At 62.1% G+C, this 56,951-nt stretch carries 51 protein-coding genes and 1 other RNA gene (2 of these 52 running past the window's edge); 24 read left to right on the top strand and 28 right to left on the bottom strand.

The genetic code is table 11. The features are described 5' to 3' along the window. On the top strand, positions 1-21 hold the 3' end of the coding sequence (locus ACZYTC_RS12450; protein WP_441773976.1) for a DUF817 domain-containing protein. The gene continues 789 nt to the left of window position 1, outside the view; the window shows 21 of its 810 coding nt (coding positions 790-810); its start codon lies beyond the left edge, outside the window; its stop codon occupies positions 19-21. On the opposite strand, the gene ACZYTC_RS12445 is transcribed toward ACZYTC_RS12450, so the two are convergent. Beyond that, positions 4-522, bottom strand: coding sequence for a thioesterase family protein (locus tag ACZYTC_RS12445; protein WP_441773975.1), 519 nt, complete (start codon positions 520-522; stop codon positions 4-6). The genes ACZYTC_RS12450 and ACZYTC_RS12445 overlap by 18 nt on opposite strands. A 302-nt stretch (positions 523-824) precedes the next feature. Between ACZYTC_RS12445 and ACZYTC_RS12440 the strand changes: the two genes are divergently transcribed. Further along, entirely contained in the window at positions 825-2,237 is a 1,413-nt protein-coding gene (locus ACZYTC_RS12440) for an FAD-binding oxidoreductase (protein WP_441773974.1), read from the top strand. A gap of 312 nt (positions 2,238-2,549) precedes the next feature. Here the strand turns inward: ACZYTC_RS12440 and ACZYTC_RS12435 are convergent, their stop codons facing one another. Next, entirely contained in the window at positions 2,550-2,711 is a 162-nt protein-coding gene (locus ACZYTC_RS12435) for a hypothetical protein (protein ID WP_156771335.1), read from the bottom strand. Between the two features lie 723 nt (positions 2,712-3,434). Between ACZYTC_RS12435 and ACZYTC_RS12430 the strand changes: the two genes are divergently transcribed. Beyond that, the gene (locus ACZYTC_RS12430; protein WP_441773973.1) at positions 3,435-7,130 is read left to right on the top strand and encodes an AsmA family protein; all 3,696 of its coding nucleotides are present in this window, start codon (positions 3,435-3,437) and stop codon (positions 7,128-7,130) included. A gap of 311 nt (positions 7,131-7,441) precedes the next feature. On the opposite strand, the gene ACZYTC_RS12425 is transcribed toward ACZYTC_RS12430, so the two are convergent. The 3 genes from ACZYTC_RS12425 to fumC form a co-directional block, all read right to left on the bottom strand. Continuing rightward, entirely contained in the window at positions 7,442-7,657 is a 216-nt protein-coding gene (locus ACZYTC_RS12425) for a ribbon-helix-helix domain-containing protein (RefSeq protein WP_068282176.1), read from the bottom strand. Between the two features lie 9 nt (positions 7,658-7,666). Next, entirely contained in the window at positions 7,667-7,855 is a 189-nt protein-coding gene (locus ACZYTC_RS12420) for a DUF4169 family protein (RefSeq protein WP_434955778.1), read from the bottom strand. Between the two features lie 112 nt (positions 7,856-7,967). Next, complete coding sequence (gene fumC / locus ACZYTC_RS12415; protein WP_434955779.1) at positions 7,968-9,377, bottom strand: class II fumarate hydratase; 1,410 nt, start codon at positions 9,375-9,377, stop codon at positions 7,968-7,970. Between the two features lie 194 nt (positions 9,378-9,571). Here fumC and ssrA point away from each other — a divergent pair. Both ssrA and ACZYTC_RS12405 read left to right on the top strand, forming a co-directional pair. Further along, positions 9,572-9,922, top strand: a transfer-messenger RNA (tmRNA) gene (gene ssrA / locus ACZYTC_RS12410). Between the two features lie 105 nt (positions 9,923-10,027). Then, on the top strand, positions 10,028-10,648 hold the full coding sequence (locus tag ACZYTC_RS12405) for an SspB family protein (RefSeq protein ID WP_434955780.1): 621 nt from the start codon (positions 10,028-10,030) through the stop codon (positions 10,646-10,648). A gap of 270 nt (positions 10,649-10,918) precedes the next feature. On the opposite strand, the gene ACZYTC_RS12400 is transcribed toward ACZYTC_RS12405, so the two are convergent. The 5 genes from ACZYTC_RS12400 to miaA form a co-directional block, all read right to left on the bottom strand. After that, a complete protein-coding gene (locus tag ACZYTC_RS12400; protein ID WP_488989702.1) occupies positions 10,919-12,421 on the bottom strand; it encodes a Do family serine endopeptidase in 1,503 nt (500 codons plus the stop codon). Between the two features lie 173 nt (positions 12,422-12,594). Then, entirely contained in the window at positions 12,595-12,798 is a 204-nt protein-coding gene (locus tag ACZYTC_RS12395) for a DUF2065 domain-containing protein (RefSeq protein WP_434955782.1), read from the bottom strand. Between the two features lie 394 nt (positions 12,799-13,192). Beyond that, positions 13,193-14,113 carry a protease modulator HflC gene (hflC, locus tag ACZYTC_RS12390; protein ID WP_441773809.1) on the bottom strand — a complete coding sequence of 307 codons (921 nt, stop codon included), beginning with the start codon at positions 14,111-14,113 and terminating at the stop codon, positions 13,193-13,195. After that, positions 14,110-15,240, bottom strand: coding sequence for an FtsH protease activity modulator HflK (gene hflK / locus ACZYTC_RS12385; protein WP_434955785.1), 1,131 nt, complete (start codon positions 15,238-15,240; stop codon positions 14,110-14,112). Before hflK ends, hflC begins: the two co-directional genes overlap by 4 nt. Before the next feature lie 271 nt (positions 15,241-15,511). Further along, the gene (gene miaA / locus ACZYTC_RS12380) at positions 15,512-16,444 is read right to left on the bottom strand and encodes a tRNA (adenosine(37)-N6)-dimethylallyltransferase MiaA (RefSeq protein WP_488989701.1); all 933 of its coding nucleotides are present in this window, start codon (positions 16,442-16,444) and stop codon (positions 15,512-15,514) included. Between the two features lie 17 nt (positions 16,445-16,461). Here miaA and serB point away from each other — a divergent pair, with 17 nt between their 5' ends. The 4 genes from serB to ACZYTC_RS12360 all read left to right on the top strand — a co-directional run bounded on the left by serB (position 16,462) and on the right by ACZYTC_RS12360 (position 19,606). Beyond that, entirely contained in the window at positions 16,462-17,352 is an 891-nt protein-coding gene (gene serB, locus ACZYTC_RS12375; RefSeq protein WP_441773811.1) for a phosphoserine phosphatase SerB, read from the top strand. 51 nt (positions 17,353-17,403) lie between these two features. Continuing rightward, a complete protein-coding gene (locus tag ACZYTC_RS12370; RefSeq protein WP_434955788.1) occupies positions 17,404-17,952 on the top strand; it encodes a DUF4256 domain-containing protein in 549 nt (182 codons plus the stop codon). A 180-nt stretch (positions 17,953-18,132) separates the two neighbouring features. Continuing rightward, complete coding sequence (locus tag ACZYTC_RS12365; RefSeq protein WP_441773813.1) at positions 18,133-19,086, top strand: thymidylate synthase; 954 nt, start codon at positions 18,133-18,135, stop codon at positions 19,084-19,086. 7 nt (positions 19,087-19,093) lie between these two features. Next, positions 19,094-19,606, top strand: a complete 513-nt coding sequence (locus tag ACZYTC_RS12360) for a dihydrofolate reductase (protein ID WP_441773814.1) — start codon at positions 19,094-19,096, stop codon at positions 19,604-19,606. Between the two features lie 186 nt (positions 19,607-19,792). Here the strand turns inward: ACZYTC_RS12360 and ACZYTC_RS12355 are convergent, their stop codons facing one another. Further along, the gene (locus tag ACZYTC_RS12355; protein ID WP_488989700.1) at positions 19,793-20,860 is read right to left on the bottom strand and encodes a DUF1963 domain-containing protein; all 1,068 of its coding nucleotides are present in this window, start codon (positions 20,858-20,860) and stop codon (positions 19,793-19,795) included. Positions 20,861-21,253: 393 nt separating this feature from the next. Between ACZYTC_RS12355 and ACZYTC_RS12350 the strand changes: the two genes are divergently transcribed. The 6 genes from ACZYTC_RS12350 to ACZYTC_RS12325 all read left to right on the top strand — a co-directional run bounded on the left by ACZYTC_RS12350 (position 21,254) and on the right by ACZYTC_RS12325 (position 28,302). Further along, entirely contained in the window at positions 21,254-23,017 is a 1,764-nt protein-coding gene (locus tag ACZYTC_RS12350) for an acetolactate synthase 3 large subunit (protein ID WP_488989699.1), read from the top strand. Positions 23,018-23,146: 129 nt separating this feature from the next. Further along, positions 23,147-23,683: an acetolactate synthase small subunit gene (ilvN, locus tag ACZYTC_RS12345; RefSeq protein ID WP_434955793.1), complete on the top strand. Its 537-nt coding sequence runs from the start codon at positions 23,147-23,149 to the stop codon at positions 23,681-23,683. A 149-nt stretch (positions 23,684-23,832) separates the two neighbouring features. Beyond that, on the top strand, positions 23,833-24,852 hold the full coding sequence (ilvC, locus tag ACZYTC_RS12340) for a ketol-acid reductoisomerase (protein ID WP_434955794.1): 1,020 nt from the start codon (positions 23,833-23,835) through the stop codon (positions 24,850-24,852). A gap of 248 nt (positions 24,853-25,100) precedes the next feature. After that, positions 25,101-26,396 (top strand): MFS transporter, encoded by a 1,296-nt coding sequence (locus tag ACZYTC_RS12335; RefSeq protein ID WP_488989698.1) that lies wholly within the window; start codon positions 25,101-25,103, stop codon positions 26,394-26,396. A 172-nt stretch (positions 26,397-26,568) separates the two neighbouring features. Then, on the top strand, positions 26,569-26,838 hold the full coding sequence (locus tag ACZYTC_RS12330) for an usg protein (protein WP_434955796.1): 270 nt from the start codon (positions 26,569-26,571) through the stop codon (positions 26,836-26,838). Between the two features lie 156 nt (positions 26,839-26,994). Continuing rightward, complete coding sequence (locus ACZYTC_RS12325) at positions 26,995-28,302, top strand: class I SAM-dependent methyltransferase (RefSeq protein ID WP_488989697.1); 1,308 nt, start codon at positions 26,995-26,997, stop codon at positions 28,300-28,302. Positions 28,303-28,324: 22 nt separating this feature from the next. On the opposite strand, the gene ACZYTC_RS12320 is transcribed toward ACZYTC_RS12325, so the two are convergent. Beyond that, positions 28,325-29,584 (bottom strand): FAD-dependent oxidoreductase, encoded by a 1,260-nt coding sequence (locus ACZYTC_RS12320; RefSeq protein ID WP_488989696.1) that lies wholly within the window; start codon positions 29,582-29,584, stop codon positions 28,325-28,327. A gap of 319 nt (positions 29,585-29,903) precedes the next feature. Here ACZYTC_RS12320 and ACZYTC_RS12315 point away from each other — a divergent pair, with 319 nt between their 5' ends. The 4 genes from ACZYTC_RS12315 (at position 29,904) to ACZYTC_RS12300 (ending at position 34,075) form a co-directional block, all read left to right on the top strand. Further along, entirely contained in the window at positions 29,904-30,941 is a 1,038-nt protein-coding gene (locus ACZYTC_RS12315; RefSeq protein WP_434955799.1) for a sugar ABC transporter substrate-binding protein, read from the top strand. A gap of 224 nt (positions 30,942-31,165) precedes the next feature. Beyond that, positions 31,166-32,692, top strand: a complete 1,527-nt coding sequence (locus ACZYTC_RS12310) for a sugar ABC transporter ATP-binding protein (protein WP_434955800.1) — start codon at positions 31,166-31,168, stop codon at positions 32,690-32,692. Positions 32,693-32,733: 41 nt separating this feature from the next. Beyond that, a complete protein-coding gene (locus tag ACZYTC_RS12305; protein ID WP_434955801.1) occupies positions 32,734-33,777 on the top strand; it encodes an ABC transporter permease in 1,044 nt (347 codons plus the stop codon). Between the two features lie 49 nt (positions 33,778-33,826). Continuing rightward, positions 33,827-34,075: a putative hemolysin gene (locus ACZYTC_RS12300; protein WP_488989695.1), complete on the top strand. Its 249-nt coding sequence runs from the start codon at positions 33,827-33,829 to the stop codon at positions 34,073-34,075. A gap of 96 nt (positions 34,076-34,171) precedes the next feature. Here ACZYTC_RS12300 and leuA read toward each other — a convergent pair whose 3' ends face one another. Beyond that, a complete protein-coding gene (gene leuA, locus ACZYTC_RS12295; protein WP_434955803.1) occupies positions 34,172-35,878 on the bottom strand; it encodes a 2-isopropylmalate synthase in 1,707 nt (568 codons plus the stop codon). Between the two features lie 400 nt (positions 35,879-36,278). Here leuA and ACZYTC_RS12290 point away from each other — a divergent pair, with 400 nt between their 5' ends. Next, positions 36,279-36,551: a hypothetical protein gene (locus ACZYTC_RS12290; RefSeq protein ID WP_434955804.1), complete on the top strand. Its 273-nt coding sequence runs from the start codon at positions 36,279-36,281 to the stop codon at positions 36,549-36,551. Between the two features lie 15 nt (positions 36,552-36,566). Here ACZYTC_RS12290 and ACZYTC_RS12285 read toward each other — a convergent pair whose 3' ends face one another. The 3 genes from ACZYTC_RS12285 to pdxY all read right to left on the bottom strand — a co-directional run bounded on the left by ACZYTC_RS12285 (position 36,567) and on the right by pdxY (position 39,159). Next, complete coding sequence (locus tag ACZYTC_RS12285) at positions 36,567-37,271, bottom strand: NUDIX hydrolase (RefSeq protein WP_488989694.1); 705 nt, start codon at positions 37,269-37,271, stop codon at positions 36,567-36,569. Then, positions 37,264-38,166, bottom strand: a complete 903-nt coding sequence (locus tag ACZYTC_RS12280) for a PhzF family phenazine biosynthesis protein (protein WP_441773821.1) — start codon at positions 38,164-38,166, stop codon at positions 37,264-37,266. Before ACZYTC_RS12280 ends, ACZYTC_RS12285 begins: the two co-directional genes overlap by 8 nt. Before the next feature lie 144 nt (positions 38,167-38,310). Further along, a complete protein-coding gene (gene pdxY, locus ACZYTC_RS12275; protein ID WP_488989693.1) occupies positions 38,311-39,159 on the bottom strand; it encodes a pyridoxal kinase PdxY in 849 nt (282 codons plus the stop codon). 245 nt (positions 39,160-39,404) lie between these two features. On the opposite strand from pdxY, the gene ACZYTC_RS12270 reads away from it, so the two are divergent. Continuing rightward, on the top strand, positions 39,405-40,415 hold the full coding sequence (locus ACZYTC_RS12270; RefSeq protein ID WP_488990002.1) for a S1C family serine protease: 1,011 nt from the start codon (positions 39,405-39,407) through the stop codon (positions 40,413-40,415). Between the two features lie 30 nt (positions 40,416-40,445). On the opposite strand, the gene ACZYTC_RS12265 is transcribed toward ACZYTC_RS12270, so the two are convergent. The 7 genes from ACZYTC_RS12265 to ACZYTC_RS12235 form a co-directional block, all read right to left on the bottom strand. Further along, positions 40,446-41,342: a hypothetical protein gene (locus tag ACZYTC_RS12265; protein WP_434955808.1), complete on the bottom strand. Its 897-nt coding sequence runs from the start codon at positions 41,340-41,342 to the stop codon at positions 40,446-40,448. Between the two features lie 433 nt (positions 41,343-41,775). Then, positions 41,776-42,612: a methyltransferase, TIGR04325 family gene (locus tag ACZYTC_RS12260; RefSeq protein ID WP_488989692.1), complete on the bottom strand. Its 837-nt coding sequence runs from the start codon at positions 42,610-42,612 to the stop codon at positions 41,776-41,778. A 320-nt stretch (positions 42,613-42,932) separates the two neighbouring features. After that, positions 42,933-43,676 (bottom strand): outer membrane protein, encoded by a 744-nt coding sequence (locus tag ACZYTC_RS12255; protein WP_434955810.1) that lies wholly within the window; start codon positions 43,674-43,676, stop codon positions 42,933-42,935. Positions 43,677-44,110: 434 nt separating this feature from the next. Further along, positions 44,111-44,905, bottom strand: a complete 795-nt coding sequence (gene iolB / locus ACZYTC_RS12250) for a 5-deoxy-glucuronate isomerase (RefSeq protein WP_481274204.1) — start codon at positions 44,903-44,905, stop codon at positions 44,111-44,113. Between the two features lie 145 nt (positions 44,906-45,050). Beyond that, positions 45,051-45,941, bottom strand: coding sequence for a myo-inosose-2 dehydratase (gene iolE / locus ACZYTC_RS12245; protein ID WP_488989691.1), 891 nt, complete (start codon positions 45,939-45,941; stop codon positions 45,051-45,053). Between the two features lie 303 nt (positions 45,942-46,244). After that, entirely contained in the window at positions 46,245-48,071 is a 1,827-nt protein-coding gene (gene iolD / locus ACZYTC_RS12240; RefSeq protein WP_434959617.1) for a 3D-(3,5/4)-trihydroxycyclohexane-1,2-dione acylhydrolase (decyclizing), read from the bottom strand. A gap of 166 nt (positions 48,072-48,237) precedes the next feature. Continuing rightward, positions 48,238-50,157, bottom strand: a complete 1,920-nt coding sequence (locus tag ACZYTC_RS12235) for a bifunctional 5-dehydro-2-deoxygluconokinase/5-dehydro-2-deoxyphosphogluconate aldolase (RefSeq protein ID WP_488989690.1) — start codon at positions 50,155-50,157, stop codon at positions 48,238-48,240. Between the two features lie 465 nt (positions 50,158-50,622). Here ACZYTC_RS12235 and iolG point away from each other — a divergent pair, with 465 nt between their 5' ends. Next, the gene (gene iolG / locus ACZYTC_RS12230; protein WP_441773827.1) at positions 50,623-51,609 is read left to right on the top strand and encodes an inositol 2-dehydrogenase; all 987 of its coding nucleotides are present in this window, start codon (positions 50,623-50,625) and stop codon (positions 51,607-51,609) included. 106 nt (positions 51,610-51,715) lie between these two features. Here iolG and ACZYTC_RS12225 read toward each other — a convergent pair whose 3' ends face one another. Beyond that, entirely contained in the window at positions 51,716-52,543 is an 828-nt protein-coding gene (locus tag ACZYTC_RS12225) for a MurR/RpiR family transcriptional regulator (protein WP_441773828.1), read from the bottom strand. Positions 52,544-52,723: 180 nt separating this feature from the next. After that, complete coding sequence (locus ACZYTC_RS12220; RefSeq protein ID WP_434955816.1) at positions 52,724-52,876, bottom strand: hypothetical protein; 153 nt, start codon at positions 52,874-52,876, stop codon at positions 52,724-52,726. A 219-nt stretch (positions 52,877-53,095) separates the two neighbouring features. On the opposite strand from ACZYTC_RS12220, the gene ACZYTC_RS12215 reads away from it, so the two are divergent. Next, entirely contained in the window at positions 53,096-54,238 is a 1,143-nt protein-coding gene (locus ACZYTC_RS12215; RefSeq protein WP_441773829.1) for a Gfo/Idh/MocA family protein, read from the top strand. 70 nt (positions 54,239-54,308) lie between these two features. On the opposite strand, the gene ACZYTC_RS12210 is transcribed toward ACZYTC_RS12215, so the two are convergent. The 3 genes from ACZYTC_RS12210 to ACZYTC_RS12200 form a co-directional block, all read right to left on the bottom strand. Then, the gene (locus ACZYTC_RS12210) at positions 54,309-54,782 is read right to left on the bottom strand and encodes a hypothetical protein (protein WP_441773830.1); all 474 of its coding nucleotides are present in this window, start codon (positions 54,780-54,782) and stop codon (positions 54,309-54,311) included. A gap of 286 nt (positions 54,783-55,068) precedes the next feature. Continuing rightward, entirely contained in the window at positions 55,069-55,629 is a 561-nt protein-coding gene (locus tag ACZYTC_RS12205; RefSeq protein WP_434955819.1) for a GNAT family N-acetyltransferase, read from the bottom strand. 198 nt (positions 55,630-55,827) lie between these two features. Next, positions 55,828-56,190, bottom strand: coding sequence for a hypothetical protein (locus ACZYTC_RS12200; protein WP_441773831.1), 363 nt, complete (start codon positions 56,188-56,190; stop codon positions 55,828-55,830). Between the two features lie 269 nt (positions 56,191-56,459). Between ACZYTC_RS12200 and ACZYTC_RS12195 the strand changes: the two genes are divergently transcribed. Beyond that, a protein-coding gene (locus ACZYTC_RS12195) for a PfkB family carbohydrate kinase (RefSeq protein WP_441773832.1) crosses the window boundary here: on the top strand, positions 56,460-56,951 show its 5' portion. The gene runs 435 nt beyond the window's last position; 492 of the gene's 927 nt are visible here — the first part of the coding sequence; the start codon lies at positions 56,460-56,462; its stop codon lies off the right edge, out of view.

The raw sequence follows: 56,951 nt of genomic DNA, 5'->3' as shown, positions 1-56,951 counted from the left end.
CGGCTATTGCCGGCTGACTAGCGCCGGGGTGCGGATGGCCCGGCCGACGATCTCGGGCGTGGGCAGATAGCCATGCGAGGAGCGCATCTCGGCGAGATTGTCGATGATGTCGTAAGGGAAGGGAGCCACCCGCCGGGTCGCCATGTCGATATTGAGCGAGATCAGTTCACAGGTGGCCGACACCCAGCCTTCGGTGGCATGACAGAGTTCTTCATAGATATGCAGACGCTTTTCGTCATAGCCGACCAGTTGCAAGCGCACACGCACGGGATCGTCGAGGTGAAGTTCACGCTTGTAGATAACGTGTACTTCCCCGGTGAAGAAGGACATGCCGCGCTCACGGATATAATCCTCCCCCAGACCGACGAGCGCCAGGGCTTCGCCAAGGGCGTTGTCGAACAGGACGTGATAATAGGCCATGTTCAGATGGCCGTTATAGTCGATCCAATGGGGCTCGATGCGCATCTGTGACGATACGAACGGCGCGAAGAACAATGCTGGCAATTTGCTGGTGTCAAACATTTCCGCCTCCACGCCACTAGAGCAAAGCACGTTTTGAAAAAAACGCACTTTTGCTTCTAACTCCTTGTTTCGCGGTGCCTCTACGACTCTTGGTAGTCGCAAAAAGCCCTCGATCTTCTGCCCTCTCACCCACTTCAAACTGAATATCCGAACCTGTTGGGCAGGCTCGGATATTCAGTCTCGTTCCAGGTCTGCCCACACTGGATGGGCGACGATCGATCACGATCGCGATACCCTCTGGCGCAGGGCTTCCAAGTCAGTGTATGCCAAATGGCTGATACCTCAAGACAAAGTAACATATTATGGTCAATTCCGGCGCAAATTCCCGGCGCTACCAGCCCGAAGATCTCTCTGCCGTCTGCGATGCCCTGGCCGGACAATTCGGTCCGCGCTTTTCGGCAAGCCAGGCTTTGCGCGACCAGCATGCAAGCACGCTGACCTGGCTGCCCGCCCAGGCGCCGGATGCCGTGGTTTTCCCTGAGAATGAAAATGAAGTGGCTAATATCGTCAGGTTGTGTGCCGGCCATGGCGTGCCCATCATTCCCTACGGCACCGGAACCGGTCTGGAAGGGCATGTCAATGCACCGGAAGGCGGCGTCTCCGTCGATACCAGCCGCATGAACGCCATCGTTGCCGTGCATGCCGAGGATCTCGACGCCGTGGTGCAGCCGGGGGTCACGCGCAAGCAGCTCAATGACTATCTGCGCGACCAGGGGCTGTTCTTTCCCATCGATCCCGGTGCCGACGCTTCCCTGGGCGGCATGGCGGCAACGCGTGCCTCCGGCACCAATGCGGTGCGCTATGGCACCATGAAGGATAATGTTCTTTCGCTGCGGGCGGTGCTGGCCAATGGCGAGATCGTCTCGACGGCGAGCCGGGCCAAGAAGAGCTCGGCCGGCTATGACCTTACGCGCTTGCTCGTCGGTTCGGAGGGAACGCTTGGCCTCATCACGGAAGTGACCCTGCGCCTGCATGGCATTCCCGAGGCCATCAGCGCCGGTATCTGTCCCTTCGGCAGTGAGAAGGCCGCCTGCGATGCCGTGATCGCCACCATCCAGTCCGGCCTTGCCGTGGCGCGCATCGAACTGCTCGACACGTTGATGGTGAAGGCGGCCAATGCCTATTCCGGCCTGGGCTTGCCAGAGACCCCGATGCTGTTCCTGGAATTCCATGGCAGCGATGCCGGCGTGGCCGAGCAGGCCGAACGCTTCGGCGAAATCGCGACCGAGTTCGGCGGCGGTCCCTTCACCTGGGCCACCAAGCCCGAGGAGCGCACCAAGCTATGGGCGGCGCGCCACAACGCCTATTGGGCGGTCAAGTCCATGTGGCAGGGCGCGGAGATCGTTGCCACCGATGTCTGCGTGCCGCTGTCGCGCCTAGCCGAATGCGTGGCCGAAACCCGCCGGGACATCGATGCCACCGGTCTGATCGCGCCGATCGTCGGGCATGTCGGCGACGGTAATTTCCACGTGCAGCCGATGATCGACATGAGCGATCCTCGCGAGGTCGCTGCCTGCGAGGGCTTTCTCGAACGGCTGGTGGAGCGGGCGCTGGCCATGGAAGGGACCTGCACCGGCGAGCATGGCGTGGGGCAGGGCAAGCGCAAATATCTCAAGGCCGAACACGGTGCCCCGGCCCTGGCGGCGATGCGGGCGATCAAGCAGGCCTTGGATCCGGCCGGCATCATGAATCCTGGCAAGATCTTTCCCGATTGAGCGGCCTGCCGGAGCCGGACACCCGTTCGAGCGTACCGGCTTCAGGAACCGCCGCAAAAAGCAACAGGCGGATGCTTCTCCTCGAAACATCCGCCCATCGTCTTCATTCATCTTGGGCACGTATCCGGGTGCCTGTTGAACCTTGCCTGCGATCGGGCCCGGCTCTGTTTGCTCAAGGATAGTTCCGGCCCGGTCCTTCCTAGAACAAAGTGCGTTCATGGCTGAACGCTCTCCTGCTCTAACTCCCGTTTCGACGCGTCTTTGCGATCCCGTCCAATCGCAAAATGCTTTGGCCGTTGAATCTATCCTCTCCTATGGTGTCACCACCACCGGCTGACCAGCGGCCTTTCCTTCGGTAGCGTCCTTGGGTTTGACACGAACGATGATCGGCATCGTCAAACCGGAAGGAACGGGCCGGCCGTCGAGATAACCAGCCTGCTGCGTTTGCTTGTCCACCGAAAGAAAAACCAGCATGTTCGCTGCTGCTACACGGCTTGTCGGCTCACTACGGGCCAACGGAGACTGCCCCGTGCTAGTCCCAACCGTATAGAAGCCTGCGCCGAAGACACCTAACGCCAATACGACTCCGACGGAGCTGATCAAGCGTAACATTGTGTACCCACCTCACTGAAAGCGAGAGATACCGTTCCTCTATTGACGCGACGCTGTTGTGACGAACGGCCACGAATTCGACCGCCCCTTTTTTGCCCGCTGCTCATCCTTTTGTGGGGGAGCATTCAGGCACAGCCCAGCCGGCTCATGCTTTAGCATTTATTCCGGCGGAGGATGTCATAGCACAAATTTTGTACGGGTCTTAATGAAATCTAAAGACTTGGTGAAAATGTGAACATGGCGGGTCGTTCGTAAGACAATTGCTGCCGAATCTGTTCATAATGAAAGTTTCGATCGGGATTTCGACTGTTTGGGACCATCTCCCGCCGCCCTGTGCAGTGACCCGGGACCACAGTTTCTCCACGTTCCCGGTTTCGTCTCGCCGCGGTTTTCGCGTATGGTCGTCGCTGGCAGGGAAGGGACCTCGAAACCGGATTCACCGTGGCGCCATCGGCGGGGTGAAACATTTGGCGGTCGAGGGCAAAGCGTGTTCTGACGGAACGCATTTTGCTCTAACCCTTCGTTTGGAGGCACCTTTGCGATTCCCGGTACTGGATTGCAAAGGCATTGGAAAGGACGTGCGGCGTGCGCGAGGCGCTCACCGTTATCGGATTTTTGTTGATCGTGGCGTTCGCGGCTGTGTTCACCGCGCCCCTCTACGTCGACTGGAACGCTTGGCGCGAGGATATCGGCAACCGCCTCACGCAGCATTTCGGCACAACCGTCATCATTCGTGGCCCGATCGAAGCGCGCCTCTTGCCCCAGCCCTGGCTTTCGCTCTCGGATGTCAGCATCGGAGACCCCTATGGCACCACCAGGCTGAACGTTGCGCGCATCGATGGAGACGTCAGCCTCGGCGGCCTGCTGCGCGGCGATGTCGATCTTTCCAATGTGGTGGTGCGTGATCCCGCCCTGTCGGTAGCGGCCGATGACGAGGGGACGATCGCTCCCCTTTCGAAATATCCGGTGTCGCTCGGGGCCGCGGTCGAAAGCTTCGAGGTCAGCGGCGGATCGCTTCATTATGTGAACAAGGTCGACGGCCAGGACATCAGCCTGACCGGCATCAATCTGGTCGGTGAATCCGGTTCGGTACTCGGTCCCTACAAGGCCGAGGGCGGCATCAAGATCGCCGGCGTGCCTCATACGATAAAGATCGCGACAGGCGTTGCCGAGAAGGGCAGCCTCAATCTGCGCATCACCGCGGTGCCGGCGGACAAGCCGGTGACGCTCGATCTCGACGGTCAGGTCAAGCTTCAGGGTGGCAAGCCGACCTTTGTCGGGATGGCGACGCTGCTGCGTCCGACCTTCTCCGCGAAGGCGGCGGGAGAAGGGGGGCCGGATGATCAGGCCGCTGGCGAGCAATTGGCCTGGAGTATGTCGGGGCCGGTGACCGCCACGCCCGCAGGCGTGGCCTCCGACAAGGTGTCGATCCAGCTTGGGCCGGACGAGCGGGCCCTCAAGCTTGCCGGCAGCGTGAACCTGGCTTTCGGCGCCACGCCGGTGCTGGAGGCGAACCTTGCCGGCAAGCAGCTCGAACTCGATCGTTTCGCCGGTATCGGCCCCGACAAGCGCCAGCCACCGGCCGCGGTGCTGGCCAGGCTTGCCAGGACCGTACCGACGCTTGCCGGAGCCGCCACCAACGCCCAGATCGATCTTGCCGCCGATGGCCTCATGCTGGGCGGCGAGTTGATCCAGAATGCCCGGGCGAGCCTCAGGGTTGCCGAGGGGAAATTGCAGGTCGATCGTCTCGAGGCGACATTGCCGGGCAAGAGCCATCTCTTGCTGGCCGGCGACGTCAATGACGAAGGAGGCGGGTTCAAGGGCAATCTCGACCTCAAATCGGGCCAGGCCACCGGCCTGATCGGCTGGCTGCAGGGCCAGCCCGTTCTGGGGCGGCCGGATGCCGCCCGCAAACTGTCCCTGAAGGCAGCCCTCGACGCCGACGCCGACAAGGTGGACTTTTCGCAGCTGACCCTCGCCATCGACGATGCCGCGGTCAAGGGCAGGCTGGCCTGGAACCGCCTGGCACACGGCCGGTCCGCCGGGCGGGTCGAAGCCAATCTGGCCGCGCAGCGTATCGATCTCGACGTGCTGCCATCGGTGGCCGCTCTCCTGCCCGGCAGCAGCGATCTGTTCAGCGAAGCCGATATCCGCTTGCAGGCGGAAGCGTTGGCCCTGTCGGGAATCGAGGCCAAATCGGTCAGTGGGCATATCAAGGCGGGCGGCAAGCTGATCGCGCTCGAGGATGTGGTCGTCAACGACCTCGGCGGCGCCAATCTCACCGCCAATGGCCGCATCGACAATATCGGTGCCGAGCCACAGGGCGAGATCCGCATCGTATTGAACGGCAAGGATCTTTCGGGGCTGGCTACCACGCTCAAGCGCAGCACGCTGCCGGTTTTCTGGGTCAATGCCTTTGCGGCCCGCGCGGCCTCGCTCTCGCCGGCCAATGCCAGCCTTTCCGTTGCCTTCGGGGCTGCGCGGCGTTATTCGGTCGACGGCAAGTTCGGCGGCAGCGTTCTGCAACTCGACACCCAATTCGCGGGCACGGGCGCAGGCGAGAACGCCGATATCAGGGTGAAGGCCGACAGCCTCGACGTCGCCACGCTGATGCGCCAGGCTGGGCTCGACTATGCGGTGGGTTCCGTGCCCGGGCGTGCCTCGCTGGAGATGGCCCTGTCGGGTCCGCTCAACGGCGCGATGCGTTGGAACGCCAGTTTCGAAGGAGCGGGGCTGCAACTCTCCGGTACCGGCAAGATGACCGGTTCACTCGAAGCGCCGGCTTTCGACGGGCGCCTGACGGCCAGCACCGACGATGCGCTGGTGCCGGCCCAGCTACTGAGCCTGCCGCTTCCGGGCGTGGTTCCTTCCCAGAGTGCCACGCTGGACTCCGGTTTTCGTGCCAGGGCAGGTCGTTATGTCTTCGATGATCTGACGGGGACAGTGCTCGGCATGCCGGTCAGCGGAGCGCTCACCATCAATGCCGGCAAGCCGACGCGCCTCGACGGTCGCCTGAATTTTCTCAAGGCTGATGGGCAACTGCTCGGCTCGCTGTTCTCGGGAGCGGATCTGGGCGCGGGGAACACCAATGGCAATGCCTTTTCCGATGAGAGCTTTGGTGCGGGAACCTTCGATGCCTTCGCAGGTCGGCTCTCCGTCTCGGCCAAGACGTTGCGCCTGTCTCGACGCCTGCCCGAACTCGACAATGCGCGCGCGGTGCTGAATTTCGGCAATGGCAAGGTGGCCGTCGATGATTTTGCTGCAAAACTCGCCGGCGGTGATGTCAGCGGTGCCCTCCAGCTTTCGCATGCCGCCCTCGATACTGCCGCAAGCGGACATTTCTCGTTGCACAAGGTCGCGCTGCAGGGACGTCAGCTTTCTGGCGAACTGGCCATGGGCGTCGAATTCCAGGGCAATGGCCGCTCGCCCGACGCGTTGATGTCCTCCCTCACGGGGGGAGGAACCGCCGAACTTGCCCAGGCATCGCTGGCGGGGCTCTCCGAAAAGGCCTTCGGCCAGACGGTGGTGGCGGTAGATGGTGGACTTTCCGGCGACGCCGGTCACGTCAGGGAAGCCTTCGAACGCAGCTTGGATGAAGCTCCGCTGAAGACCGGGACGATCAACGGCAATCTCTCGCTCGCGGGCGGCGTGCTCCGTCTCTCCTCGACCCGAGCCACCTCGGCGCAGGGCAGCATTGCCCTCTCCGGTCTGCTGGATCTCTCGGACCTGACGGTGAAGGCCGACATCGCGCTCTCCCCCACCAATCCGGCCGATGGCTTCGGGGGCCCGGCCCCAATCATCCCGGTGCAATTGCGCGGCACCATCGACGCCTTGCAAAAGCAGGTCGATGTATCGAGCCTTGTCGCCTGGCTCAGTATTCGCGGTGTCGAACAGCAGGCCCGCAAACTCGAGGTATTGGAGGCACAACGGCGGATCGAGGAGAAGGCTCAGGAGGACGCGCGTCGCGCGGAAGCCTTGAAGATGCAGAAGGCGATCGAAGATGCGCGTCGGAAAGCCCAGCTTCAGGTCCCGGCACCCACCAGTCCACCTCTGCAACTGAGGCCGGGAGCACCGGTGCCGGCAACGGGCGGGGCGGGGGTCCCGCTGGCGCCCACGGCCGGGCTTCCCGGCGTGCCGCCGGTGAAATTGCCTTCTCTCGAAAACCTGCCCGCCTCGTCGGTAACCCCCGGCCACACCACGGTGGTGCCAGCCCCGCTTCTGCCGAATTCCGGGCCGGCCTTGCCGCAGGCTCCCATCGGATCACCGCCGATCGGCCCCTGAGGCGGGGGAGGGCCGTTGCTTACCGCTATTCCAGGTTGAAAGCAGATGTCGGCGGTTGCGGGTGGTATTATAAGGCCGTCTATTTTGCGTTACACACAAGACAGCAGATCTAGCCTTTATGGACGCGCTAAGTCTGAAGCAAGCTAGGTCTTCAATTGTTCGAATGGGCTAGGGCCGCTGCCGTGGAGACAAACTCCTGCAACATGATGAAGGCAAGCATCAAGCGGGAGCAAAACCAGGCCTGCCGGATGGAACCTGCTTTCCATCAATCAGGCGAACGCGACTGCAGGCCGGGCCGAATCAAGCCACCCTCATCCTCGGCGCACATTCTCCAGGACGAAGAGCCGGATTGCCGAAGACAGATTTCCTTGGGCGCGTGTGGCATCGATCTCGGCAACGACGTCCGAGAGCGTGAGATCGCGCTTGGCGGCCAGTTCTTTCAAGGTTTCCCAGAAGGCATCCTCCAGGGAAACGCTCGTCTTGTGGCCGGCAATGACGATGGAACGTTTAACGACTTTGCTTTTCATGGCAGCCCATCACTCTACATTATTGGGCTTCAGGCGGTGTCTGTCGAGGTGCCTTTCGGCCTCCTGCTTATCCGCCTGCAGCCTTTCTCTATCGATGCGCGAGAGTCCATGGATCGAGCGTTTCCGGGCAGCTTCCTGCTCGGCTTCGGCCCTTGCCCGAGCCTTGCGTACTCTCCTCAAATTCACGATCTCAGTCATCAGCTTACCGGAAAGGAACTTTCTCTCAAGTGAACAACTTCACTATCGACTTGAGGCCCGATCTGGGCACATCTTGTAAGACATATGCCTTGATTGGAAAACAACGTTCCTGTCATTCTTTATCTGGCGTTATCATCCGTGCAAGGCTCATCGCATTTTCAAAAGCTCTTTCATCCATTATTTTTGCCGCCAATATTTCCTGAAGTAGAGTGGTACCGTTATGGTGCGCTGTCTTCGCAATATAAGCTGCCTTATCATAGCCGATGACAGGTGTTAGTGCGGTCACCAGCATGAGGGAGCGCGCCACGAGATCGCTGATTCGGGAAGTGTCGGCCTCGATTCCGCTGACGCAGTGATCGGTAAAGCTGTTGGCTGCGTCGGCAAGCAGTCGGATAGACTGCAATGTCGCGTCGGCGATCACCGGCTTGAACACGTTCAGTTCCAAATGCCCCTGGCTGCCGGCAAAGGTGATGGTGCTCTGATTGCCGAACACCCGTGTGCAGACCATGGTCATCGCCTCGCATTGGGTCGGGTTGACCTTGCCCGGCATGATGGAAGAGCCCGGCTCGTTTTCAGGCAGAATCAACTCGCCGAGGCCGGCTCGAGGGCCCGAACCGAGCAGCCGGATGTCGCTGGCGATCTTGAACAGGCTGACGGCCACGGTGTTGAGCGCACCATGGGCCGCCACCAAGGCATCATGCGTGGCGAGGGCCTCGAATTTGTTGGGGGCGGTGACGAAGGGCAGGCCGGTCAGGGCAGCAAGTTCAGCCGCGATCCGTTCGGCGAACCCCTCGCGAGTGTTGAGGCCAGTGCCGACCGCCGTGCCGCCCTGCGCCAGGGGCATCAATTCGGCAAGGCCAGCCTCGATCCGCCGGATGCCCTGCTGCAACTGCGTGGCATAGCCTGAGAATTCCTGACCGAGCGAGAGTGGGGTCGCGTCCTGCAAATGGGTGCGGCCGATCTTGATGATGTCCTTGAAGGCTTCGGCCTTCTGTTCCAGGGCGGAAGCCAGATGGCGCAGTGCCGGCAGCAGCCGGTCATGGATCTCCCGGGCGGCAGCCACATGCATGGCGGTGGGGAAGGTATCGTTGGACGATTGGCCGCGATTGACATGGTCGTTGGGATGCACCGGCTTCTTAGAGCCCATGGTGCCGCCGAGCATCTCGATGGCGCGATTGGAAATCACCTCATTGGCATTCATGTTGGTCTGCGTGCCGGAGCCGGTCTGCCAGACCACCAGGGGAAACTCGTCATCAAGCCTGCCGTCGGCGACCTCGCGAGCCGCGCGCTCGATGGTCTCAGCCAAAGCGGGGTCGAGCACGCCGAGCTCGCGATTGGCGCGAGCGGCCGCCAGTTTGATCAGCCCGAGAGCGTGAATCAGCGGGCGGGGCATCTTCTCGGCGCCGATGCGGAAATTCTCGAGCGAGCGCTGGGTCTGTGCCCCCCAATAATGCCCGGCGGGCACCTCGATCGTCCCGAAGGAGTCGCTTTCCTGGCGGCTGGCGGGGGTGGCTTCAGTCATGATGGTCTCCTGCAACTGGCCCCATGCGGTCAGCCCTGGATTCGGGGAGGGCATGGCGGCTCGTATTCGAGTCTCCGGTGGGCATCCAAGGCCGCTGCCGCATGCCGATTGAGGATGGCACGGGCAGGGCGAGACGCCCTCTCTCTCAAATAAGGCATGTCAAGCCTGAGGAAAGCTCCGTCAAACCGCAATCGCCTCTTTTTTCTGCCGAACAGGCAGCCTATATTCCCTTTGCCGGCTCGCGCCGGCTATGGCGATAAATGGTCATCGAAATAAACCTTTCGGACCCGGGGGCAGTACCCGGCGCCTCCACCAGAGCCCGTCAGGGCGGGCTGCGGCGGGGGCGAAACAGGATCGACGAGGGTGTAAAGGGTGTGCTTTCGCTCGGCATGGTTCCGCCGATATCGGGCCTTTTCAATAGTTGCCAACGACAACTATGCTCCGGTTGCGGTTGCCGCGTAAGCGGTAACTAGACCGAAATCAAGTCCTGACGGGTAGCACCGGCAGGCGGGGTTCGGAGGCACCTGGCAACAGAAGCCTCCACTTCATTCCGGTCTGCCTGCAGGCCATCCGAAGATGCGGTCTGCAAGGCGTATGAATGTGCCAGCGGGCCTGATGTAATCAAAAGCTGGCCTGGTAAGAATTGCGCGATGAGTATTGACCATATCCGATATGATCTTCTCACTCAGGATGCGCTGCGCGGCATGGTTCGCCGCGTGCTGGCCGATGCTGCCCGCATCGGACTGCCGGGCGACCATCATTTCTTCATTTCCTTCAAGACGCAGTTTCCCGGCGTCAGTATTCCGGCGCGCCTGGCGGAAAAGTTTCCGGAAGAGATCACGATCGTCCTCCAGCATCAGTTCTGGGATCTCACAGTCAGCGATTACGGCTTCGAGGTTGGGTTGTCTTTTGGCAATGCCCCCGAGCGGCTGGTCGTGCCTTTCGCTGCCATGACGGCCTTCTTCGATCCGTCAGTGGATTTCGGCGTGAAGTTCGAGGTCGACGAAGTCGAGACGGAAGAGGAAGCCGCACCGGTACCGGCGCCGGCTGCGATTCGCGCAGTTCCGCGTAGTGACGAGGGCGAAGCCGGCAAGCGTGCACCGGCCAAGGAAGCCGGGACCAAAGAGGTTGCGGCCAAGCCTGCTCGCAAGAAGGCCAGCGCTCCTGTTGAAGAGCCGGTTACTGCGACGGCAGGCGAAGGCGGTGAGGACGAGCAGCCCGCCGAGAGCGAGAAAATCGTCAGCCTCGATCATTTCCGTAAGAAGAAGTAAGCGGCCTCACACGAGTGACATCCTCGCCAGCATGAGCGGGGTCACGTCCTGCTCTGCATCAAGCTGACGGCTTGGTTGTCGGCTGAGGCCGCAGATGCCTCATCCGCCTCTCCCTTCCCCGCACACGCTGCGTTTCCAGGAGCAGGCGAGACGCCCGCAGTTCCAGGCACAGTGCTTCCCTGCGCACCTTTAATTGGATCGCCCGAAGCAATTACGAATGGGCCTCCGCAAGGCGGAGACCCATCGTCTTGTAAGATCTGAAGCCCAGGCTCAGTTCAGGCTAAGTGCCACGAAGCGCAGCTCACCCTGCGTGTTCGACAACAGCAGCAGAGCCTGCTTGGTGCCGGACTTCTTCAACTCCTCGATGCGCTTGCTCACATCCTCGGGATTGGAAACCGCTTGCTGGCCGACCTGGAGGATAACGTCGCCGACCTTGACCTGCTTGTCCTCGGCCGAGGAGCCGTTGTCCACCTTGGTCACCACCACGCCCTTGGCATCGGTGGCAAGCTTGTATCTGTCGCGCAGCTCCTTGGTGATGCCGGACATTTCCAGGCCGAGGGCCTTGGTAATCTTCGGTTTTTCAGGCGTTTCGGTGCCGCGGGTGGATGCCTTGATGGCGGCATCGCTCTCGTCGAGGCGTGCGACGGTCACCGTCTTGGTCAGGGTCTGGCCCTTGCGCAGAATCACCACCTCGACCTTCTTGTCTACCGCCGTGTCGGCGACGAGGCGGGGCAGGTCCCGCATTTCCTTGATGTCGTGGCCGTCGAATTTCAGGATCACGTCGCCCGGCTCGAGGCCTGCCGGCTTGGCCGGGCCCTTGTCGTCGACGCCGGCGATCAGCGCGCCCTGCGCCTTTTGCATGCCCAGGCTTTCGGCGATGTCGTCACTAACGCCCTGAATACGTACGCCCAGCCAGCCGCGCCGCGTCTCGCCATAGAGCCGAAGCTGCTCGATCACGGGCTGCACCGTCGCCGACGGCATGGAGAAGCCGAGACCGATCGAGCCGCCTGTGGGCGAGATGATCGCCGTGTTGATGCCGATGACGCCGCCATCCATGTCGAACAGCGGCCCGCCGGAATTGCCCTTGTTGATGGCGGCGTCCGTCTGCAGATAATTGTCGTAAGGCCCCGAATTGATGTCGCGGTTGCGGGCCGAGATGATGCCCAGCGTCACCGTGCTCGACAGGCCGAAGGGATTGCCGATAGCCATGGCCCAGTCACCGACGCGGACCTTGTCGCTGTCGGCGAACTTCACCGCTTTCAGCGGCTTGGGCGGGTCGACCTTGAGCACGGCCACATCCACCTTCTTGTCGCGGCCGAGCAGTTTGGCCTTGAGCTTGGAACCGTCGTTGAAATTGACCTCGATGTCGTCGGCGTCGTCGATGACATGGTTGTTGGTGACGATGATGCCGCTGGGGTCGATGACGAAGCCCGAGCCGAGAGCTTCGGTCTTGCGGGGACGCTGCATCCCCTTGCCTTCCTTGTTGAAGAACTGGTTGAAGAATTCCTCAAAAGGCGATCCGGGCGGCAGCTTGGGCATCGGGGCCCGCGGCTGGTCCTCGCCGTCTTCGTCATTGCTGCCGGAGGCTACCGTCTGCGAGGTCGAGATATTGACGACGGCATCGATCAGTTCGGCCGAGAGATCAGCGACGGAGGGCGGGCCCGCCGCGGCCATGGCAGGCGGCGCCACCAGGGTTGCCGGGCTGGCGGCGATCAAGGCGGCGATGGCAACGGCGCCGCTGCGGCGCATCAAGCTGTTGAGTTGAATCGGCATCAAGTCCTCGGATGGTCACCCGCATCGGTGTTGATGTGGGGCGCGGTCGGATTGAATTTCAAGTGCGGAATGCGGCGCGAGCGTGACGCACTCGTAAGTTCACGCAAAGTTGGGGCTTGTCAGTTTCGTCTGCAACAGGAAGCGGCGGTGCGGCCCAACACCGGGCCGACACGTCACATGCCCCTTACAACCCAGATTATGATGATACCGATGATGGCGGAAATGAAGCCGGCGAGGCGAAGCTGTGCGTTGGGGGAGTTGGCGACCGAGACCATCATGCGCCGTACCGGCTCGGGAAAGGCCAGAAAGAACAACCCTTCGATCGCAAAGGCCAGTCCGAGCGCCGTGATGAAATCACCGAAAGAGAAACTATTCATCCGCCCCACACATTATATGAACCTCACCCGAACCTTCCGACGGCTCGCGATCCTAAGCAGGTTCCTCCTGATCGAGCCACGGGCGCGATCAGGAGGAACCTGCAAGATATCAACATTTGCGTAGTTCCCTGGCGAGGCCCATCCGCGGACCTCGCTAGGAAACTACGCTTGAGCAAAACGCGTTCATACCTGAACGCTTGTTTGCTCCAGTTCCTTGTTTCCAAGCCAATCCAACGGATTGGCCAGAGCGTTTTTGCGATTCTTGCTGAACTCGTCAAATCGCAAAACGCTTTTGGCAAGGGCGCCGACGGAATGTTCGCGGCGGTCCTATGAAAACGCCGGCCGCAACGAGGCGGCCGGCGCAATGGAGCTTTATCTAGGGCCGACGTCAAGCCTATTGCGCCGGAGCAGCCTGAGGAGTCGGGGCCGCAGGCGCCGGTGTTCCTGCTGGGGCAGCCGGTGAGCGAAGATAACGGAAGTAATCCCAGTCCGGGCTGATGAAGACCTGCGTGTTGTCAGGCTTCATCGCATCGACGTAGTTACGCATCGACAGGTAAAACTGGAAGAATTCCGGGTCCTTGTTGTAGGCGTCTGCCAGGACCTTGATGCGGCTCGAGTCGGCCTGGCCGGTTGTCTCCGAGGCCTTGCCGCGTGCTTCACCGAGGATCTTGGCGACCTGCCTGTCGGCGTCGGAACGGATAATCTGCGCCTGTTGCGTACCCTGCGAGCGAATCTGCTGGGCCTCCGTCTGGCGCTGCGACTGCATGCGCTTGTAGACGGCCTCCGAGTTGGCCTGCGGCAGATCGGCGCCGCGGATGCGTACGTCGACCACCTCGATGCCGAGGCCGGCGGCTTCGCGATTGACCTCGGCGCGGATCTTTTCCATCAGTCCGGCGCGCTGGTCACGCACGACGGCAGCGAAGGTCGACTGGCCGAGAATTCGGCGAACCGCCGAGGACAGGATCGAGGAAAGCTGCAGTTCCACGCCCTTTTCCGTACGCGAGGTCTGGAAGAAGCGCAGCGGATCCGAGATACGGTAGCGGGCGAAGGCGTCGACCTTCAGGCGCTTCTGGTCGCTGGCGATGACTTCCTGCGGCTGGCTGTCGAGGTCGAGCACTTGCTTGTTGATGTACTCGACATTCTCGATGAAGGGCCATTTCCAGTAGAGACCGGGCTGGGTCTTCGCCGGCTGCGCCTCGCCGAAGCGCAGTGGCAGGGCGTAGTCGCGCGGCGTCACCGTGTAGGCCGACAGATAGGCCAGGACCAGGACGGCACCGGTCGTGATCAAGGCAATGGTTCCAAGCGGGGATTTCATTGCGCCGCTCCCTGCTGGGGTTGCGCCGAGCCGGCCGGCCGCTTCAGCACACGGTCGAGTGGCAGATAGGGTACGATACCCTGGCCCTGCGTCTTGCTGTCCAAGATCACCTTGTTCGTATCGGTGAGGATGGCTGTCATGGCTTCCAGATACATGCGCTCGCGGGTGACCACGGGGGCCTTCTGATAGGCGCTGAAGACTTCGTTGAAACGGGACGCCTCACCGGCAGCTTCGGCGACGGTGCGCGCACGATAGGCCTCGGCCGCCTGGGTGATACGGGCGGCTTCACCGCCAGCTTCCGGGATCACCTTGTTGGCATAGACCTGCGACTGGTTGATGGTGTTTTCCTGGTCGGCACGAGCGGCCTGCACGTCGCGGAAGGCGTCGATCACCTGGGGCGGCGGATCGACATTCTGCAACTGCACGAGGCGGACCATGACGCCGGCCCCGTAGCTGTCGAGAGCCCGCTGCATTTCACCCTGCACCTGCTGTTCGATCGCCTGGCGATCGCCCGTCAGGATCGGCGTGATGTTGCGCTGGCCGACGGCCTCGCGCATGGCGCTCTCCGCCACGGCTCGGATCGTTCCCCTCGGATTGGCCAGATTGAAGGCAAACTTGTCCGCCGCCGACGGGTTGATCTGCCACTGCACCGTGAAGCCGATATTGACGAGATTCTCGTCACCGGTCAGCATTTCATTGGCGCTGTCGCTGTCGCCGCGCGTGCCGATATTGATGGTCTCGACATTGGTGACAGTGAGCTTTTCGACCGCACCGATCGGGTAGGGCACGTTGTAGCGCAGGCCCGGCGGGCTCAGCGTCTTGTAGCTGCCGAAGACGAGATTGAGGCCGACCTCGTTGGGCTGCACGCGATAGAAGCCGGTGAGCAGCCACAGGCCGATCAGCGCCACGGCGCCGATTGCGATGTTGCGCGGCGTGAAACCGCCGCCACCCTGGAGATTCTTGAGGCCGTCCTTGCTGCGGCGAAGCCAATCTTCGAGATCCGGGGGCTGGGAACCGCCGGATGGACCGCCACCCCAGGGGCCACCGCCCCCCGGTCGCCCGCCGCCGTTGTTGCCGCCGCCGCTACCCCAGGGGCCACCACCGCCGCTCTGGTTACTCCAAGGCATGTCTTGGTCCTTTGATTGTTCGCCTGCCTGAAGCAGGACGAAAGCCCATTCCAAAGAACGGAATAAGCTGGAGAGAAGCTGCATATAGGAATGCAACCCCCCCGATCAATCCGAAACCATGTTTGAAAACAAGCCTCTAAATCCACCAAACCCTATTGGGATGAAGCTGTCTTCGCATGGCAAAGCTGCAGAAATTCATATGCAGCCCCTTGAAATTCCTATGTAAACCCGACGCTGGACTGCGATTGCCGGCCATCGTGATGATCACGTGTTAAATTTCGTTCATCAGCGCGGCTGAGGCAATTGCAAGTGCCTGATCAGGCTCGACGAAGCGCCACCCCGGCATCTGGTGGCGGAACCAGGTGAACTGGCGCTTGGCGTAATGGCGCGTATCGGCCTTGGCGCCCGCAATGGCCTCTTCGAGCCCGATTTCGCCGGCGAGGTAGCGGCAGAGCCCAGGCACGCCATGGGCCCGCATGACGGGCAGGGCAGGATCGAGCCCCCGCTGCGAGAGTGCGCGAACCTCCTCGATGGCGCCTTGCCCGACCATCAGGTCGAAGCGCCGATCGATCCTGGCATAGAGTTCGGCGCGCTCGGGGCTGAGAAAGAGGCGCAGGCATTTGTCGGCATCGAGCAGAGGCGGCGAATGCGGTTCGCTCTGCCATTGCGACAGGGAGCGGCCGGTCGCCTCGAAAATTTCGAGGGCACGGATTAGGCGCTGGCGATCGCTGGGCCGCAGACGATTCGCCATGGCCGGATCCTTCTGGTTCAGCCAGGCGTGCAGGGCCCCGGTCTCCATGCCTTCGGCCTTGCCGCGTATCGCGTCGCGGACGCTGTCGGGAACGGCCGGCATCTCGGCGAGCCCTCTTTCCAGGGCCTTGAAGTAGAGGCCGGTGCCGCCGATCACGATGGGCAGGCGTTCCTGCCGCCGGACACTGTCCAAGGCGGTGGCCGCGTCATCGCGCCAGCGTCCCACCGAATAATTGATGGCTCCGTCGACATGGCCATAGAGCAAATGAGGCGCGCGCGCCGTCTCGCTCGCGTCCGGTCGGGCACTGAGCACGGCGAGATCGCGGTAGACCTGCATGGAATCGGCGTTGATGATGCTGCCGCCGAAGCGTTCGGCGAGCGCCAGGGCCAAAGCTGACTTGCCGCTCGCCGTCGGACCTGCGAGAAGCACCGCGTCATATTGAATGGCTGTCACTCCGGATACCTGCCCTCATGTCCCTTGTCGCCACGCTGATCTCCCATCCGGACCGTCCCGCCCTTGACGCAGCTACCCTGTCGCACGCGGCGCAGTCGCTGGCCTCCCCCGGAGCTCCCGTCGTCCTGGCACCCGGCGTGGCAGTAGACATAACCTGCACGGCCGATGCGCCGATCGTCGAGATCGAGGCTCGTTTGCGCGAGGCCCTGGCAGGCAGCGCGGTGGATCTGGTGGTGCAGGAAGCCGAGGAGCGGCGCAAGCATCTTTTCCTCGCCGACATGGACTCCACCATGATCGGCCAGGAGTGCATCGACGAATTGGCCGATTTCGTCGGCGCCAAAGCGGTGGTGGCCGAGATAACCGAGCGTGCCATGCGTGGCGAGATCGCCTTCGAACCGGCTCTGCGCGAGCGTGTGGCCCTGCTGAAGGGACTGCCGGAGAGCATCGCCGACGAGGTCATCCGGGAACGCCTGACCCTGACCTCGGGCGGACCGGAACTGGTGCGCACCATGCGGGCGAACGGGGCCTATACGGCGCTCGTCTCGGGTGGCTTCACCTTGTTCACCGCCAAGATCGGGGCAATGGTCGGCTTCGACGAGCATCAGTCCAACCTTCTCGTGGTGAGGGATGGCCGCCTTACCGGTGAGGTGGCCGAGCCGATTCTCGGCAAGGAAGCCAAGCGCGCCAATCTCGATCGCTTACGGCAGGCGAGGGGGCTGGCGGCCTCCGATACGATGGCGGTCGGCGATGGCGCCAATGATCTTGCCATGCTGGGCGAAGCCGGTCTCGGCGTGGCTTATCGTGCCAAGCCCGCGGTCGCCGCGGCGGCTCGGATGCGGGTGGAGCATGGCGACCTGACGGCGCTGCTCTATGCGCAGGGATATCGCAACCAGGATTTCGTGCGCTAGACATTGGGCGCCAGTACGGGGCCACGTCCACCAACGGGAAGCGGGAGCTGCATGATGATCAACGACGGCAATCAGGACTTGCTGGACGTGCTGAAAGCCCGCTTCGAAGCCAATATGAAACGCCACAAGGGCCTCGACTGGGCCAAGGTGCGGGCACGTCTGGAGGCCGATCCCAAGAAATTGCACGCCCTTGGCGAGATGGAGCGCACAGGAGGCGAACCGGACGTAATCGGCCACGATTCGGGGACCGGCGAATACGTCTTCTACGACTGCTCACCCGAAACGCCCAAAGGCCGCAGAAGTCTTTGCTTTGACCGGCAGGCGCTCGATGAAAGGAAGGAGCACAAGCCGGAGGGCAGCGCCGTCGACATGGCCGCCGCTATCGGCATCGAGCTCCTGACGGAAGAACAATATCGTGCGCTACAGGAACTGGGTGCGTTCGACCTGAAAACCTCGAGCTGGGTGAAGACGCCGCCCGAGATCAGGAAAAAGGGCGGAGCCCTGTTTTGCGATCGCCGCTATGACCATGTTTTCTTGTACCACAACGGGGCATCTTCCTATTATGCCGTGCGGGGGTTTCGAGGCGTGCTCAAGGTGTAATCCGAAGATCGGCCAGATGTCGGGCTAAAGCGACCGTCGGCGTTCGTACATAGTTTAGCAGGAAATCCGCGCTAGCCTTTCAAGAGCCGCCATCTCGACATGGCCGCGCAGACTGAAAGATTGCGTGCACAATTCTCTCAGGGGGGTCGCGGAATCGGACGCCGCGGCTAAGATCAGGCCATGCTCGACCGCTCCCACAAGCCGCACCCTGAACAGGGCTATCTTGATCTCCTCGACCGCGTCTGGCGCGAGGGCACGCCGCGGGTCGACCGCACCGGCGTCGGCACACGCGCGCTGTTCGGCCAGAGCCTGCGCATCGATCTGTCCGATGGCACGCTGCCCTTGCTCACCACCAAGCGGGTGTCCTGGAAGACGATCGTGCGCGAGTTGCTGTGGTTCCTCGATGGCGGCACCAATATCCGGCCGCTGCTGCAGAACAAGGTGACGATCTGGACTGATTGGCCGCTCGCCAAATATCGCCAGGCAACCGGCGAGGCGATCAGCCAAGAAGATTTCGAGGCGCGGATCGTCGCGGACGAGGCTTTCGCGGAGCGCTGGGGCGATCTGGGGCCCGTCTACGGTGCGCAATGGCGCCATTGGCCGCTTTTCGTGCCGACCGACGTGCCGGGCGAGGAGGGGCTCTATCGCAGGGATCCCAAGGGGATCGACCAGATCGCGCGGCTCGTGCACGACATCCGCAACAATCCGACGTCGCGCCGCCTGATCTTCACCGGCTGGAACGTGGCGGAACTCGACGGCATGGCCCTGCCGCCCTGCCACACAACCTATCAATATTTCGTCGCCGATGGCCGGCTGTCCGGCCTGCTGCACCAGCGCTCCTGCGACGTCGGCCTCGGCGTGCCCTACAACCTCGTCACGGCCTCGCTGCTGATCCACATGCTGGCCCAGCAATGCGACCTGGAGCCCGGCGAGTTCGTCTGGTTCGGCGGCGACGTGCATGTCTATCAGAACCATGGCGATCTCGTCGCCCAGCAATTGAGCCGCACGCCGATGCCCTGGCCGAAGCTGCGCTTTGCCCGCAAGCCTGCCTCGATCCTCGATTACAAGTTCGAGGATTTCATCGTGGAAGGCTATGAAGCCCATCCGGCGATCTCCGCGCCGATCGCGGTATGATCGGGGCATGATGGCTATTCCCGTCATCATGGTTGCCGCCATGGCCCGCAATCGCGTCATCGGCGTCGATAATGGGCTGCCGTGGCACATGCGCTCGGATCTCAAGCAGTTCAGGGCCGCCACCATGGGCAAGCCCTTGATCATGGGCCGCAAGACCTACCAGTCGATCGGGCGACCGCTGCCGGGGCGTCGCACCATCGTGGTGACACGCGATCCCGCTTTTCAGGCAGAGGGGGTAGAAGTGGCCGCCAGCCTGGAAGCGGCACTCGAGCGCGGGCAGCAGGTCGCAGCCGAGATGAAGGCCGACGAGGTCGTCATTGCGGGCGGGGCCGCAATCTATGCCCAGGCCCTGCCGAAGGCGAGCCGCCTGCTGCTGACGGAACTGGACCTGGAAGCGCAGGGCGACGCTGTCTTTCCCGCCCTGCCGGTCGGGGAGTGGCGGGAGGTATCGCGCACGCCCCATCCCCGTGGGGAGGGGGACGATGCCCGTTTCGAGGTCGTGGCCTTGGAGCGCATTTGAGCCTGCGATGTCGTCGCCGATTTGAATTAAGGCCATTGTCCGGAAATAACTGAAGCACCGCCTTTGTCATGCCCGGGCATCCAGGGGCACCCTCTTCGACGTCTGGAGGGAGGGACTGGATTGCCTGGTCAAGCCCGGCAACGACAAAGGTCGAGCCAATTCGTTTCGTTTATTGACGGATGAATCCTAAGTCTGCTGATAGACGGCAATCACCTCATCGAAGTTGCGCTGTTCGAGATCCTTCCTGCGCATGAGGAAGTAGACGGTGCCTTCGCCCCAGGTGCCACCGCTCCAATCGGCGAGGTCGAGTTGGAGTAGCAGCGTCCAATCATGGGCTGCGGTCATGACGGCGGCGCGTTCTTTCTTCCATTCGTCCGACGACAAGTGCTGTTTGCCGAATTGCGAAACCACGACGGCATCGTAGCGAGGATCGTCCTGCTCGGGCTGGGGGCTGCCGAGAAGCTGCTGGCGGTGCCAGCGTCCCGTCGGCTTGAGCTTGCCACCGGCGGTGAGCGCTTCACCATAGGCGTCCTCGAAGCTCTGCCCGTTCTTGCCGCTTTGTGTTCCATTAGACGCCGAATAGGCGGCATAAAGTTTGGCCGATGCCTCCATCTCGATGGCGCTGGGGTCGGGCAGGCTCAGCCCCGCACGCAGCGTCATGGCGCGTTGGGGCGCGTCGTAGTTGCTACCTTCCGGCTGCGATGGTTCGGGCAGCTTGTATTTGACCCGATTTTCGGCGGCGTCGCGGCGCGCCTTCTCCGCTGCTTGCACCAGGTCTTCGGGCATGGCCAGCGTGGCGAGCTTGTCACGCGGTGCACGATCCCAGATCACCTTGGCCGGTCGCCTGCCGGTTTCCCAAGGCCCGACGGCAAGATCGTAGAAGAACAACAGGCGCCCGTCCGCTGGAAGCGGCGAGGCAACGCTGCCGAGCTTGGCGGCGTCCGCGAGATCGATCTGGGCGATGAAAGTGTAAGGAAGGCCCTGAGCGAGGTGTCGGCGCATCTCCGCACCCGCTTCCGCATTGCCGCGTTTGGCGATTTCCTCTGGATCGGCCGGCGCCGGCGGGCGGGGCCAGGCTGTGCCGGCCGGCAGGTCCGGCCTGCCGCCGAATTTGGTATCGCCAAGCACGACGCGTTTGCCGGGCGCTATCTCGAATATGAGGCTCGGCACCAGGGCCTCGACCAGCATTTCCACGCGCGGCGTGTCGAAATAGGCCTGCAGCGCCAGTCTGGCGTCGGAGGGGCTGTCGAACATCGTGACTTTCTTTTCATCGAGCCTCTCCCGAGTGCGCCAATGTCGAGGCGGGAGAAGGCAGGTTGCGGTCCTGGAAGATGACGGTTGCCAGATGTTGCGCAACAATTGGCAGTTTCTGCAAATCAGCGCTTGACCGCCTGTTTTTCAACCCTTACAACCCCGTAACTTTCGCAAAAAGGAGCGCTCCGTTGCGCAACATTCTTATCGTAGGTTTGGCGTTGTCGGTGGAGCGGGTATAGCCCGAATCTCCTTCGATGACGCACATGGGCCCCTTGAGGGCCTTTTTTATTGTCCGAAATCTCAGAGAACGATACTCGAAGTCCGAAAAGCCCGAGAAACCCGGAAGATAACCCAGGAAACTTGGAAGCAATTCGGAAGCCAAGGAAAAAGGCAATGTCGACGAAGCAAATGACCGGCGCGGAAATGGTGGTGCAAGCCATGATCGACCAGGGTGTGGACACCTTGTTCGGCTATCCGGGCGGTGCTGTCCTGCCGATCTATGATGCAATCTTCCAGCAGGAGCAGCTTCGTCACATTCTCGTCCGGCACGAGCAGGCGGCCGTCCATGCTGCCGAGGGCTATGCGCGTTCCACCGGCAAGGTGGGTTGCGTGCTGGTGACCTCGGGTCCGGGCGCCACCAATGCCGTGACTGGGCTGACCGACGCCTTGATGGATTCGATCCCGCTGGTGTGTATCACCGGCCAGGTGCCGACCCATCTGATCGGTTCGGATGCCTTCCAGGAGGCCGATACCGTCGGCATCACCCGCCACTGCACCAAACACAATTACCTGGTGAAGCGCATCGAGGACCTGCCGCGCATCCTGCACGAGGCCTTCCTGATCGCCGCGTCGGGTCGCCCGGGGCCGGTGCTGATCGACATTCCCAAGGACATCCAGTTCAAGGCCGGCGAATATTTCAAGCCGACCGACAACATCCACAAGACCTATCGCCCCCGGCTGGAAGGCGATCAGGACAAGATCAAGGCGGCGGTGGCGATGATCGCCGGCGCCAAGAAGCCGGTGTTCTACACAGGCGGCGGCGTGATCAATGCCGGTCCGCGCGCGACGGCGCTACTGCGTGAATTCGCCAAGCTCACCGGCTATCCGGTGACCTCGACCCTGATGGGCCTGGGGGCTTTCCCGGCGGCGGATCCGCAATGGCTCGGCATGCTGGGGATGCACGGCACCTACGAGGCCAATCTGGCCATGCATGATTGCGACGTGCTGATCAATATCGGTGCTCGCTTCGACGACCGCATCACCGGCCGTATCGATGCGTTCTCGCCGCATAGCCGCAAGATCCACGTGGATATCGATCCCTCTTCGATCAACAAGAACGTCAAGGTCGATATCGGCATCGTCGGCGACTGCGCGCATGTGCTCGATCAGATGCTGGCGGCCTGGCGCGAGCTGAAACCCGATGTCGACAAGGCGGCACACAAGAGCTGGTGGGAAGAGATCGCGGGATGGCGCGCGCGCAAGTCGCTCTCCTATCGCAACTCAGAAGAGACGATCAAGCCGCAATACGCGATCGAACGCCTTTATCAGCTCACCAAGGATCGCGACGTCTACGTCACCACGGAAGTGGGTCAGCACCAGATGTGGGCGGCCCAGCATTTCCACTTCCAGGATCCGAATCGCTGGATGACCTCGGGCGGTCTGGGCACCATGGGTTATGGCTTCCCGGCCGCGATCGGTGCGCAGCTCGCGCATCCGCAGGCACTGGTCATAGACATTGCCGGCGAAGCCTCCATCCAGATGATGCTGCAGGAGATGTCGACAGCGGTGCAGTATCGCCTGCCGGTGAAGATCTTCATCCTCAACAATGAATATATGGGCATGGTGCGCCAGTGGCAGGAATTGCTGCATGGCGGCCGCTATTCGGAAAGCTACTCGGCCGCCTTGCCCGATTTTGTCAAGCTGGCGGAGGCCTATGGCGGGGTCGGCATCCGCTGCACTAAGCCTGAAGATCTCGATGCGGCGATCATGCAGATGATCGACACCCCGCATCCTGTGATCTTCGACTGCCATGTCGACAAGTCCGAGAACTGCTTCCCGATGATCCCCTCGGGCAAGGCACATAACGAAATGATCCTGGGCGACGCGGCCGTCGACATCGGCAGCGTGATCGACGCCAAGGGCAAGCAGCTGGTGTGATCGCGCACGCACTTGCGTGCGCTGGGGGGCGCGGGCGTCTCGCCCGCTCTTCCTCTCCTGCATCCTCACTGTTTCCAAGATGCGGACGAGATGTCCGCGCACCCGGGAACGCGCTATGTGGAATATCAAATGACCGGATCTGCCTACTTCATGGCCTCGACGGCCGAGACCATCGTGACCCACACCCTCGTGGTGGAGGTCGACAACGAGCCGGGTGTTCTTGCTCGCGTCGTCGGCCTGTTCTCGGGCCGTGGCTACAACATCGAAAGCCTCACCGTGTCCGAGACGGAGCATGCCGAGCATGTCTCGCGCATCACGGTGGTGACGACCGGCACGGCCAACGTGATCGAGCAGATCAAGGCGCAGCTTGACCGCCTGGTACCCGTGCACAAGGTCGTCGACCTCACCTTGACCGGCAAGGCGCTGGAGCGGGAGCTCATGCTGATCAAGGTCCGCGGCAAGGGGGAAGCGCGCAGCGAGGCCTTGCGCATTGCCGATGCCTTCAGGGCCCGGGTGATCGACGCCACCGTCGAGAGCTTCGTGTTCGAACTGACCGGCAAGGGCGAGAAGCTCGACCAGTTCATCGAGCTGATGCGCCCGATCGGCCTCGTCGAGGTCTCGCGTACCGGCATCGCGGCGATCGCCCGCGGCCCAGAGCCTCTCTAGACCCTTCTTTCCATGCGCATAGCAGGCGTTGGGCGAAAGAAATGGAGCCCAACGCGCTTTTTCTCATCACAAACATTGCTTCAATTCCGATGTCGGGCTATTCGCCCGCATCATTTCCCTCATCATGAACTGTCTGAAGGACAAGGACCATGCGCGTTTACTATGATCGCGACGCCGATCTGAACCTGATCAAGACCAAGAAGGTTGTGATCGTCGGCTACGGTTCGCAGGGCCGTGCTCATGCGATGAACCTCAAGGATTCGGGCGCCAAGGAGATCGCGATCGCGCTGCGCCCGGGCTCGACCACCGCCAAGAAGGTGGAAGCCGACGGTCTCAAGGTCATGACCGTGCCGGAAGCCGCCAAGTGGGGCGACCTGTTGATGATGGCGACGCCCGACGAACTGCAGGCCGACATCTATCGCGACGAGATCGCCCCCCACATCCGGGACGGTGCGGCCATCGCCTTCGCCCACGGCCTCAACGTGCATTTCGGCCTGATCGAGCCGAAGAAGACCGTCGACGTCATCATGATCGCACCGAAGGGCCCCGGCCATACCGTGCGCGGCGAATACCAGAAGGGCGGCGGCGTGCCCTGCCTGATCGCTATCCATCAGGATGCCTCGGGCAATGCCCATGATATCGCTTTGTCCTACGCCTGCGGCGTCGGCGGCGGCCGTTCGGGCGTGATCGAGACCAACTTCAAGGAAGAATGCGAAACCGACCTGTTCGGCGAGCAGGTTGTGCTCTGCGGCGGCCTAGTCGAGCTGATCCGTGCCGGCTTCGAGACGCTGGTGGAAGCCGGTTACGCGCCCGAAATGGCCTATTTCGAGTGCCTGCACGAAGTGAAGCTGATCGTCGACCTCATCTATGAGGGCGGCATCGCCAACATGAACTACTCGATCTCGAATACGGCCGAGTGGGGTGAGTATGTCTCCGGTCCGCGTATCATCACCGATGAGACCAAGGCCGAGATGAAGCGCGTGCTCAAGGACATCCAGACCGGCAAGTTCACGTCGGACTGGATGCAGGAATACCGTGCCGGTGCTTCGCGCTTCAAGGGTATCCGCCGCCTGAACGATTCCCACCAGATCGAAGCCGTCGGCGAAAAGCTGCGCGGCATGATGCCCTGGATCGGCAAGAACAAGCTGGTCGACAAGGCCCGCAACTAAAATCTCGGAGATATTCTTTTCCGAATCTTGAAGTGTAATACCGAGAGTCGTTGTGAATGACTCTCGGTCCCGTCTTCGTGAATGGGTCAATCTTTCGCGAGTTGTTCAAGTCTTTGATGCGTCGGCATCTTCGAGATTTGAGGTAATCCTTGCGCCTCCTGCTGTGCCGGAATCGGGAGGCGCACTGGACAGCGCCCGTTTCCACCTATCAAATGTCATACCAAACCGCTTAAATGGAGAAATTTGGTATGACGGTCGAAGCATCCGCCGGAATTCTCGTTTCCGATCGCAAGCGACGGCACGCCATTGTCGCGGCGACCATCGGCAATGGCCTGGAATGGTTCGATTTCACCGTCTACGGTTTCTTCGCCGCCCTGATCTCGCGGCAGTTTTTTCCCAAGGAAGACCCGCTGACCGCCATCCTCCTGACCGTGACGGTCTATGGTGTCGGTTTTTGCATGCGCCCGGTTGGCGCCATCGTGCTCGGGGTCTACGCCGATCGCCATGGCCGCAAGGCGGCGCTCACCATCACCATCCTGACCATGGCACTCGGCACGGCCTTGCTCGGCTTTGCGCCGACCTATGCCCAGGCCGGCGTGTTCGGCGCGGCCGTCCTGATGCTGGCCCGCTTGATCCAGGGGTTTTCCGCCGGCGGCGAGGTCGGCAGCGCCACCTCCTATCTGGTCGAATACGCCAGGCCCGAGCAGCGCGGCCTGGCGGCGAGCTGGCAGCAGACCAGCCAGGCTCTCGCGGTGGTGCTGGGCGGGCTGTGCGGCGTCGCCATCACCCAGTTCCTGCCGCAGGAGGCGGTGGAGAGCTGGGGCTGGCGGGTGCCGTTCTGGTTCGGCTTGCTCATCGGTCCGGTCGGACTCTATATCCGGGCTCGCCTCGACGAGACCCCGGTTTTTGCAGCCCAGACGACGCGCAAGAGCGAGAGCCCCTTGCGCGAGACGCTGAGCGTCCACGGCCGCGGCGTTCTCTCCGGCTTCGGTGTCACCATTCTGTGGACCGTCTGCACCTATGTGCTGCTGTTCTACATGCCGCTCTATGTCGAGAAATTCCTGGGCATCCCGGCCAAGGACGCCTTCATCTCCACCACGCTGGGCGGCATCGTGCTGATGTTCGGCTGTCCGATAGCCGGCAGGCTGTCGGATCTGATCGGCCGCAAGACCCTGCTGCTCGTCGCCGCCATCGGCATCGGCATCCTGGTGATACCATTGTTCGCCTGGCTCAATGCCAATCCGACCTTGCCGGTGCTCGTCACCGTGCAGGTCGTGCTCGGCCTCCTGCTCGCCGCTTTCACCGGCCCCGCGCCGGCGCTGCTGGCCGAACAGTTCCCGGCGGCCCTACGCTCGACCGGCCTGTCGCTTGCCTATAATTTCGCTGTTGCCCTGTTCGGAGGCTTTGCTGCGCTGATCGTGACGCTATTGATCGAAAAAACGGGCCTGAAGATCGCGCCGTCCTTCTATGTAGCGGCGGCGGCCCTCGTGAGCGTTCTGACCCTTGCCACCATGCGTGACCGTACCGGACAGACGATCGATTGAAGGCGGGGCGGGCGAGACCGCCCTCTATTCCTCGATAGGCAAGTTTGGCAGCACTCTTTCTTGATGAGTGATAAGACATTGATTCTTATGGATTAATTCCAATTGGATATTGCCATTTCGTTAAGGTTGCGGTGCAATCATGCTGTCTCCGATCACCATGGAGGTGACAGAAATGGTGTCTGTTGCGTTTCGTCGTCAGTTGGAAGGGTACGGCCTCACCACGGCCAATATTCTCTATCGCCTGCCAGACCATCCGGCCCTGCTGCAGGCCTATGTCTGGCAGGAATACGATCTTGCTCCGGCCTTTCCGGAATTGCATAAATTCCTGGCTTTCTGGCGCGACAAGCTGGAAGGGCCTCTACATTCGATCACCGTCTCGCATAGCGGCCTTATCAAGCCAGCCGAATTGCGGGCGATCGGGCAGGAGTTTCGTATCCACTGAGACACCAAAGCGTTTTGCGATCCGACGTATCAGGCATGAATCGCAAAGACGCGTCGAAACAAGGAGTTAGAGTAAAGGGGTTTTCGTGAAAACGCGCTTTGCTCTGGCATCGTCCACGGATCGCGGTATAACGCCCCGCAAGCGTGCGGAGGCTCCGTGGACAAATATATCAATGCCGCCAGGCGGCTGATTTCGCATCTGGCCGACCAGTTGCAGGCTGATCTCGCCGTTGAGTTGTGGAATGGCGAGGTCATTCCACTCGGGCCTAGCGCCCGCACGGATCTGCGCCTGAAGATCTCGGACGCCGATGCGATCACGCGTCTGGTGCGTCGGCCTCATGCCCTTTTCGACCAGCTCATCCAGCTTCTGGCAGATGGCAGCCTGCGAATCGAAGGCGGCACGCTCCTTGACGTGGCCGAGCGGCGCGGGAGCATGAATACCAAGGGCCTGTTCAAGCGCCTGAGCAAGCTGCAACTCGTCCGCGGCTTGTGGCCCTTCGTGACACGTTCGCTGCCCAAGCAGGGCACCGCGGAGAAGCACGATTTCGAGGGCAAGATCGAGGGCAAGGTCGAGAAGGGCAGGGACGACAAGCCGCTCGTGCAGTTTCATTACGACCTGTCGAACGATTTCTACGGCCTCTTCCTGGGTCCGACCATGGCCTATACCTGCGCCTATTGGCCGAAGCCGGAAACCACGCTCGACGAAGCGCAGACGGCCAAGTTCGACATGATCTGCCGCAAGCTGCGCCTGCAGCCTGGCGAACGCTTCCTCGACATCGGTTCGGGCTGGGCGGGGCTGATCTGCCACGCCGCCCAGCATTACGGCGTCACTGCCCATGGCGTCACGCTGGCGCAAGAGCAGTTCGATTTCGCGCAGGAACGTATTGCCCGGCTCGGCCTCCAGGACCGGGTCACCGTCGAACTCAAGGACTATCGCGACCTGACGGGTACTTTTGACAAGGTTGCCTCCATCGGCATGTTCGAACATGTCGGCCTCGACAATCACGAGGCTTATTTCAAGAAGATCCACAGCCTGCTACGGCCGCGCGGGCTTTATCTGCATCACGCCATCGCGCGCCCGGCTAAGCGCGACATGAAGAAGTTCCGCAAGAAGCGGCCCGAATTCGCGGCGCTGACGCGCTACATCTTCCCTGGCGGCGAACTCGATACCGTCGGCATGTCGGCCAACGGCCTGGAAGGCAACGGCTTCGAGGTGCATGACGTCGAGGCTTGGCGTGAGCATTATGCGCGCACCACCAAGGCCTGGGCCGAAAATCTCTATGCCAGGCGCGACCAGGCCGCCGCCGAGGTGGGCGAGGCCAAGACCAGGATCTGGCTGCTTTATCTCGCTGGCTGCTCACTGGCTTTCGAGCGCTCCGCCGTCGGCATCTTCCAGACGCTCGCCTCGCGCAAGGCCAAGGGCCCCTCGGGCCTGCCGCCGACGCGTGAGGATCTGTACCGCTAAATGGTCTGGAAGGTCGCCGCGATCAGGCTTCTTGCCGCTGGAAGGCGATGGGTGGCTGTCCGGTGGCCGCTTGGCCAGCGAGGTCTTCGGGGCGGCTCCAGGAGAAAGGCCCTGTCTTGAGGCCGGCGAGGGTCTTGACCATTTCGGTGCGCAGCCAGGGCAATCGACTCATGGGGCCGAAGGCCAGGTTCCGTATCGGTCCGGTCAGGCGCGAATGCGACTGGAAGAACTGCGTCAACACGGTGCTCGCCATCTGATAGAAGCGGATATGGTCGCGACGCATGCGGACGAAGGCAGGCAGGGCCTTGTCGATGTCGGCATGGAGGGTGAGCGCATCGGCGAGGGCAGCCGCGTCCAGCAGCGCCATATTGGCGCCCTGGCCGAGCTGCGGGCTGGTCTGATGCCAGGCATCGCCGATCATCACGAGGCGCCCGTTTATCGGGTTGGCGACGGTCAATTGGGCATAGCGAGCCGGTGTCAGCTGCTCATGTCGGGTGAACTGCTGCGTTAGCGGCTCCGTATCCCGCCAGATTGCCGCGACCTCGGCCCGCCAGGTGGCGAGATCGGCCTGGGGCCAGCGATCCAGCTCCTCGACCGGCATGCTCCAGAAGAAGGCACTCAGCGGCGTCGGGTCGTGGGGTAACCGTCCGACCGGCAGCACGCCGATCATGAAGCGCGCCGTTCTGTAGCGCTGCTGCAGCGCATCGCGGGCAAAGCCGGTATCCTCAGCCACGCCCCAGACCGCGCCATGCCGGTAGGGCCGGCGTTGCGACAGTCCGAGCTTGTCCCTGAGCCGTGAGCGCGCGCCGCTGGCATCCACCACCAGATCGAATGGGCCGTGGCGCCGCCCGGCCCCGTCCTCGATCATGGGACGGTTGTCGATATCGCTGATCTCGGTGATATCTGCCGCCTGCTCCAGTGCTATGCCCCGCGCTTCAGCCGCGCTCATCAGCAGATGGAACAAGCTCGCCCTATGAATGCCGATGCCATGCAGCCCGGGCAGGAGCTCGTCATAGCGCCGGTCGAAGATCAACGGGCCTGTCGGGCCGCAGCGCCCGTAAAGGCGTTCGATCCGGCTGCCCAGAATGGCGGCTCCCTCGCGCAGACCGAGGCGTTCCAGCACCGCCAGGCCTGTCGGTTGCAGCAAAAGCCCTGCGCCAACCGGCTTGGCCTGGTCGAAGCGCTCGAACACCACCACGCGGTGGCCCGCATCGGCGAGGCAGGAGGCTGCTGCCAGACCGGCAACGCCCGCCCCGACGATGGCTATGGAAAGACTGACCATGCCCGCGACCCTACCGTGACGAGGCAGGCCTCGCCACCGGGGTGCCGTACTGGTCCACAGCGCATGTCTGCATGAAGAAACTATCCGCTCAAAAGAATAGCGGTTGTCAATTGTCGGAACAAACATAAGATGGTGTCAGCGCAGCGGATTCAACCGCCTGCGCCAGGCTCGCAAAGAGCCGCGTCGGTGTCGCGCACCGAAAGCAAAATGCCAGAGCTTTTGCGGTTTGACGGCGTTGCCCGCAAACGCAAAGACGCGTGGAAACAAAGGGTGAGAGCAAACAAGCGTTCCAAACGCGTTTGCTCCAGGGAGGAAATGAATGCCCAAGGATAGGACGCCGCATACGCGGCGCGATTTTATTCGTTCTGCCTCGTTCTCCGCTGGCGCTGCCGCGGCCTTGTTCGGGGGATTCGGCCTTGACCCAGCTTTCGCCGCCGAGGCTGCGAAGGTGGCCGGCCGCTCCGAAAAGCCGCTCAAGGCTGCCTTCTCCAATGCCGGCCTGCAGGCGACCTGGTGCGCGCAGGGCAAGGAAGCGGCCGAATATTGGGGCAAGCTCTTCAATGTTGAGGTGACCTGGTTCGACGGCCAGCTTGACGCGGTCAAGCAGCGCGCCGCCATCGACAACATGGCTTCGCAGAAATGGGACTTCGTCGCGATCCAGGCCTTCGGCATCGGCACGCTGACGCAGCCGGTGCAGAAAATGATCGATGCCGGCATTCCCGTCATCGACATGGACACGCTGATCGCCCCGCTCGACAAGATCAACGTGCATAGTTTCCTGGCCCCGAACAACGAGTTCATGGGTGCTTCGGTCACGCAGGCTTTGTGCACTGCCATTGGCGGCAAGGGCAAGATCATCATGACCCAGGGCGCCCTCGGCCATACCGGGGCGCAGGGACGGGCCAAGGGCTTCGAGAGCGTGGTGAAGCAGTTCCCCAATATCGAGGTGCTGGATACGCAGCCCGCCGATTGGGACGTCACCAAGGCGGCCCGCCTCTGGGAGACCTACCTGACCAAATATCCGCAGATCGATGCGGCCTTCTTTCACAATGACGACATGGCGCTGGCCGCCTACAACATCATGAAGGCACGCAACCGCACCGACATCAAGATCGGCGGCGTCGACGCCATGCCGCCGGCCATCTCGGCGGTGGCGGAAGGGCGCATGTTCGCCACCGTGCGCAACCCGTCCTGCCGCATTCATGGCGGGGCGATCGTGGCTGGTGTTGCCGCTGTGGTCGGCGGCGAGAAGTCCGGCGAAGGCGGCATCCCCAAGCAGGTCGTCACCGACGGCCCCGTGGTGACCAAGGACAACGCGGCCGGCATGCTCTGGATGGAAAAGCACTATCTGATCTGAGATCGGCGTGCCGGTTTGAACGACCAAGCCGGAAGAATGGTGGGAACCTCCACTTTTTGTCATCACCGGGCTCGTCCCGGTGATTCAGGGCCACGGACCCATCGGGTTGCGGTATCTGGATGCCCGGGACGAGCCTGGGCATGACAAAAGTGGCGTTTCTCCCAATTGGCCGCGACCTTTCGATTCCATTCCGAAACCAGGCACACCACCGCGTTCCGAGAGGCATGATGGCGCTAGACGAGAAGCAAGCGGCGACCGGCGCTCCCCCGCGCCTGAAGATGACGGATATTTCCAAGTCGTTCGGCGGCGTGGCTGCTCTCAAGGGCGTGGATTTCACGCTGCAGGCCGGCGAGATCCACGGGCTGGTCGGCGAGAACGGCGCCGGGAAGTCGACGATGATGAAGATCATCGCCGGAGTGCATACCGAATATCAGGGCAGCCTGGAGATCGACGGCAAGCAAGTGCATTTCCGCTCGGCGCATGACTCTCTCGCTGCCGGCATCAGCATGGTGCATCAGGAACTCAGCATCGTTTCCGATCTCACCGTCGCCGAGAACGTCTATCTCGGCAAGCAGCCGCTCAACGCCTTCGGCCTGGTCGATTGGCCCGCCATGGTGAAGGGGGCGCGTGAGCAGTTGCGCAATCTCGGCATCGAGGTCGATCCGCGCATGCGTATCGGCGCCTTGCCGATCGGCCTGCAGCAATTGATCGAGCTGGCGCGCGTGCTGTTTTCAGGCGCTCGCATCATCATCCTCGACGAGCCGACATCGGCGCTATCGCCGCCGGAGGTGCAGCGCCTGTTCGAGGTGTTGCGCAAGGTGCGGGCCGATGGTCGCAGCATCGTCTTCATTTCGCATTTTCTCGATGACATTCTCAGCATTTCCGATGCGGTGACGATCTTCCGCAACGGCCGTCATGTGATCTCCCATTCGACGCAAGGCATCGACAAGAACTGGGTGATCGAACACATGATCGGCCGCGGCCATGAAGGGCTGGAAGAGAGTTATTCGGGTCTGATCTCGCTGCCGGCCAGGCCCGAAGGCTCCCCGGTTCTGGCGACGCAGGGCCTCTCCTATGGTCGCGCCTTTGCCGATGTGTCGCTGGACGTGCGCGCCGGCGAGGTGCTCGGCGTCTACGGCTTCATGGGCTGCGGCCAGCTCGAATTCGCCCGCACCTTGTTCGGCAAGCTCAAGCCGGCGCATGGGCATATCGAATTGGAAGGCAAGACGCGGACCCTGCGCAACACGGCGCAGGCGCGCGCGGCGGGCATTGCCTTCGTGCCGGAGAGCCGGCGCTCGATGCTGTTCCATCATCAACCGCTCTATCGCAACATCTCGATCAGCATTCTCGAGAGGATCTCGCGCCTGTGGCTGAAGCCTGGCGTGGAGCGCAAGACCGCGCAGGGACATATCGAGGCCCTCCATATCCGCCCACCACGAGTGAATGCCTTGCTCGGCTCGCTGTCGGGCGGCAACCAGCAAAAGGTCGCGTTGGCCAAATGGCTGACCCACATGCCCAAGGTGCTGATCCTCTCGGAGCCGACGCGCGGCATGGATGTCGGCGCCAAGGACGATGTGGTCAAGATCGTGCGCGACCTGCGCGACAAGGGACTGGCGGTGATCGTGGTCTCGGCCGAGCCCGAGACGGTGTTGTCGCTGGCCGATCGGGTCGTGGTGATGAAAAAGGGGCGGATCGTCCGCGAGTTTGCCGCCGAGACGATCTCGAAGGACAAATTGCTGGAAGCGGCCTGAGGCGGCAAACCCGCCTGTCTTCAGCTTGGGAGTTTTGAGGAATGAGCACACCGGTTCAGGATGGCAGCCAGGCGACGTTCGGCCGCCAGGGCTTGGGGGCGATCTTGCGCAACCAGATGCGCAACATCGCGCCCTTCGCCACCTTGCTGGCGCTGGTGATCTTCTTTGCGGTGGCGAGTCCGTCCTTTGTGACGCTGGACAATCTAGCCAATATCCTGGTGCAGATCTCGGTGACCGGCATCATCGCCGTCGGGCTGACCTTCGTGATCCTGTGCGGTGAGATCGATCTGTCGGTGGCCTCGATCGCCAATGTCACCGGTGTGGCGGTGGCGTTCTTCACGGCGCAAGAATCCTATGTGAACATCGCCAATGCCAATTTCATCATGCCCGGCGGCGTGGCCATCGTCTTCGCTCTTATCGCATGCGCGGCATTGGGACTGGTCAATGCCTTCGGCCTGACGCGGATCGGCATTCCCTCCTTCATCATGACGCTGGCGATGATGCAGATCGCCGACGGCATCTGTGCCTTGCTGCTGCGCGGCCAGATCGCCTATGCCGTGCCGGATCTGGTCTCGACGCTGGGCTCGGGCAATATCGGCGGGCTGCCGTGGATCGTGATCGTGCTGGGGATCTTCCTCGGTGTCGGCCACATCGTGCTGACCTATACGCGCTTCGGGCGCTACATCTACATGGTGGGCGGCAACCGCGAGGCGGCGGAGTTCTCCGGCATCAATGTCAGGACGATCCTGGCCGCCGTGATGGTGATCTCGGCGGTATGCTCGGGCGTGGCGGGCATGGTCGGCGTCGCGCATTTCGGCAGCGCGCAGCAGAACGAATTCACCGGTTATCTGCTCGACGCCATCGCGGCCGTGGTGGTCGGTGGCACCAGCCTCTTCGGCGGGCGCGGCGGCATCGGCAACACCATTGTCGGGCTGTGCGTGCTCGGCGTGCTCAACAATGGCCTCGATCATGTCGAGATCGACAGCTTTCTCAAGATCCTGATCCGTGGCGTCATTCTGTTGATCGCCCTGATCATCAACGTCTATGCCCAGCGTCTGCGCGACGAAAGTGCAGCGGCGGGATAAAGGTGCCAGATAAGGTCTTATCAATCCACCCAGAAGCGCCGGAGGCGAGATGCATAAGAAGATCTATCGGGTGGTCTTCATTTGCCTGACTCTGACCGTCTGCATAGCGCGGCGAGGGCCGGATCCAATTTTGTCACCGCACGCCGTCGGTATGGCAAATCCCGCATCGGTGTACTGTGCGCAGCAGGGCGGGAAGTCCATTCCCGTGCGGACCGACGCGGGGGAGAGCGCCGATTGCCAGCTGCCGGACGGCAGGCGGGTGGACGAATGGAAGCTCTATCGCAGCAGCCACAGGTGAAGGCGCTACCGGGAGCTTGGTTTGGCCCTTGCCGCATTTCCAAACAGAAACCGGCCCTGAGGGGCCGGTTCCGGTCGCTGAAGCAAAGCGTTCCGATCAGCGCTTGAGGATACGGTTCACGCCGGAGATTACGGCCTTGAGGGCCGACTTGGTGGTGTCCTTGTCGATGCCGACACCGAACAGGGTAGAACCGTCGGCGATGCGCAGTTCGACATAGGATACCGCCGCCGCATTGGCGCCCGATCCCATGGCATGCTCGCGATAATTGGCGACGTCGAAGTCGAGACCGCTCTCAGCGCGCATGGCGGTCACGAAGGCATCGATGGGGCCGTTGCCGATGCCGGTTATGGTCTTGTCCACCCCCTCGTCGCGAATGCGCGCGGTGATGGTCCGCTCTTCTCCCTCGCCATCGCTGACGATCTGATGGGAGATGAAGGTGTAGCGGCCATTGTCGAGATATTCGCGGGTGAAGGCATCCCACAGCCTGTCGGCGCCGAGTTCAACGCCTTCGCCATCGGCGATGCCCTGCACCGCCTTGGAGAATTCGACCTGCAGAAGGCGCGGCAGTTCGATGCCGTGTTCCTTTTCCAGAATATAGGCGATGCCGCCCTTGCCGGACTGGGAGTTGATGCGGATTACCGCTTCATAGGAACGCCCGAGATCCTTGGGGTCGATCGGCAGATAAGGCACTTCCCAGACGGGGGAGGTCGCCGTTTCCAGCGCCTTGAAGCCCTTGTTGATGGCGTCCTGATGCGAGCCCGAGAAGGCGGTGAACACCAGTTCGCCGGCATAGGGATGGCGCGGGTGGATCGGCAGCTGGTTGCAGTGCTCGGCCACGCGCACCAGGCCGTTGACATCGGAGAGATCGATCTGGGGGTCGACGCCCGACATGATCAGGTTGCCGGCCATGATGACGAGATCGACATTTCCGGTGCGTTCGCCATTGCCGAACAGCGTGCCCTCGACACGGTCGGCGCCGGCCATCAGGCCGAGCTCGGCCGCCGCGACACCGGTGCCGCGATCATTGTGCGGATGCAGGGAAATGATGACGCTGTCGCGGTTCTTGATGTTGCGCGACATCCATTCGATCTGGTCGGCATAGATGTTGGGTGTCGACATCTCGACGGTGAGCGGCAGGTTCAGGATCAGCTTGTTGTCGGGGGTGGGCTGATAGACGTCCATCACCGCCTCGCAGATCTCCTTGGAGAAATCGAGTTCGGTGCCCATGAAGCTCTCGGGCGAATACTGGTGGCGGATATTTGCCTCCATGCCCAGCTCCTTGGTGAGCTGCATGATCAGCTTGGCGCCGTTGACGGCGATGTCCCGGATGCCGGCGCGGTCCTGGCGGAAGACGACGCGGCGCTGCAGCTCGGAGGTCGAGTTGTAGAGATGCACGATGGCGCTTTTGACGCCCTTCAGGCTCTCGAAGGTGCGGCGGATCAGCTCCTCGCGCGCCTGCGTCAGCACCTGGATGGCGACGCCATCGGGAATACGTCCCGTCTCGATCAGGAAGCGGACGAAATCGAAATCAGTCTGCGAAGCGGAGGGGAAGCCGACCTCGATCTCCTTGAATCCCATGCCGACGAGCGTGTCCCACATGCGCAATTTGCGCTCGTGGCCCATCGGTTCGATCAGGGCCTGGTTGCCGTCGCGCAAATCGACGGCGCACCAGGTCGGCGCCTGGCTGATGGTGCGGGACGGCCATTGGCGATCCGGCAGGTCGATCGGCGGCCAAGGCTTGTATTTGGCTGATATATCGACCTTGGGAGCGGAGAACTGAGAGACCTTGCCTGCATATGTCATGATAAAAACTCTTTAGCCAAAGGAAGGGGTGGCGAAGTAGGGCCTGACAACAGGCCCAGTCGACCGCATTCATGTCCCCTGAGCGCCCAGGCTGAAGCCCGGCCGGCCCTCAGGGGCGGCTAAGGAGGAGGCTGGAAAGGAGGGCGAACGCCAGCGCCGGCGCCGGATGCGCGAGCGTTTCAAATTTGGCGGGCGATATCGCCACGGTTCATTCCCTTTCCTGAGACGGCCCACGGCCATCAGGTGCAAGGGCTTGTACAGTGCCGTGACGGAGCCGGCAAGGGGAAATGCCGGGAAGGGGCGGGCATCATGGCGCGTTTGCAGTGGAGAGGAAGGCCGAAGGGCTTGAGAGTGACGCCCTTGCCTGCGATCACAAGGCGTCAATCATTGGAAGACCCCGATGCGTCTGTTGATCTGCGCCGCTGTGTTCTCGGCCCTGACTTCCTCGATCCTGCCTTCGGCGGCCTTGGCCGCTTCCTGCTTCGAACGGATCACCTTCGTTCAGCGCGTCATCGACGGAGACGCGAAGACCGGCTTCGTCGACAAGAAGGTGCATGATGTCATGAGCCGGGACCTGGCTGAAGCGGGACAGGCCTGCAAGGCGGGCGACGACGCCAAGGCCCAGTCGCTGATCTCCTCGACACAGCGCCGTCACGGCTATCCCGTCCGCTGACGGCGGGACCGTGCATCACACTTGGAGCCGATGCGCCAGATAGGCGCATTGAAAAGCAGGCATACGGTCGGCCCGAATGTCCGCTCGCGTGGCGACAACATGCATGCGGGAGAGTTCCGGGCGCTCCTCCCGGGCGAGGAAGTGCTCGATCCTGTTCTTCAGTTCCCCTGATTGCAGGGGCGATCGCACCGATTTCATCAGGGCGATGCGCTGGCCGTGAAAAACCGCGGTCCATCCGGAAGCGATATCGACGCCAGCCGGCGAAACGCCGGTCTCCTCCTCCAGTTCCCGGGTCACGCTGCCGGCGAGATTGACGATAGTTCCATTGAGGTCGGAGGGATCGGGCGTTCCGGCGGCGAAATAGATCGCACCGGCGTTGGAGGTGTGCTCGGCCATTTCGCCGAGCAGGAAGGCGCCATCGGCGGCCTCGAGTGCGGCCATGGCGAAACAGTTCCATCGGGCCTCGCCCGGCGTGCCGAAATCCCGCCAGGCCAGGAAGCTGGCATAGTCCGTCATCAGATAGGCGCCGCGAAACCGGCGTTCCACGATCTGCCAGCGGTGCAGCAGCAGGATCTTGCCGTTGAAGCTCGCCGGCTTCGCTTCGATCACCTTTTGCCAATGCGCTTCTATCGCTTCGGCATTCTCCTCGGCGAACTGCCAGGGCTGTTGTTCCAAGCGGCAATCGATGGCGTCGAGCGCGACGATCTCCGGCTCAGACATGCAGGTTTCCCTCGCTGACGATCACGGCGGAGCCGCCGATCGAGGCGCCGGCCAGACGCGTGCCCTTGATGATCATGGACAGGTCAATCAGGGAAGGGCGGCCCATTTCGAAGCCCTGCTCGATGCGGAAATGGCGGGTGCCGTCGGCGAGGTCGTCGAAGCGGGCAATCACGCCGGTAAGGCCGGCCACCGCGGAACCAGTCGCCGGATCCTCGGGGATGCCGTCGCCGGGCGAGAACATGCGGGCATGAAAGCTGGAGCCGGCCTCAACGGTTTGGCGGGTATAGGCATAGGCGGCGCCGAGGCCTTCCTGGCCAAAAGCCTCCGTCCACAGGCTCGTATTAATCCGGATACGCCCGATCGCTTCCAGCGAACGCACGGGAACGAAGGTGTAGGGAAAGCCGGTGCCGAACACGGTGGGATGGTGGTTTTCGAAGCCGATCTGCTGTTCGCTCAGGCCCAGCGCTTCGGCGATCAAGCTCGTGGCGGTCGGCGCCCCGCGCTCGGTCGGCAGGGCCGGTATGTCGAAGCGGGCATAGGCGCTGCCGTCCTTGAGGGAGACCGCACAGGGCACGATACCGATCTGTTCTTCCAGGCCGAAGAGGTAGTCGCCCGGCCGGCGGTCATGGTCGAGCAGCGCCAAGAGCACTGCCGTGCCCACGGTGGGATGGCCGGCAAAGGGCATTTCGAGGCCCGGCGTGAAGATGCGGATACGAGCCCGGTGGCGGCCATCATCCGGTGGCAGGACGAAGACGGTTTCCGACAGGTTGAATTCGCGGGCGATCTGCTGCATGGCCGCAGCATCCAACCCTTCGCAATCGAGCACCACCGCAAGAGGATTGCCCGCAAGGGCGCGATCGGTGAAGACGTCGAGCGTGTAGAAACGACGGGGCATGGTGGGCTCCTCGCAAGGCAAAGGGACAAAAGGACCGTTCCGGTAGAAACGAAAGCGTTTTTCAGAAAAGTCGATAGACTTTTCGATTAAGAAAGCACCTTAAAACAATGAGTTAGAGCAAAGTGCGGGAAAACGCCCTTTGCTCTATACCGCGACCACCTCGAAGCGGTGGCTTGGCGTCACGAATTCGTCCTGTGCCGCCACGGTGAGGATCTCTCGCGAACCCGCCTCGGCAGTGCGCTTGAGCAGGCCGTAGATCGAGGCGCTGGCCAGGTCCAGGGCCTGTGCCGCCGAGCCCGAGCGCTTCCAGTGCAGATTGAACAGTGCGGCGATCGCATCGCCCGCCCCGTTGATATCGAGGCCGAGGCGGGGTGTGCGGACCCGGTAGAAGCCGCTGCCATCCGATGCCAGCAGGTCGATGGCGTCATCCGGGGTGTCGTCGGTATCGAGCGAGGTCACCAGCACCACCTTGGGACCGGTGGCCTGCAAGGCGGCGACAGCGGCCTTGGCATCGGCCAGGGTGCGGACTTCCCGCCCGGCGAGATATTCGAGCTCGAACCGGTTGGGAGTGATGACGTCGGCGGCCGGGACCGCCTGGTCGCGCATGAACTCGGGAATCCCTGGGCGCACGAAAACGCCGCGGCCGATATCGCCGATCACCGGATCGCAGCAATAGGTCGCGGCCGGGTTGGCGGCGCGGACCTTGCCGACGGCGGCGAGAATGGCGTTGCCGATGTCGGAGGAGCCCATATAGCCGGAGATCACGCCATCGCAGCGAGGCAGGACTCCACGCTCGGCCAGGCCCTCGACCAGTTCGTCCACCATGGTGCCGTCATAGACCCGGCCTTTCCAGGCGCCATAACCGGTGTGGTTGGAAAACTGCACGGTGTGGATGGCCCAGACCTCACAGCCGAGGCGCTGCATCGGGAAAACCGCCGAGGCATTGCCGACATGGCCATAGGTGACCCAGGACTGGATGGACAGGATGTTCATGATGACTCGGACAAACAAGCACTGAGCATGACACAACAGACGAAATTCAGGTCGGGCGCAACGGTTTGGCGCGAACGCCATTCATGATCATTTTTGATCGCTTCGATCAAGCGTAGCTATGCAAAGGCGAGGGGACCCGCTTTGCCGCCATGACGGCGGCGAGGGGAAGGGGACTTCCGCGAAGGCGGTGGCATTCCCATATCGGTGCTCAGTATTCATTTTCTTTGTCTTGGGTCGATACAATGTTGCTCGATATCGCACCGTCCGCCATTCTGGATGAGGACACCCATCCTCAACGGACTTCATCTCTTTCGACGCCCGAAGACGGGTTTTTGCTTGACGCTTATTCGAACGCCGTCAGCGACGTTGCCGAAAAAGTCGGGCTCGCCGTCGTGAAACTCGACATCCGCAAGGGCGGTAAGCCGGCGGGGTCGGGCTCCGGCGTCATTCTTTCGCCGGACGGCCTCGTACTGACCAACAGCCACGTTGCGCAGGGCACCTCCCGGGTTTCGGTGCAGACCCAGGACGGACGCCATTTCGACGCGCGACTGATCGGCGATGATCCCGATACGGATCTGGCTCTCGTTCATATCGAGCAGCCGGTCAGCCTGCCCTCGGCGCGGCTCGGCAATTCCAGCCTGCTGCGGCGTGGGCAGGTGGCGATCGCCATCGGCAATCCGCTCGGCTTCGAGGCCACGGTGACGACCGGCGTGATCTCGGCGCTCGGGCGCTCGCTGCGCGCCAAGAGCGGGCGGTTGATCGATGACGTCATCCAGACGGATGCTGCCCTCAATCCGGGCAATTCCGGCGGGCCGCTGGTGTCCACTCTCGGCGAGGTCATCGGCATCAACACCGCGGTGATCATGGGAGCGCAGGGGATCTGCTTTGCCGTCGCGTCCAACACCGCGAGCTTCGTGATGGGGCAACTCATCAGGCATGGTCGCGTGCGCAGGGCTTCCATCGGTATCGCCGCCCAGCAGGCGTCGATTTCACGCCGTGTTCAGATGGCGGCGGGCATCGAGCAGGGCGTGGGGGTGATGATTGCCAGCGCCGAAGCCGGCGGTCCTGCGGACGGCGCCGGGCTGTTGATGGGCGATATCATCGTCGCGCTCGACGGGCGTCGCGTCGCGGCGGTGGACGATCTCATCCGCCTGCTCGGCGAAGAGCGCATCGGCAAAGCGACGCGTTTCGACGTGCTGCGCAACGGCAAGCCCCGCTCTCTCGACGTAACGCCGAGGGAGCGGCAGGGGTCGTGAGGGCAGCGGGTCGGTTGCGTCCGATCCGCGTCAGTGTCCTGAAACCTGCCTGACGACCTTGCGCACGCCTCGCAATGTCGGCGTCACCACCTGCATGACCGCGGCCTTGGCCCGGTCGGCGCCCGGGTTGGGACCTGGGCGCTGTGGCTGCATGCCGATGGCGCGCAGATAACGATTGGCTGCGCGGACGTGCCCGCGCCCGCGGCTGGCATCAGTCTCGAAGGAGAAGGCGTAGGAGATGCTGCGAACGCCGCCGGTCCGCACCCAATGGGGAGCATCCTGCGGTTGATGGAAACCGCGGCCCGGCTCCAGGTCGAAGACATGCTCCTGCTGGGGATCGCAGCCTTCGAGATCGAGCTGGCCGATGTTCACCGTGCCCCTGACATAGAAGCGTTCGAGATCACTCTCATCCACCACGTTCGGCGGAAAGACGTGATAATGCTTGGGCCCCTCGATCTGGAAGAAGTGCGTAATTTCCGGATCGAAGTGGAAGGGCGTGGTGGATGCGGCCGAGGAAATGAAGATGGCGGATTCGAGCCGGGCGATTCTCTCGTCACTTAGGCCGCCACGCAGTGCGGTGATCTTGCGGAAGAGTGTGTCCAGGAGGTCGCGGAAGCCGGAATCATGGTTCTCAAGGCGTTTCAGCAGGACGCGGGCGGGCGCATCGCTCAACTGAGCCAGGACCTCGTGCGGCCTGGCCCTGTTCTGCTCGACATCGTAGAACTTCGTGCCCGGCGTCGGCGCTGACCCCGCGATGAAATAATCCTGAGGACTGTCGGCGTAGCGCTCGGCCAGGGTCGCCAGCGCATCGGGCTGGAACATCGGCAAGCGATGAAGACTGTGCTCGAAAGCCATGGGCACGCGATCATAGGCGTCGCGATAGCCGTCTGCATCGATGGTAATGAGTTCGTCGGCGGAAAAGCTCATGGCCAGGACCGTTCGTGAAGAGAGAAGATATGCACTAATTTTGAAAGTATCCTGCTCGTTACGACAGATGGTTACAAGCTGGGAAAAATGTGAATAAGCAGCAGGCTTAGTGGATAGGTACAGATATACTGAGGCTACTCCGAATTGCATGGTATGCCATATCCGAACGTAAGATAGCCCTTATTTGGTCGGTTGCGTGCGCCCACTTGACGGAGTGCTGTCTACTACTTTTGGCGACTGGACGCGGGAATGGCCTCATAAAGGTTGAGGCTTGCCGCCAGCAGTGCCCCAGTGAGGGATCTTGTTGAATCGCAGTTCGGCCCAGGCAGATTCCTCCCGATCGAGCCATGGACACGACCACGAGGAATCTACAGAGCCTCAGACATTTGCTGGATGTCTCGACGATGCCCGTTCTTGGGCCATTGCGAGAAGCTCAGCCCTGCCGCCGCAAATAAAAGCCTTCGAAATAGGTCAGTGTGCGTTCGGGATGGAACGGGATTTCGGCCTGGAGCTCGGGTACCAGCCAGCGATCCTGCAGGCGATAGCCGCGTGCCTCGAAATAGGCCAGGAACTTGGCGCGATTGAACAACCGGCACGGGATGACGGAGGATACGTGGTTCTGAGCCGTCCATGCGTCGGGCGCATCTGAGATCGGAATCTTGTTGATCAGAATATGCTCGGGCAAGGCCGGGACCGTGTCGAGAATGCCGGGGCCATGTTCGCCGAAGGGGTCCGGCAGATATTGGATCACGCCCAGCATGAGCATGATGTCAGGGGCTGGTGCCTCTGCCAGCTCCGAGCCGAAGCTGATCATGGTGGACTCCAGCCTTGCATGCCGCTGCCGCCCACGCTCGACCATGTCGGGCATGTCGACGACATGCCAGTTCAGAGGCGGCTTCAGAAGGCCGTAGCGCTCGCACAGTTCATAGAAGATGCCGCCCGCGCCACCGAAATCGAGCACGTTGCTGCCCGGCTGGAGCAGTTTCGACAGCCACAGCATGACGGCAAATTGCGAGGTCTGGAACACGGTGGGTGCTTCGACCTCGGCGTCGCGAACCAGCAATTCGGCGAGAGCGTCGTCATGCCAGCCGACCTTGCCGATATTTGCGGAAAATCGCTCGGCTTCGGCGTAGCTGCCGAAGACGCCGTAGAACAGATCCATCCGTCCCGCCCAGACATGCCTGATGTAAAGTCCTTTCACGAAGGGAAGTTTCCCCAGCCAGGCGCCAATGGCGCTGTGCATCATGAGGGCTTTGAAGAGCTGTTTCATGGAAGTCCCGGCGGTGAGGGGGCGGCATGCTGGCGAAGCTGGGTGTCGAGTTCCGACGGCACCCCGAACGTGCCTTCATACTGTGGTCGCGCCCGATTTGCTTCATTCCGATTGGGATATGAAGATTAATTGCGTGCAATGAAAGTGGATTGCGGTCGATCAGCATGCCTGCGCTGAATAATGCGAAGGCCGATCGAGACGAGGGACAGGCGGCATAAACAGACCGTCAGAGCGCAAAGAGAAACGCGCCGGCGTGGCCGGCGCGTATCAATTCTTCCTGGTCCTCGCTATCGCTAGATAGCGAGTGGGGTAGAGGTCGATCAGAACTTGTAGGAAATACCCGCGCGGATCGTATGGGTTTTCAGATTGATCCGATCATTGTAATTTCCGGCTGCCGTTGTTGAGTAGTTGAAATAATCCTTTTTGCCGTAATCGGCATAACGATACTCGACGCGAGCGATCAGATTATCGGTGACGGCATATTCCAGGCCAGCACCCACGGTCCAGCCCACGCGGGTGCTGGAATAACGCAGCGGGCCGTCAACATTCCAGATGGGCGCGAAGTCATATTTCCCGAATGCGACGCCGCCAGTGATGTAGGGCAGGAAGCGATCGATGGCATAGCCGACCCGCAGACGAACCGAACCATCCCATTTCAGCTCTGCTCGCTGCTTATAGGTCGTGATCGGATCTGGGGCTCCATGCGAGAAGTTGAGGTTGCCTCGAGCCCTCGCGCTTCCCTTCAGGGAGTCATAATTGATGTCGCCTTCGACACCGACCACCAGATTGTTCTGGAACTGGTAATTGTAACCAGTATAGACGCCGGCCGTGAAACCGTTGGCAGTCAACTTGCCCTTGTAGTCCCACTCGCCGCTGGCGATCCAATAGTCCGAATAGTCGGACTTGCCCCAGGTATAGCCTGCCTGAACACCGCCGTAGAAGCCGGTCCAGGAATAGGGGGCTGCGACCGGAGCGATCGGTTCGACAGGCTGCGGAGCGAGATCAGCGGCGTAGACGGCCGTTGAGGAAAGCAGGATTGCCAGAGCTGCGGCAGAAATTTTCATGGCTACATGTCCTAACAACATTTTCCGAATAGTGACGTTTCTCGGACGTTGAGTCTGTAACAAGAAAGACACACCCGGTTGATTTTTATAGATACCGTGGAGATGGCGGTATATAATTGCCATTCAACGGTGGTTGCAATTAAAAATTCGGGGAGTATCTCCTAGCTTTAGGTTAAATAAAGCTCATTATTTAGAAATATTAACCTTCAATCGGTTCCAAACGACCTACGGAGACGTAGGTCTTGCTATCGATGGGGGATGGGTTTTGAGACCAAGCGGACAGGGACGCTACCTCCAAGGTATTATGTCAGTATCTTTTGTCGGTGGGCGCTTGAACGTATCGTCATCGTGAAATGACGAAAGGCCCGCAAGCCGGGCGCTTGCGGGCCTTAGAAGAACGAATAGTCGACGGGGAAGTATCGGTAGACCGAACCTCAGGCCTGGACGAGCCAGGCGTGATCAGGATCGTTGTGGAACTTCCACACGCGTTTGGGACCCGCCATGACGTTGAGATAATAGAGGTCGTAGCCGTGGGCCGCGCCGACAGGGTGATATCCCTTGGGCACGAGTACGACATCACGATCAGAAAAGGCGATCACCTCGTCGAGCGAACGGTCATCCGTGTAAACGCGCTGGACGCCATAGCCCTGGGCAGGGTTGAAGCGGTGGTAATAGGTTTCTTCCAACAGGCTTTCGGCAGGCAAATTGTCCTGGTCGTGCTTGTGAGGCGGATAGCTAGACCAATTGCCGGACGGTGTGATCACCTCCACCACCAGCAGGCTCTCGGCCGGTTCCCATTCCGGTAGGATGTTGCGGACATGGCGTGTGTTCGAGCCCTTGCCGCGTGTTTCCTGGCCGACCTGATCCGGGCCGATCACGCGGGCAGGCAGGGCGCCGGTGCCCGGTGCCGCACATATCGCGAGTTCGACCGGCGTTTCAGCCTTGACCTCATAGGACGAGCCGGCGGGGACGTAGACCGACCAGGGCGCGCCCTCGAAGGGATTGGCGCGTTCGCCCAGCACGCCGAAATCCTGGCGGCCGGCCTTGATCGAAGCCTTGCCGGCCACCAGCACGAGGCAGATTTCGGTGGCGCCGGTCTCGGCGCTCAGGCTTTCGCCCGCCGCGAGATCGTGGACTTCGAAGCCGACATAGGTCCAGCCGGCCGATTGCGGCGTGACCCGGTGGATACGGGAGCCGGACCGGCCGGGCTTGAGGAGAAGTTTCGACATCATGGCCTCCTGGCGCAAAGTGCGATTCCTGCGAACCGCACTTTGCTCTGACTCTTTGTTTCGACGCATCTTTGCTATTTGAAGTGACCCAGTGAAATCGCAAAATGCCTTAGGGCTCATTGCTGCTGGTGTATCGAAGTGGCCGTCAGGCCGCCTTCAATCCCGTTTCGCCGAGCACCTTCCGCAGATGGGCGTAGCCGGCCTTGGCGTAGGCCAGCGGATTGGCCTTCTTGGGGTCCTGCTCGGCCTCGACGATGATCCAACCGGAATAGCCCTGGAGTTCGCGGAACACGCTCGCGAAATCGATCATGCCGTCACCGGGAACCGTATAGACCCCGGCGAGCACGCTATCGAGGAAACTCCAATCCTCGGCATCGGAGTGGGCCCTGACCTCGGCGCGCACATCCTTGGTGTGGACATGGCTGATGCGGTTGCGATAGCGGCGGGCGAGATCCGCCGGATCGGAGCCGCCCCAGGTGGCGTGGCCGGTATCGAGCAGGAGGTGCACGGCCGGGCCGGTCGCTGCCATGAAGGCATCGATGTCGGCCTGCGACTGCACGATGGTGCCCATGTGATGGTGATAGTCGAGCTGCAGCCCCTCGGCCTTGAGCATCTCGGCATAGGCGGTGATGCGACGGCCATATTCGGCCCAATCGGCGGACGCCATCACCGGACGCTGCGACAGCGGCCTGGCCTTGTCGCCATGGATGGCGTTGGAAGTTTCGGCAACGATGAAGACGCTGGTACCCGCAGCCTTGAGCAGGTCGATGTGGGCCCGCGCCGCCGCGAACTCGGCGTGCTCGTCCCGGGTCAGCAATTCGATCGAGTGCCAGCCACCGACGCAGGCGAGGCCGAAGGGCGCGAGTGCGGCCTTGAGCGCATTCGCCTCGCGCGGGAACTTGTTGCCGAGTTCCATGCCCTCGAAGCCGACCTCCCTGGCCTCGGCCAGGCAGGTTTCCAGCGGTGTGTCGCCACCGATCTCAGGCATGTCGTCATTCGACCAGCCGATGGGGTTGGCGCCAATACGGATAGGCATGGATAGGCTCCGGTATGTGCTGTTTCGGGGGGCGGGTCTTCTTCAGACCCGTTGTTTATCTGCAAGAGTAGGTGAAGTGATACCAAGTCGCATTAATGCTGACTCTTGACGCATCTGGCGGGATTGGTGTGCCGGGCTTCTCAGCTCCATCGAGAGATGGAGCGGGACCGGCATTTCCGCGCCAAGAATGCCGGTCTGAAGACCGGCACACCAATTACCGTCATCGCAGACCATGGGTCGATCTTTCTGCGACTTGGTATGATTTGACGAAGGCGGGCCTGAAGACCCGCCCCCAACTCAGGCTCAGTCGCCCACGCGCTGCAGCGCCTTTTGGGTCACATAGGCGGCATGGGCGGCCTCGACCTCACGACGCTGGGAAACCTCGGGCACCGCGACATCCCACCAGGTTCCGCCCGCATCGGTCGATTCGAGAGGATCGGTATCGATTACTACGACGGAGGTTCTGACATGGCCGCGCGCGGCGGTGACGGCGGCCTCCAATTCGGCCAGGCTCTTGACCTTGATGGCATGGGCACCAAGGCTGGCGGCATGCGCGGCAAAATCGATGTCCGGCAGCACGTCGTGGCGGGTGTCGCGCAGGAGGTTGTTGAAGCTTTCGCCGCCCGTCGCCCGCTGCAGGCGGTTGATGCAGCCATAGCCCCTGTTGTCGAGCACGACGATGGTCAGCTTGGCACCGGCCATGATCGAGGTGGCGATCTCCGAATTGGCCATCAGATAGGAGCCGTCACCGACCATGACGATGACCTCGCGGTCGGGCTCGGCCATCTTCACGCCCAGCCCGCCGGCGATCTCGTAGCCCATGCAGGAATAGCCATATTCCATGTGATAGCCACCGGGAGCACCGGCCTGCCAGAGCTTGTGGAGTTCGCCCGGCAGGCCACCAGCGGCGCAGACCACGACGTCGCTGGGCTTGCCGACCCGTTGCACGGCGCCGATCACCTGGGCGTCGGACGGCAGTTCGGCGTTGCTGGCGTCGGTGTAGCGGGCTGATGTCTTCAGCCATTCTTCGCGGCCGGACACCGCCTTGCCTGTCCAGTCCTCCGGCGCCTTCCAGTTGCCGAGCGCGCTCGACAGCAATTCGAGACCCACCCTGGCATCGCAGACCAGCGGCAAAGCCCGGTGCTTGGCGGCATCGAAAGGCTGGGTGTTGAGGCCAACGATGCGATGCGTGTCGGCCTTGAACAGAGACCAGGAGCCGGTGGTGAAGTCCTGCAGGCGGGTTCCCACGGCCAGAACCAGATCGGCTTCCTCGGCCACCGTATTAGCAGCGCCGGTGCCGGTCACGCCGATGGCTCCCATGCCGAGAGGATTGTCCTGCGCGATGGCGCTCTTGCCGGCCTGGGTTTCGCCGACCGGAATGCCGTGCTTTTCGGCAAAGGCGGCGAGGGTGGCTTCGGCCTGCGAATAGAGCGTGCCGCCGCCGGTGACGATCACGGGCTTGCGGGCAGCCTTCAGGGCCGCAACGGCAGCCGCCAATTCGTCCTCGTCGGGACGTGTACGCCGACTGGTCCAGATGCGCTCCTCGAAGAAGGAGGCGGGGTAGTCATAGGCCTCGGCCTGCACGTCCTGGCACAGTGCCAGAGTGACCGGACCGCAATCGGCCGGATCGGTCAGCACGGTCATGGCTCGAGCCAGGGCCGGGATGATCTGTTCGGGCCGGGTGATGCGGTCGAAATAGCGCGAGACGGGTCGGAAGGCGTCGTTCGGGGTCAGGGTGCCGTCGCCGAAATCCTCGAGTTGCTGCAGCACCGGATCGGGCCGGCGATTGGCGAAGACGTCCCCGGGCAGCAGCAGGAGCGGCAAGCGGTTGACATGGGCGACGGCCGCGGCCGTGACCAGATTGGTCGCGCCCGGTCCAATGGATGTGGTGCAGGCCATCATGCGGCGGCGGCGCATCGCCTTGGCATAGGCGGTGGCGGCATGTGCCATCGATTGTTCGTTATGGGCACGATAGGTCGGCAGGGTCTCGCGGGCCTGATAGAGAGCCTCGCCGATTCCGGCGACGTTGCCATGCCCGAAAATAGCGAAGACGCCGGCGAAAATCGGCACCGTCTCGCCATCGACGACCGTCTTTTGGGCGGTGAGAAAGCGGACCAGGGCCTGGGCCATTGTAAGACGGATGGTAGCCACGAAATCTCTCCCTGAGCGTATTGGACTCAACTATCAAAATGGTTGAGTGGCCTGCTCCGAATGCCATTTATCGAAAAGTGGAGGCCCTGCGCCGCCCCTGCCTGGGATGCCGGACCATAGCGCGCACGAACCCGCTTCGCGAGGGCTATTGGGCAGCCGCCGCCTGCCCGGAGGCGCTCTGCCAGGCCTGAACCAGCCGGGCGAAGCGCGATGCCATGGCATCGACGGCGTCTTCATCGCTGAGGGCGCCGCGCAGCCAGGCCCTGGCCGGTTCGTTGAAGATGGTGCGTCCGACGGCAAAACCCTTGACCATGGGCTGGCTCGCCGCCACCGCGAAGGCGGCTTCGAGATCCTCCTCAGGCGCTTCCAGGCCGAGCAGCACGATGCCGCGGCAAAGCGGATCGTTGCGTTCGATCACCTCAGCGACGGCACGCCAGGCCGCGGCGGTCTTCAGCGGCTCCAGCTTCCACCAGTCCGGCTTGATGCCGAGATCATAGAGGCGTTGCACCACGCTCGACACGGTGTCGTCCTCGAGCGGACCATGCTTGCCGGCGATGATCTCGATCAGCAATTCGCGTCCCACCGTGCGCGCCGCCGCGTGAAGGCGCAGCAATTGGCGTTCCTGCTGCTCCCTGAGGGCAGCGGGGTCGCTCGGATGATAGAAGCAAAGGCATTTGATCGTGTGTCCGACCGGCCATTCGATCAGGCTGGTGCCGATGTCTGGGCCGCCTTCGAACTCCAGAGGCCGGGAGCCTGGAAGTTCAACCGGCCGACCGATCCAGAAGGGATGGTCAGCGGCACGGAACAAGGCTTCGCGGCCATAGATGCCGTCGATCAGCATGCCGTAACCAGGTCGCCCGGCTGCGATCCTGGCGGCGGCCTTGACCGCCAGGGCCTTGAAGACGGAGATGCGCTCCCGCGATACGCCGATTTCGTCCGCCATCGCCTCCATCTGGGCGCGGTGGTCGACGGCGAGCGCCATCAACCCTTCGGGGGCTGGGCGGCGGGTGGTGGCCCAATGAATGTGGTTGATGGCAGCATCCTTGCGCAGGGCGCGCTCCTTGCTGCCATGGTCGAGGAAATAGCTCAGCTCGGTGAAAGTCGGAATTTCCGGCGAGCAAAGCAGACGGGAAACCGCGAAGGCACCGCTGGCATTGGCATAGGCGCAGGCGGTTTCGAGCGGCTCGCCGCGCAACCACCCGCGCAGGAAACCCGAGAGGAAGGCATCGCCCGCGCCTAGGACATTATAGACCTCGACCGGAAAGCCCGGTCCACGGATGCCGTCGTCGAGGCTTGCCGGGATGGCGCCTGGAAAGACGACGCAGCCCATCGGCCCGCGCTTGCAGACGATGGTGCCGGCGGAGATGGCCCGGATGCGCCTCAACGTTTCGAGCGTGTCCTCCGAACCGCCGGCAATGGCGAGTTCCTCTTCCGTGCCGACGATCAGGTCGCAGTCGGGCAGGATGGTCTGCAGATGCGCGGTGACGTGATCGGCTTTGATGTAGCGCTCCTCGCCGGCGCCGTGGCCGGCGAGGCCCCAGAGGTTGGGCCGATAGTCGACATCGAACACCACCTTGCGGCCATGCTTCTTGGCAAGGCGTATGGCCTTGCGCTGGGCGGCGTCGGTGTTGGGCTTGGAAAAATGCGTGCCGGTGACGACGATGGCCGCAGCCGAGGCGATCAGCGTCTCGTCGATGTCGCTTTCGTCGAGCGCCATGTCGGCGCAGTTGTCCCTATAGAAGATGAGGGGAAATTGCTTCTCGTCGCGCACGCCGAGAATCACCAGGGCGGTGAGGCGGGCGGGATCGGTATGGATCCCTTCGATGGCAACACCCTCGCGCTGCATTTGCTCGCGGATGAAGCGGCCCATGGCTTCGTCGCCGACCCGGGTGATCAGGCCGGATTTCAGGCCCAGGCGGGCGGTGCCGATGGCGATATTGGCGGGGCAGCCCCCTACAGCCTTGGTGAAGGAGGACATGTCCTCCAGCCTGCCGCCGACCTGCTGGCCATAAAGATCCACCGAAGCGCGGCCGATCGTGATGACATCGAGTGCGGGCGTGCTCATCCTTGACCTCCAGACAGGCAGGCCACCTGATCCCTCGGTCCCGGCTGCAAAGTTGCAACCGCGTCGGGCAGGAACGGCCGGCGCATAACGCTTCCTCTTGGCGACGCCATGGCGAGCCGCCGCCTTGTTTTTGTCGCCGCGCTCGGTGGGCGTTGCGGCGATTGCCGCGCCCTTCGGTCGGCGCTTCAAAAATGAAACATATATTCTATTGTGTTGTCAATATAGAATAAAAATGCCATATTTTGGAACGAAGCAGGCGTTGCCACCGCCTCCGCATGAAAGATTGCGATTCGAGGGCGTGGCGCGATTGCCCCAGCAGAATTTCACGGCACTGCCCATGAATGAGCAATATCGGGAAATTCCGCAAGCGTTTGGAATTCTGCAGATTCCTCAGGAATCTGCGTGTGATTATCGTACAGCAAAGAGGCCCGGTCCTCGGGTCAAATCGACAGATTGGGGAGAGAAATGGTTCGTCTCGCAGTTCTCGGCGCCGGCCGCATCGGCAAGATCCATGGCCGCAACGCGGCGTTGCACCCGCAGGCCAGGCTGATTTCGGTTTCCGATCCGCATCAACCCTCCGCCGAGGCGCTTGCAGCCGAGACCGGCGCACGTGTCAGCACGATCGACGAGGCTATCGCGGCCGACGACGTCGACGCGGTGCTGATCTGCACGCCGACCAGTACGCATGCCGATTTGATCGAACGAGCCGTGCAGGCGGGCAAGGCGGTGTTCTGCGAGAAGCCGGTCGATCTGTCTTCCGACAGGATCCGCCGCTGCCTCGCCGAGGTCGGCAGGGCCGGCAAGCCGCTGATGATCGGCTTCAACCGCCGATTCGACCCCAATTTCGCAACGCTCAAGCAGCGTCTCGTCGACGGATCGGTCGGGGAGGTGGAACTGGTCACCATCATCTCGCGCGACCCGGCGCCGCCGCCTGTCTCTTATATCGAGAGCTCGGGCGGTCTCTTCCGCGACATGATGATCCATGACCTCGATTTGGCCCGCTTCCTGCTGGCCGAGGAGCCGGTCGAGGTGCATGCGGTCGCCTCCGCGCTCGTCGATCCGGCGATCGGGAGGGCGGGTGACGTCGACACTGCCGCCGTGCTGCTGAAGACGGCTTCGGGCAAGATCGCCCAGATCTCGAATTCGCGACGCGCGACCTATGGTTATGACCAACGCATCGAGGTGCACGGTTCCAAGGGGTTGATTCGTGCCCACAACGTGCCGAAGACCACCGTGGAAGTGGCGACGGGAGCCGGCTTCCTCGCCGATCCCGTGCAGGACTTCTTCCTGGAACGCTATGCCGAGGCCTACCGCCTGGAGATGACGGCCTTCGTCGATGCCATCCTGGCGGGCAAGGTTCCCAACCCCTCGGGCGAGGACGGGCTGAAGGCCCAGATCCTGGCGGATGCCGCCACGCAGGCCGCCCAGACGGGCAATGCGGTAAAGCTCTAGGGCAGGCGCGGGAGATACGGCGTGTCGATCCCCTCGGTTCCATCGAAAGATGGAGCGGGATCGACACTCCAAGTGCTGGCCTCGGCCGCGCTCGCAGTTTGCCCCCTCAGTCGCGTCCCTTGTGTTCGGCCGTGCCGACGGCAAGCGTCATGGCCAGGGCGAATGTCGCCGCCAGCGAACGGAAGGCACCATGATCGGCCTCTTCCACATCCAGGCGAATGCGCGCGAGGCGTGCGAGAGGGCTCGCCGGGCTGTCGGTAATGGCCAGGATGGCATTGCCGCGCTGATGCGCGATGCCGGCCAGTTCGATGGTATCGGGCGAGTAGGGGTTGTAGGAAATCGCCAGCACCACGTCCCTGGGGCCGGCCAGCGAAATCTGTTCCTTGCCGAGCTGGCCGACATGGTCGACCAGCGCACAACGCTGGCCGAGATTGCCAAAGGCATAGGCGAGATAGGCGGCGACCGAGAAAAGCCGGCGGGCCGCGACCAGATGGATGATGTCGGCACCGGCAAGCAATTCGATGGCTGCGTCGATCTTTTCGGGATCGGCGGACGCACGCAGGCGTTCGATCGAAAGCGTGGCGGCATCGGCAAAGCCGTTGAGCAGCGGTGCCGAAAGCGAGCCTTCGTTCGGCTCGGCCCGCAGCAAGGCCACTCTCTGTCGATAATCGGGAAAACGCTGCTTCAGGCGGGTGAGAAAGACCTGCTGCAGGTCGGAAAAACCGGAATAGCCCAGCGTCTTGGCAAAGCGAACCAGGGTGGAAGCCTGCACGCCGGCATTTTCGGCGATCGCGGCGGCCGTGCCGAGCGCAATCTCGTCGGGATGGTCGTTGGCAAAATGAGCCACTTGCCTCAGGCGTTTGGGCAATTGGTCGATCCGGTCGGCGAGGCGCGCGGAAAAGTCGGCAAAGTCGCGCGTCTCGTCCTCAGCCATGGTCCTATCCCGTTCCAGAAGCGGGGCAGTGTTCTCGCTGCCCTCCCTATCATTGACGCCGCTGGCAGTGATGCCACGCGACTGCGATGCCGGATCGTGCCGCAAAAGCGCGCCCCAGGGAAGGTTAGTGCAACTGGAAAGGCTGCGAAACCCGTTTCGCAATCGGGGGTGTGGATCAGCTCAGTGTCGGCGCGTGAGCGGATCGACACTGTCGGTTGTCGGTTTTTCCTCATCCCGGTCGCGTGGTGCATCGGAGGAGGGCGGCGGCAGATGCCGGGCCGGGTCGTCGGTGAAGCGGGCAATCAAGGCCGCGATGATGCCAGTAAACAGCATGGCAGTTGTCCCCTTGGCTGCGACGGCGAACGGCGCGAGCCAGTATGGATATCCTTTCTTCCTCCGAGAGGCCGCAGGAGCGCTCCCGGTGAGTCGAATCGATCTATGCCGATTTTGATGCACTGCAACATACAGCAGATCTGTGCTGCGATGCACAATGAAATGGAATGACGGCCATACCATGGCGGTATGGCAGATGAACGCGAATGGAGGCAGGTGATGGACGCGTTGGCCAAATCGGACGGCAGGGGGCTTGGAATCGGCCTGATCGGCACGGGTTATATGGGCAAATGTCACGCCCTGGCCTGGAATGCGGTGGCTTCGACCTTCGGCGATCTCGCCCGGCCCCGCTTGCTCGCGCTTGCCGAGGCTTCGGCCGATCTCGCCCACGCCAAGGCGGAGGAACTCGGCTTTGCGGCCTCGACAGGCGATTGGCGTGAACTCCTGGCCGACCCGCAGATCGACGTGATCTCCATAACCACGCCGAACCGCTTCCATGCCGAGATGGCAATCGCTGCGCTGGAGGCGGGCAAGCATGTCTGGTGCGAAAAGCCGATGGCGACCGCTTTTGCCGACGCGCAGGCGATGCACGCCGCCTGGCGCCGCAGCGGCAAGGTCGCGGTGCTGGGCTATAATTATATACAGAACCCCGCCATGCGGCTGATCCGCAAGCTGATCGGCGAGGGCGCGATCGGCGTCGTCAACCACGTCCGCCTGGAGATGGACGAGGATTTCATGGCCGACCGGCAAACCCCCTTCGCGACCCGCAACGAGGCCAGCGCCGGGTACGGGGCTCTCGACGACTTTGCCGTGCATCCCCTCAGCCTGCTGCGTTTCGTCCTTGGCGGGGTCGCCGAAGTGTTCGGGGAGATGGCCAGGCCCTATGCGGACCGCCCGCATCCAGACGGTGGCAGGCGGGCCATCGAGAATTATGATATCGCCACGGCCCTGCTGCGTCTCGAGAGTGGCGCCTCGGGTGTGCTCACCGTCAACCGCGCGGCCTGGGGGCGCAAGGGGCGGATCCAGCTGCAGGTCTTCGGTGATGCCGGGGCCGTCGTGTTCGATCAGGAGCGTTTTAACGAGGTGCAACTCTTTCGCCGTGAGGGGGCCGAGGAAACCCAAGGGTTCCGGACCATCCTCAGTGCGCCCGTGCACAGACCCTATGATCGCTTCATTCCGGCGCCAGGCCATGGGCTCGGCTTCAATGATCTGAAAGTGATCGAGTGCCGTGAACTGATTGCCCGCATCCAGGGCAAGGAGGCGTCAGTTTTCGATTTCGATGATGGCCTTGCCATTGAACGCACTGTCCATGCCATCGCGGAGAGCTTTACAAAGGGAAGCTGGGTCAAGGTCGGAGGTTGATTGTTTTGCCCTTATCGCAAAATAAAACGGCCGCGGAGGGTATCCGCGGCCGCATGAAAAAGGAAGGAGATCAGCCCTTCAGCTTCTTGTTGCATTCGCTGTAATAGCCACCGCCCTTCTGAATCCATTTCAAGCCGCCATTGCCATTGCTGGTCTTGTTGGCGTTGTACTGGTCGAGGCAAGTGTGCATGCGCTGCTTGCCGGCAGATTCCTTGGCATATTTCGGATCGATAGCCGACGGAAACACCGCGTTGCCCGATGCTGCGGCGGTCGGAGCCGGCTTGGCGGCGGGAGCCGGTTTGGCAGCCGTTGTCGTGGCCGGGGCCGCAGGTGCTGCCGGCGCCGTGGCAGCCGGCGTCGCTTCCGTACCGCATTGTGCCTTGCGGAAATCGTTCCAGCTCGCGCCATTGAGCGTGTTGCCAGTTTTGGCGGCCTGATATTTGTCGCTGCACTCCTTCATGGTGAGCGCCTGAGCCGGCGCAGCAAGAGCGACCGCGCTAGCGATCAGTAGTCCGGTACCAATGATGGCGGAACGAAGCATCATTCTAACTCCCTCATTTTCGGCGGATATTGCCCGCCGCCGACTCTGGATAAGCCTCAGCCGGAATGCCTATTTTTGTGATCAGGAATGCGGCGAAGGTACGGCACACCCTGGTGATAGACCGAGTCTGCCAAAGAAAAAAGCGGAACCTTCATCAGCTCGGATCAGTTTCCACCTCGGCGAAAGCTTGCCGACGCTCTGCGGCCGCAAGCTTTCCTGATCGAATCTCAGTCAAGGCCTTGCTGTCCCTAACGTCATCGAGCCGATCAAGCCATGGTTCCACATTGCTTCATGGCGAGGGAGCGATGACTCTACGCCGGCGAAAGATCGCGACCGGAGAACCCAGATGAATGGACTGGCGCAGATAATCATAGCCGCATTTGAGGGCGACCCGCTGGGAGTGGATATTGTCGGGGCTCGTCATGCAATTGGTATGCGGCAGGTCGATATGACCGTCGAACCAGTTCAGCACGGCCTTGGCCGCCTCGGTGGCATAGCCCTTGCCATGGGCTGCTCCAATCAGGGAGTAGCCGAGTTCCGGCGTACCTGAAAATTCCGGTTCGATGTCACGTTCGAAATTATGAATGCCGACTTCGCCGAGGAAACGGCCGTCGGCCTTATCGGTCACGATCCAGAAGCCGAACCCCATCCAGAGCCAATGGCCGGCATAGCGCAGCATCCGAGTCCAGACTTCCTCGCGCGGATAGGGGGACTTACGCACATAGCGAAGCACCGCGGGCTCTGCCCACATAGCCGTGACGCTCTCCAGATCGCCGGGTCGGTGCGCCCGAAGAATCAGGCGCGACGTTTCGATGGTGGGAGCGACGGTGAACGCCGACAGAAGGGGCATAGGTGAACTTTCCTCGATCTCATCCGTGCGATCGGTCGTATTGATAGGTGCAAAATGCGTGTTGGTTCCCTTCGACAATTCGGAGGGCGGTTGGTTAGTCAGGTAGGCGATAGTCCTAGCTCCTGGGTTTGGGCTGTTGCGAAAAGGCCCACATGATAGCCATGCGCTCGCATCGCTATAGGGCCGGTCTGGCGCATGTTATGTTGCACCGCAACAAACGGTGAATTCGAGAAAATGACGATGATTGCTGCCAGCGTCCTTGCCGATCTGCGCATCCGCTGTCAGGCGTACCGGGCCTATCAAAAGCGCCTGGAGGCCTGTCGGATGCGGACCCGAAAGGATCTTGCCGAAATCGGTTTCAGTCGCAGCGACATTGCGGATCTGGCCGGTCGCGGTTGATCTTACTCGGCGATTGAATGCCCTATTCGAGCCATCCGACCGCCCGACAGCGTTTGCATGGACCGGGCTTTTCATTGCCTCTTGGGGAGCGCAAGCGACCAAGTCCGCCGGTAATTTATTACAGCATTGCGAGGCGAGCGCTTTTGTCCATAGCTGCAACATGCGCTCTTCCCCGATCCCCGAACGTTGGTCTGACAACACCAGCACGAGCGTGACGCGAGTGTTATATCGGTAGGGAAACTGACGTTTGGTAAGGCTTGCCAACCCGATCCGGTCATGGTTTGCGCTGCCCGCAAGGCCCTTCGGGAGAGCCGATCACCATATTGTTTTGTCTGACAAACTGGCCTTATATCACCGCGAGGAAACATCCTGAAAGGACCCGCGGGCGGAACGCCCCGGGCGGCGAAGACAAGGCTATCATGCAAGAGCCGATGAGAACGAGGGGCCCTGTCATCTGTGTCGGCACCACAACGGTGGATCAGGTGCTGGAGATCGACGAAATGCCACGGCAGGCGATCAAGGTCACGGCCCGGCACCATTTCAAGCGGGGCGGTGGGCCGGCAGCGACGGCGGCTGTGGCTTGTGCCCGTCTCCTGCAGCCGGTTGAATTGTGGAGCCGCCTGGGCAGCGATGCCGAGGCGTCCTTCCTGTGCGAGCGCCTGCGCCATCACGGTGTTGGGATCGATGGCGTGAAATGCAGTGGGGAGATGGATACGATCACTGCCGTAGTGATCGTCGATCGCCAGGGCGAACGTTTCATCGTTGGGCATGATCATACCGATCTGCCGGCCTCGCCGGCCCATCTGCCGTTGCAGGAGATCGCCAAGGCCGGCGCAGTGCTGGCCGACATCAATTGGCACGAAGCCTCTCTTGCCGTGCTGAATGCGGCCGCTGCGGCCGAAGTCCCGTCGGTGCTCGACGCG

The organism is Labrys sp. F242 (assembly GCF_057813875.1).
The sequence above is the reverse complement of the archived record's forward strand: the minus strand, read 5'-3'. Positions and strand labels throughout refer to the sequence as shown.

Coding starts and splice junctions, on each gene's coding strand:
- ACZYTC_RS12445 (WP_441773975.1), bottom strand. CDS start 522: ATGTTTGACACCAGCAAATTGCCAGCATTGTTCTTCGCGCCGTTCGTA.
- ACZYTC_RS12440 (WP_441773974.1), top strand. CDS start 825: ATGGTCAATTCCGGCGCAAATTCCCGGCGCTACCAGCCCGAAGATCTC.
- ACZYTC_RS12435 (WP_156771335.1), bottom strand. CDS start 2,711: ATGCTGGTTTTTCTTTCGGTGGACAAGCAAACGCAGCAGGCTGGTTAT.
- ACZYTC_RS12425 (WP_068282176.1), bottom strand. CDS start 7,657: ATGAAAAGCAAAGTCGTTAAACGTTCCATCGTCATTGCCGGCCACAAG.
- ACZYTC_RS12420 (WP_434955778.1), bottom strand. CDS start 7,855: ATGACTGAGATCGTGAATTTGAGGAGAGTACGCAAGGCTCGGGCAAGG.
- fumC (WP_434955779.1), bottom strand. CDS start 9,377: ATGACTGAAGCCACCCCCGCCAGCCGCCAGGAAAGCGACTCCTTCGGG.
- ACZYTC_RS12405 (WP_434955780.1), top strand. CDS start 10,028: ATGAGTATTGACCATATCCGATATGATCTTCTCACTCAGGATGCGCTG.
- ACZYTC_RS12400 (WP_488989702.1), bottom strand. CDS start 12,421: ATGCCGATTCAACTCAACAGCTTGATGCGCCGCAGCGGCGCCGTTGCC.
- ACZYTC_RS12395 (WP_434955782.1), bottom strand. CDS start 12,798: ATGAATAGTTTCTCTTTCGGTGATTTCATCACGGCGCTCGGACTGGCC.
- hflC (WP_441773809.1), bottom strand. CDS start 14,113: ATGAAATCCCCGCTTGGAACCATTGCCTTGATCACGACCGGTGCCGTC.
- hflK (WP_434955785.1), bottom strand. CDS start 15,240: ATGCCTTGGAGTAACCAGAGCGGCGGTGGTGGCCCCTGGGGTAGCGGC.
- serB (WP_441773811.1), top strand. CDS start 16,462: ATGTCCCTTGTCGCCACGCTGATCTCCCATCCGGACCGTCCCGCCCTT.
- ACZYTC_RS12370 (WP_434955788.1), top strand. CDS start 17,404: ATGATGATCAACGACGGCAATCAGGACTTGCTGGACGTGCTGAAAGCC.
- ACZYTC_RS12365 (WP_441773813.1), top strand. CDS start 18,133: ATGCTCGACCGCTCCCACAAGCCGCACCCTGAACAGGGCTATCTTGAT.
- ACZYTC_RS12360 (WP_441773814.1), top strand. CDS start 19,094: ATGATGGCTATTCCCGTCATCATGGTTGCCGCCATGGCCCGCAATCGC.
- ACZYTC_RS12355 (WP_488989700.1), bottom strand. CDS start 20,860: ATGTTCGACAGCCCCTCCGACGCCAGACTGGCGCTGCAGGCCTATTTC.
- ACZYTC_RS12350 (WP_488989699.1), top strand. CDS start 21,254: ATGTCGACGAAGCAAATGACCGGCGCGGAAATGGTGGTGCAAGCCATG.
- ilvN (WP_434955793.1), top strand. CDS start 23,147: ATGACCGGATCTGCCTACTTCATGGCCTCGACGGCCGAGACCATCGTG.
- ilvC (WP_434955794.1), top strand. CDS start 23,833: ATGCGCGTTTACTATGATCGCGACGCCGATCTGAACCTGATCAAGACC.
- ACZYTC_RS12335 (WP_488989698.1), top strand. CDS start 25,101: ATGACGGTCGAAGCATCCGCCGGAATTCTCGTTTCCGATCGCAAGCGA.
- ACZYTC_RS12330 (WP_434955796.1), top strand. CDS start 26,569: ATGGTGTCTGTTGCGTTTCGTCGTCAGTTGGAAGGGTACGGCCTCACC.
- ACZYTC_RS12320 (WP_488989696.1), bottom strand. CDS start 29,584: ATGGTCAGTCTTTCCATAGCCATCGTCGGGGCGGGCGTTGCCGGTCTG.
- ACZYTC_RS12315 (WP_434955799.1), top strand. CDS start 29,904: ATGCCCAAGGATAGGACGCCGCATACGCGGCGCGATTTTATTCGTTCT.
- ACZYTC_RS12310 (WP_434955800.1), top strand. CDS start 31,166: ATGATGGCGCTAGACGAGAAGCAAGCGGCGACCGGCGCTCCCCCGCGC.
- ACZYTC_RS12305 (WP_434955801.1), top strand. CDS start 32,734: ATGAGCACACCGGTTCAGGATGGCAGCCAGGCGACGTTCGGCCGCCAG.
- ACZYTC_RS12300 (WP_488989695.1), top strand. CDS start 33,827: ATGCATAAGAAGATCTATCGGGTGGTCTTCATTTGCCTGACTCTGACC.
- leuA (WP_434955803.1), bottom strand. CDS start 35,878: ATGACATATGCAGGCAAGGTCTCTCAGTTCTCCGCTCCCAAGGTCGAT.
- ACZYTC_RS12290 (WP_434955804.1), top strand. CDS start 36,279: ATGCGTCTGTTGATCTGCGCCGCTGTGTTCTCGGCCCTGACTTCCTCG.
- ACZYTC_RS12285 (WP_488989694.1), bottom strand. CDS start 37,271: ATGTCTGAGCCGGAGATCGTCGCGCTCGACGCCATCGATTGCCGCTTG.
- ACZYTC_RS12280 (WP_441773821.1), bottom strand. CDS start 38,166: ATGCCCCGTCGTTTCTACACGCTCGACGTCTTCACCGATCGCGCCCTT.
- pdxY (WP_488989693.1), bottom strand. CDS start 39,159: ATGAACATCCTGTCCATCCAGTCCTGGGTCACCTATGGCCATGTCGGC.
- ACZYTC_RS12265 (WP_434955808.1), bottom strand. CDS start 41,342: ATGAGCTTTTCCGCCGACGAACTCATTACCATCGATGCAGACGGCTAT.
- ACZYTC_RS12260 (WP_488989692.1), bottom strand. CDS start 42,612: ATGAAACAGCTCTTCAAAGCCCTCATGATGCACAGCGCCATTGGCGCC.
- ACZYTC_RS12255 (WP_434955810.1), bottom strand. CDS start 43,676: ATGAAAATTTCTGCCGCAGCTCTGGCAATCCTGCTTTCCTCAACGGCC.
- iolB (WP_481274204.1), bottom strand. CDS start 44,905: ATGTCGAAACTTCTCCTCAAGCCCGGCCGGTCCGGCTCCCGTATCCAC.
- iolE (WP_488989691.1), bottom strand. CDS start 45,941: ATGCCTATCCGTATTGGCGCCAACCCCATCGGCTGGTCGAATGACGAC.
- iolD (WP_434959617.1), bottom strand. CDS start 48,071: ATGGCCCAGGCCCTGGTCCGCTTTCTCACCGCCCAAAAGACGGTCGTC.
- ACZYTC_RS12235 (WP_488989690.1), bottom strand. CDS start 50,157: ATGAGCACGCCCGCACTCGATGTCATCACGATCGGCCGCGCTTCGGTG.
- iolG (WP_441773827.1), top strand. CDS start 50,623: ATGGTTCGTCTCGCAGTTCTCGGCGCCGGCCGCATCGGCAAGATCCAT.
- ACZYTC_RS12225 (WP_441773828.1), bottom strand. CDS start 52,543: ATGGCTGAGGACGAGACGCGCGACTTTGCCGACTTTTCCGCGCGCCTC.
- ACZYTC_RS12220 (WP_434955816.1), bottom strand. CDS start 52,876: ATGCTGTTTACTGGCATCATCGCGGCCTTGATTGCCCGCTTCACCGAC.
- ACZYTC_RS12215 (WP_441773829.1), top strand. CDS start 53,096: ATGGACGCGTTGGCCAAATCGGACGGCAGGGGGCTTGGAATCGGCCTG.
- ACZYTC_RS12210 (WP_441773830.1), bottom strand. CDS start 54,782: ATGATGCTTCGTTCCGCCATCATTGGTACCGGACTACTGATCGCTAGC.
- ACZYTC_RS12205 (WP_434955819.1), bottom strand. CDS start 55,629: ATGCCCCTTCTGTCGGCGTTCACCGTCGCTCCCACCATCGAAACGTCG.
- ACZYTC_RS12200 (WP_441773831.1), bottom strand. CDS start 56,190: ATGTTGCAGCTATGGACAAAAGCGCTCGCCTCGCAATGCTGTAATAAA.